This window comes from Streptomyces actinomycinicus, assembly GCF_016741775.1.
GTDB lineage: Bacteria > Actinomycetota > Actinomycetes > Streptomycetales > Streptomycetaceae > Streptomyces > Streptomyces actinomycinicus.
In genome coordinates this window covers 169,764-227,434 of record NZ_JAERRK010000006.1, presented here as the reverse complement: position 1 = coordinate 227,434, position 57,671 = coordinate 169,764, and the positions used below count along the sequence as shown (strand labels likewise).

The following is a 57,671-nucleotide window of genomic DNA, read 5'->3' as shown; positions in this document are numbered from 1 at the left end:
GCCCTTGATAGCCGGGCATGACGAAGGCCGTCATCAGCTGGACCGCGTCCGGTGAGACCGGGCTCGTGGGAAATGCCGTGGAACGCGGGACATAGGCCGGCGGCGCGTAGAGGACGAAGCCGGCCGGCACGTCATCGACGTAGACCACCCGGCCGCACGATCCCCAGTCCAGCAGCACGGCGGAGATCCAGCCTTCCTTCTCCAGCGCGGACGTGCCGCCCGTCACCGCCGCTTCGCCGCTGACGGGATCGAGTTCCCAGAAGACACACGAGCGGCAGCGTGGGGGAAGGTCCTGAAGGTTGTCCAGCGTGAGCGGCACGAGCCGACGCCCCATGAAGGCTGATCCTCACTTCCTTCGCCCGCCGCGTCCAGAGCGGCCGTCAGAGCGGCCGTCAGAGCGCTTCTCTCCCTGAGCAGGCTGCCGACGAACCCGCCGACGGCTCCGAGGCCCAGACCCGCGCTCAGCAGTCCGGTGCGGCTCATCGATCCCATGGCCCCTGTCTCCCCACTCAGAGATGCAGATGCTGTCCGGTGGTTGCGCCATAGCTGTTCGCATCGTATCCACGATGGGATTCGCTCGATACCGTCCCAAAGCAAAGAGCGGGCCGTGTTCCGGAAGACACCGGACACAGCCCGCTCCAGCACACTGCGGGACGGCGCCGATCGAGGATCAGTCGTCCTCGGTGTCGCTCTCCTGGAGGCTCTTCTGCAGGGCCAGCTTCTCACCCGGGGCGAGCGTGCTGAGGATCCGCTCGAGGTCGTCCGCGGAGGCGAACTCGACCGTGATCTTGCCCTTCTTCTGCCCCAGTTCGACCTTCACGCGCGTCTCGAAGCGGTCCGAGAGCCGGGTGGCCAGCTCACTGAGTGCCGGCGAGGGCACGGAGCCGGCCCGGGGTCCCCGGGACCGCGAGGCCTTCTGCGGCCGGGAGCCCATGAGCGTCACGATCTCTTCCACGGACCGCACCGACAGGCCCTCGGCCACGATCCGGTGAGCCAGACGGTCCTGCTCCTCGGAGTCCTCGACGGCCAGCAGCGCCCGGGCGTGCCCGGCCGAGAGCACTCCCGCGGCCACCCGCTTCTGCACGGTCGGCGACAGCTTCAGCAGCCGCAGGGTGTTGGAGACCTGTGGACGGGAACGCCCGATCCGGTCGGCCAGCTGATCGTGCGTGCAGTTGAAGTCCTTCAGCAGCTGGTCGTAGGCAGCCGCCTCTTCGATCGGGTTCAGCTGTGCGCGGTGCAGGTTCTCCAGCAGCGCGTCCAGGAGGAGCTTCTCGTCGTCGGTGGCCCGAACGATGGCCGGGATGGCCTCCAGGCCGGCCTCGCGGCAGGCGCGCCAGCGGCGCTCACCCATGATCAGCTCGTAGCGGCCGGGACCCAGCTGCCGTACCACGACGGGCTGGAGAAGGCCGACTTCCTGGATGGAAGTGACCAGCTCCTGCAGCGCGTCCTCGTCGAAGATCTCACGGGGCTGACGCGGGTTCGGCGTGATGGCGTCGAGCGGGATCTCCGCGAAGTGAGCGCCCATCGGAGGCGCGGGCACCTCCTGCACCGGGCTCGCCGGGGCTTCCTCCGTCTCCTGGAGAACAGGCGGCAGCGTGGCCACCTTTGCCGCGGCCACCCCGCGGTCCGTCGTCAGCACCGGGACGGCCGCCGGGGAGGCAGATGCTCCGCTGCCCATGGCTGGCGGCGCCGGGTTCTTCTCGGTCGGGGCAGCGGGGATCAGTGCGCCGAGACCACGGCCCAGACCCCTCCGTCGCTCACTCACTGGATGCCCTCCACCATGCTCGGGTCGTTCTGGGCGCCGATGTGGGCCTGGCTCGCGTCGTAGCTGATGCCAACACCCTTCAGCGCGATTTCTCTGGCCGCCTCAAGATACGAGAGGGCGCCGCTCGATCCTGGATCGTAGGTCAGCACCGTCTGCCCGTAACTCGGCGCCTCGGAGATACGGACCGAGCGGGGAATGCTCGTCCGCAGCACCTCGTCGCCGAAGTGGGTGCGCACCTCTTCCGCGACCTGGGAGGCGAGACGCGTCCGGCCGTCGTACATGGTGAGCAGGATGGTCGACACGTGCAGTGTGGGGTTGAGGTGGCCCCGCACCAGGTCGACATTGCGCAGCAGCTGGCCCAGGCCCTCGAGTGCGTAGTACTCGCACTGGATCGGGATGAGGACCTCCTGGCCGGCGACCAATGCGTTGACCGTCAACAGGCCGAGGGAGGGCGGGCAGTCGATGAGGATGTAGTCCAGCGGCTGCTCGTACGCCTGAATCGCCCGCTGCAGCCGGCTCTCGCGAGCCACCAGGGACACCAACTCGATTTCCGCACCGGCGAGATCGATGGTGGCGGGGGCGCAGAAGAGGCCTTCGACATCCGGCACGGGCTGGACAACCTCGGCGAGAGGCTTGCTCTCCACCAACACGTCATAGATGGAGGGGACTTCCGCGTGGTGGTCGATCCCCAGGGCCGTGGACGCGTTGCCCTGCGGGTCGAGGTCGATCACCAGGACGCGGCCACCGTGCAGAGCCAGCGAAGCAGCAAGGTTGACGGTCGTGGTCGTCTTGCCCACGCCGCCCTTCTGGTTGGCGACCACGATCACTCGGGTCTGCTCCGGACGCGGCAGACCTTCGCCGGCGCGGCCGAGAGCCTCCACCGCCAGTTGGGCCGCTCGACCGATGGGAGTGTCGTCCATCGGGGACGGTGTTTCACGTGAAACATCCATCCCCATCGACTCGGTACGGGGACCGGGGACCGGATCGGTCATCGGTCCCGCGATGTTGGCGTCGGACCGCAAGGATTCACTCTCCTCGACTTCAGGCTCGCAATGAACAGAGCCTCCCATGTCTTCGGGGTCGTGAACCAGTGAGGCCTGGTGTTCTGTGGAGAAATCCACCTCTGTGGACAACTCCGTGCCACCCGAGGGGTACGGAGCGTCCGGCGTCGGGGACGGAGCGTCCCGGGAGCCGGGAGCCTCCTCCAGTGAGCCGAGAGGCTTTCGGTCGCGGGGTTCGGCCGCGGCGCGGCCGCGACTGATGATGCCGTGCAGCAGTGAGCGACGTTTCACGTGAAACACGATGCACAGCGGCCGCGACCGGACCTCTGCGACACTCCGGCTTGCGTACGTTTGGCAGCTTGTGTGGAGTACGTCTCGCCCTCAGGACGGCCCCCTCAAGACAGACCCCTCAGGACGGATCCCTCAGGACAGACCCCTCAGGACGGATCCCTAAGGACGGATCAGAGACGTTCCCCATCGACTCACCGACGGCGGCGGGCGCGACCGGTACGGGCCGCCTTGGCACGCTTCGCAGCGAAGCGGACACCACCCGGGCTCTCTCCGACCTCTACCCGCACCACGGTCGACAGCGGATCCACCACGCCCTCTCCCACGTGCAGGATGGACGTCTCGACCGCGCCGAGCTTGCTGAGCGCGGTGGCCGCGGCCTTCAGCTCCTCCTCGGCGGTGTCACCCTTGAGCGCGAGCATCTCGCCGTACGGCCGCAGCAGTGGAATGCCCCAGGTGGCCAGGCGGTCCAGCGGGGCCACGGCCCGGGCCGTCACCACATGGACCGGCGGCAGCTTGCCCATGACCTCCTCGGCACGGCCGCGCACCACGGTGACGTGGTCCAGGCCCAGCAGTTCCACGACCTCGGTGAGGAAGTTGGTGCGCCGCAGCAGGGGCTCCAGCAAGGTGATGTTCAGGTCGTCACGGACCAGGGCCAGCGGGATGCCGGGCAGCCCGGCACCGGAGCCGACGTCGCAGACCGTCACGCCCTCCGGGACGGCCTCGGCGAGCACCGCGCAGTTCAGCAGGTGCCGCTCCCACAGGCGGGGCACCTCCCGGGGGCCGATCAGGCCCCGCTGCACGCCCGCCTCGGCGAGCAGCTCCGCATAGCGGACCGCATCGGCGAAGCGATCACCAAACACTTCCCGCGCCTGCTCGGGCACGGGGGGAAGCTCCGCTGCCTCCGTCACGGGGACCGTCCTTCCGTACAGCGCCGGCGCTTCACGCACCGGCCACCAGAACTACCAGGCTGACAAAGTTCGGCCCCGCCTGCTCAACAGACGGGGCCGGTGAAATCAGGGGGCCGATCAGGCCGGCAGTACGACGACGAACCGCTGCGGCTCCTCGCCCTCGGACTCGCTGCGCAGGCCCGCGGACTTGACGGCGTCGTGCACGACCTTGCGCTCGAACGGGGTCATCGGCTTGAGCTTCACGGGCTCGCCGGTGCTCTTCGCCTCGGCGGCGGCCTTGGCGCCCAGCTCGGACAGCTCGGTCCGCTTCTTGGCCCGGTACCCCGCGATGTCCAGCATCAGCCGGCTGCGGTCGCCGGTCTCCCGGTGCACGGCCAGGCGCGTCAGCTCCTGCAGCGCCTCCAGCACCTCGCCGTCCCGGCCGACCAGCTTCTGCAGGTCACGGCCGCCGGTGTCGCTGATGATCGACACGGAGGCGCGGTCGGCCTCGACGTCCATGTCGATGTCGCCGTCGAGGTCGGCGATGTCCAGCAGACCCTCCAGGTAGTCCGCCGCGATCTCACCCTCCTGCTCCAGGCGGGTGAGGGTGTCTGCTCCCTCTGCAGCGGCGGAGGTGGTGCCTTCCGTCACGGGATGGGCTCCTTCTTACTTCTTGGACGGGGACTTGGGCCGCTGCGGGCCACCCTTGCGCTGGCCGGACTGGGCCTTGCTGCGGGTGCCGGAGCCGGGCTTCTCGGGCTGCTTGGCGGCGGCGGGCTTGGCGGCGGGCTTCGCGTCCTCCGGCTCGTCGGACTTCTCCAGCGAGAGGGAGTCACCAGCCTGCTTGGGCCCGCCGGACTGACGCTGAGCCTTGGTCTGACGCCTGGGCTGCTGACGCCGGGCGGCAGTGGCGGTGGCCGTGGTGCCGGCGGCGGCACCGTCCTCGGTCTGAGCGGCGGCCTGAGCCGTGCTCCGCACCACGGTGCCGTCGTTCTGGGCGGCCAGCCCGGCCTTGTTCAGCGCGTTGATGAACTTGCGCTCGAACTCGTTGCGGTCGCGGCCCTTGGTCACGATCGCCTTGACGATGGCCTTCTCGCTGCGCCGACGGATCTTGCCGTGCTGCGTGACGTGCTTGGTGAGGCGCTCGAGGTAGGCGGCCTGGGCCTTGGAACCCGGGGTCGGGTTGTTGTGGATGACGTACATCTGCTGGCCCATGGTCCACACGTTGGTGGTCAGCCAGTAGACGAGGACACCGACCGGGAAGTTCACACCGAAGACGGCGAACATGACCGGGAAGACGTACATCAGCATCTTCTGCTGCTGCATGAACGGCGTCTTCACCGTGGTGTCGACGTTCTTCGTCATCAGCTGGCGCTGCGTGTAGAACTGCGACGCCGACATCAGCACGATCATGATCGCGGTGACGACGCGGACGTCGGTCAGCGATGCGTTCAGCGCGGCGACCTGCTCTTCGCTGCTGAAGAACTTGGCGGCCAGCGGGGCGCCGAAGATGTGCGCGTTCCGCGCGCTCGCGAGCAGACCCTCGTCGATGACGCCGATCTGCTTGCCCGAGGCGATGCCGTTGAGCACGTGGTACAGGGCGAAGAAGAACGGGGACTGCGCCAGGATGGGAAGGCACGAGGAGAGCGGGTTGGTACCCGACTCCTTGTACAGCTTCATCATCTCTTCGGACTGACGCTGTTTGTCGTTCTTGTAGCGCTCCTGGATCTTCTTCATCTCGGGCTGGAGCGTCTGCATGGCCCGAGTGGCCTTGATCTGCTTCACGAAGAGCGGGATCAGGCAGATGCGGATCAGGATCACCAGGGACACGATGGACAGGCCCCAGGCCCAACCTGTGTCAGCGCCGAAGAGGGCGCCGTACACCGTGTGGAACTGGACGATGACCCATGAAACGGGTGTCGTGATGAAGCTGAAGAGGCTGGCAATCGTGTCCACTAATCATGCTCCTTGGGCATGGGACGAGGTCTCTGCGGCCGGGCTCGAAGGCGACTCGGGAACGAGTTTCCCTTCGATGGCCGGTTCGGCGGCGGAGGGCCCGCCCCTGCGTGCGCTCCAGGCGTTGCGCAGCATTTCGTGCCACCGCGGGCGCTTGCGCGGCGGAACATGGTCCACACCGCCGAGCGACCACGGATTGCACCGGAGGATGCGCCAGGCGGTGAGTGCCGTTCCCTTGATCGCACCGTGCCGGTCGATGGCCGTGTAGCCGTAGTGGGAGCACGACGGGTAGTACTTGCACACCGGCCCCAGCAGTGGACTGATCGTCCACTGGTACAGCTTGATCAGAGCCAGCAGCGGGTACTTCATCGCGCGCCCCCTCCCAGCAGCCGCTGAAGGGCGGCGTCCAGGTCTCGGGCCAGCTGTGCGTGGTCTGCGTCGCCCGCTCCGGGCAGCGCTCGTACGACTACCAGGCTACCGGGGGGAAACAGGGCGACTCGGTCACGCATCAGATGGCGCAGTCTGCGCTTCACTGTGTTGCGCACGACCGCGCCACCCACTGCCTTGCTCACGACGAAACCCGCACGCGTCGGGGGAGCGCTCTCCCCAGGCGCGTGCGGGTCCGTGGCACCGCTACGAAGGTGGACGACGAGGGTCGGGCGGCCTGCCCGGCGCCCCCGTCGTACCGCGGTCGCGAAGTCCTCGCGCCGCCTCAGCCGGTTCTCGGTGGGCAGCACGACGTCATGACCTGATCGGGATCAGGCGGACAGGCGGGCGCGACCCTTGCTACGGCGGGACGCGAGAATCGCGCGGCCGGCACGGGTACGCATACGCAGCCGGAAGCCGTGGGTCTTCGCGCGACGACGGTTGTTCGGCTGGAAGGTGCGCTTGCTCACTCGGGGGCTCCAGAAAGAATCGGTAGTGGCGGGGTGCCGTCCTGGCTGTCACCGTGCGCCCACGAGTAGCTCGCGTCACGCCCGAGTGCACCGCTTCCCGATCACCTGAAGTGATCTGTGCCCATCGGAGGCAGGCGGCAGCAGCCATCGACAACTCGACCTGGTTACGGTACGCGGGGCTACGCCATCCGGTCAAACCGGGGGTCACCGAGAGACACTATCCACAGGCTGGGGACAACAACTTGAACCGTACCCGCCGCGCTGACTACCGTGGCTGAACTCCGATTCGTTCCTTTATCCCCAGCCGACCCGATATTCATCCCGACCCGTCCGCGAACCACACGTTCGTGGGACCTGTGAGAGAGCGTGCCCTGTGGCTGACGTACCTGCCGATCTTGCCGCAGTGTGGCCACGAGTACTGGAGCAGCTCCTCGGCGAGGGCCGTGGTCAGGGAGTCGAGGCGAAGGACGAGCACTGGATCCGGCGCTGCCAGCCGCTCGCGCTGGTGGCGGACACCGCCCTGCTCGCCGTACCGAACGAATTCGCGAAGGGCGTGCTGGAGGGCCGTCTCGCGCCGATCGTGAGCGAGACCCTGAGCCGTGAGTGCGGCCGTCCCATCCGGATCGCGATCACCGTGGACGACTCGGCCGGCGAACCGCCGGCACCCGCGGCACCCCCCGCGCAGCAGCAGCCCAAGCCGCGCTACGAGGAGCCGGAGCTGCCGTCCGGCCCGTACGAGGGCTACGGCCGCCACCGCGGCGGCGATCACCAGCTCCCGGGCCCCGAGCAGCTCCCGCCGTCCCGCCAGGACCAGCTTCCGACCGCCCGCCCGGCCTACCCGTCCGAGTACCAGCGCCCCGAGCCCGGCGCCTGGCCGCGCCCCGGACAGGACGAGTACGGCTGGCAGCAGCAGCGGCTGGGCTTCCCCGAGCGGGACCCGTACGCCTCGCCGTCCTCGCAGGACGACTACCGCTCCGGCGCGGACGCGTACGGCTCGCCGTCCCAGGACTACCGCCCCCAGGGCATGGACCGGCCGCCGTACGAGCAGCAGCGTGGCGACTACGACGCCCCGCGCGCGGACTACGAGCCGCGCCAGGACTACGAGCCGTCCCGGCCGGACTACGACTCCCCGCGCGGCGAGTACGACCCGTCGCGGACCGAGTACGACCAGCGCGGCCCGGTCCGCCGTGAGCTGCCCGACGCGCCGGCGCACCGCGGTGGCCCAGGCCGCCCGGACGGCCCCGCGACGGGCGCCCCGTCCTCCATGTCCGCGCAGCCGGCGCCCTCGAGCGGTCCTGGTGAGCCGACCGCGCGACTGAACCCGAAGTACCTGTTCGACACGTTCGTCATCGGCGCCTCCAACCGGTTCGCGCACGCGGCGGCGGTCGCGGTCGCCGAGGCCCCGGCGAAGGCGTACAACCCCCTCTTCATCTACGGGGAGTCGGGGCTGGGCAAGACGCACCTGCTGCACGCGATCGGGCACTACGCGCGCAGCCTCTACCCGGGCACCCGGGTGCGGTACGTCAGCTCGGAGGAGTTCACCAACGAGTTCATCAACTCCATCCGCGACGGCAAGGGCGACAGCTTCCGCAAGCGCTACCGCGAGATGGACATCCTGCTCGTCGACGACATCCAGTTCCTCGCGGACAAGGAGTCGACGCAGGAGGAGTTCTTCCACACCTTCAACACGCTCCACAACGCCAACAAGCAGATCGTGCTCTCCAGCGACCGGCCGCCCAAGCAGCTGGTCACGCTGGAGGACCGGCTGCGCAACCGCTTCGAGTGGGGCCTGATCACCGACGTCCAGCCGCCGGAGCTGGAGACCCGCATCGCGATCCTGCGCAAGAAGGCGGTGCAGGAGCAGCTGAACGCGCCGCCGGAGGTGCTGGAGTTCATCGCGTCCCGGATCTCGCGGAACATCCGTGAGCTGGAGGGCGCGCTGATCCGCGTGACGGCGTTCGCCTCGCTCAACCGGCAGCCGGTGGACCTGGGCCTGACCGAGATCGTCCTGAAGGATCTGATCCCCGGGGGCGAGGACTCGACGCCGGAGATCACCGCGTCGGCCATCATGGCCGCCACCGCGGACTACTTCGGGCTCACGGTCGAGGACCTGTGCGGCAGCTCGCGGGGCCGCCAGTTGGTCACGGCCCGGCAGATCGCCATGTACCTGTGCCGGGAGCTGACGGACCTGTCCCTGCCGAAGATCGGCGCGCAGTTCGGCGGCCGGGACCACACGACCGTGATGCACGCCGACCGGAAGATCCGTGCGCTGATGGCCGAGCGGCGGTCGATCTACAACCAGGTCACCGAGCTGACGAACCGCATCAAGAACGGCTGACGTCCGGCGGGAGCCGGCCAGTGTCAGCCGACCGGCAGGAGCCGCGGCAGGAGCCGGCGCCGACCGGCGAGAGCCGCGGCAGGAGCCGGCGGCGGGAGCGTGCGGCGGGAGCCGTGCGGCTGGGCGAGAGGGCGCCTTCGGGATTCCGGTCCCGGAGGCGCCCTTTCGCGTCGCCGCGGGCCGCGTGCGAGCGCCGGCCGGACACCGGCTCCGCGGCTGTGCGGGCACGGCCGGGCCCCTGCCACGGCTGTGGAACCCGTTCCCGGGCGTCATCCGGTGTTCGATTACTTGCCGGGTTACGGCCACTCTCCACAGATTCGGCGACTTTCTTCCGTCCACATCCTGGGGACTGCGGAGTTGTCCCGAACTGTGTCCACAGGGAGGCTGACCCCAGGGCTTCCGCCCAGCTCAGAGGCCTGTGGAATCGTGGACGAAGGATCTCCACAGACTGTGGAAAACGCGTGGGTCCACAGCCTGTGCACGAGGTTTTCCACGGACACCCCACAGGCTGGGGGCAGTTGTCCCCAGCGAACCCCTGCTTCTCCACATGGCTGTCCACTGTTCGGCAACCCGACGCACTGCCTCACCGCGTCGAGTGAAAGCCGTCACACGAAGCTGCCGGGTTGGGGTGTGGGAAACGTGGGTATTCCTGGGGACACAGCTGGGGAGAACTGCCCTCGGCCTGTGGGCGGAGTGTGCAGAACTTTCCGTTCTCCACAGAAGACCCCGGTTGTCCACCGCCTCCACCCACAGGGCCGGTGGACAAAATATGCGTGCTGAGCTGGGCAAACGTGGTTATCCACGGTATCCACAGGCCCTACTACTACTCCCGACTAGAGAGAGTTCGGCAATCGCTTTGAAGCGGGGCCTGTGCACAACTCGCCGTCTCGAGCCCGGCTGCCCCTCGGACCGACTTGACCCCGACAGGCACCTACTGTCAGTGCGGTGCGTCAGACTGGTCCCCGGTGTCCTTCCCGTCCCAGTGGGCGGTGACACCGAGTCGGAGGACTCAGTAGCAACAAGCAGGAGGCGGCTTACGGTGAAGATCCGGGTGGAACGCGACGTACTCGCGGAGGCAGTGGCGTGGGCTGCACGCAGCCTCCCGGCCCGTCCGCCGGCGCCTGTCCTCGCCGGCCTGCTGCTGAAGGCCGAGGACGGCCAGCTGAGCCTGTCGAGCTTCGACTACGAGGTCTCCGCACGCGTCAACGTCGAGGCGGAGGTCGAGGAGGAGGGCACCGTCCTCGTCTCCGGCCGCCTGCTCGCCGACATCTCCCGCGCCCTCCCCAACCGGCCGGTGGAGATTTCCACAGACGGTGTACGGGCGACCGTGGTCTGCGGCTCCTCGCGATTCACACTCCACACCCTGCCTGTGGAGGAGTACCCGGCGCTGCCGCAGATGCCGAACGCCACCGGCACCGTCCCCGGCGAGGTCTTCGCCGCCGCCGTCTCCCAGGTGGCCATCGCCGCCGGCCGTGACGACACGCTCCCGGTGCTCACCGGTGTGCGCATCGAGATCGAGGGCGACACGGTCACCCTGGCCTCCACCGACCGCTACCGCTTCGCGGTCCGCGAGTTCCTGTGGAAGCCGGAGAACCCGGACGCCTCCGCGGTCGCCCTGGTGCCCGCCAAGACGCTCCTGGACACCGCCAAGTCGCTGGGGGCCGGTGACAGCGTGATGCTGGCGCTGTCCGGCTCCGGCGCCGGTGAGGGGCTGATCGGTTTCGAGGGCGCCGGGCGTCGTACGACCACGCGGCTGCTCGAGGGCGACCTGCCGAAGTACCGCACGCTGTTCCCGACCGAGTTCAACTCCGTCGCCGTGATCGAGACCGCGCCCTTCGTGGAGGCCGTCAAGCGCGTGGCGCTGGTGGCCGAGCGGAACACGCCGGTGCGGCTGAGCTTCGAGCAGGGCGTGCTGATCCTGGAGGCCGGCTCCAGCGACGACGCACAGGCTGTGGAAAGGGTCGACGCGCAGCTGGAGGGCGACGACATCTCGATCGCCTTCAACCCGACGTTCCTGCTGGACGGTCTGAGCGCGATCGACTCCCCGGTGGCGCAGCTGTCGTTCACGACCTCCACGAAGCCGGCGCTGCTCAGCGGCAAGCCGGCGCTGGACGCGGAGGCCGACGACGCGTACAAGTACCTGATCATGCCGGTGCGGCTCAGCGGCTGACGTTTTCCACAGGTGTGCACGGGCGTGCACAGGCGTGCACAGTGCCGGGTGCCTCGTGCGGGTGCCCGGCACCACGGCTGACGGCGAGGCGGTTCCGCCTGCCCCCGCCTTGGGGCGCCGTAGACAAAGCCGCAGGTCGCAGGCGCTACGCATGAGCGCGTACGCCCACAACTGTGCGTGACGAGGGCGGTCTAGGCTCGGCACGGCACCAAGGTGCCTGTCCCGCCTCAGCGACCTAAGGAACACAACTGATGGAGCTCGGTCTCGTCGGCCTCGGCAAGATGGGCGGCAACATGCGCGAGCGGATCCGCCGCGCGGGCCACACCGTCATCGGATACGACCGCAACGCGGACCTCGCGGATGTCCACAGCCTGGAAGAGCTTGTGGGCAAGCTCAGCGGCCCGCGCGTGGTCTGGGTGATGGTTCCGGCCGGTGCCCCCACGCAGTCGACCATCGACCGGCTGGCCGAGCTGCTGCAGCCCGGTGACGTGGTCGTGGACGGCGGCAACTCCCGCTGGACCGACGACGAGAAGCACGCCGAGGAGCTGGCGGCCAAGGGCATAGGCTTCGTCGACTGCGGTGTCTCCGGTGGCGTCTGGGGCCTGGAGAACGGGTACGCGCTGATGTACGGCGGCGACGCCGAGAACGTCGCCAAGGTGCAGCCGGTCTTCGACGCACTCAAGCCGGAGGGCGACTTCGGCGCGGTGCACGCCGGCAAGGTCGGCGCGGGCCACTTCGCGAAGATGGTCCACAACGGCATCGAGTACGCGATGATGCAGGCCTATGCCGAGGGCTGGGAGCTGCTGGAGAAGGTCGACTCCGTCACGGACGTCCGCGAGGTGTTCCGCTCGTGGCAGGAGGGCACCGTCATCCGGTCCTGGCTGCTGGACCTCGCGGTGAACGCCCTCGACGAGGACGAGCACCTGGAAGGCCTGCGCGGTTATGCACAGGACTCCGGTGAGGGACGCTGGACTGTGGAGGCCGCGATCGACAACGCGGTGCCGCTGCCGGCGATCACCGCGTCGCTGTTCGCGCGGTTCGCCTCCCGGCAGGAGGACTCGCCGCAGATGAAGATGATCGCCGCGCTGCGCAACCAGTTCGGCGGTCACGCCGTAGAGAAGAAGTAATCCACAGGGTCGCTCAGCGATCCACAACCCTGGGGGAGGTCGGCGGACGACCATGCACGTCACGCATCTTTCGCTGGCCGACTTCCGCTCGTACGCCCGGGCCGAGGTCCCGCTCGACCCGGGCGTCACCGCCTTCGTCGGCCCCAACGGGCAGGGCAAGACCAACCTGGTGGAGGCGGTCGGGTATCTGGCCACGCTCGGCAGTCACCGGGTCGCCTCCGACGCGCCGCTGGTCCGCATGGGCGCCGAGCGGGCGGTCGTCCGGGCCCAGGTCCGGCAGGGGGACCGGCAGCAGCTGATCGAGCTGGAGCTGAACCCGGGCCGGGCGAACCGCGCCCGGATCAACCGGTCCTCGCAGGTCAGGCCGCGGGACGTGCTGGGCATCGTACGGACCGTGCTGTTCGCGCCCGAGGATCTCGCGCTGGTGAAGGGGGATCCGGGGGAGCGGCGGCGGTTCCTCGACGAGCTGATCACCGCGCGGTCCCCGCGGATGGCGGGGGTGCGCTCGGACTACGAGCGGGTGCTCAAGCAGCGCAACACCCTGCTCAAGACGGCCGCACTGGCCCGCCGGCACGGTGGCAGGTCCATGGACCTGTCCACGCTGGACGTGTGGGACCAGCACCTCGCCCGTGCGGGAGCCGAACTGCTCGCCCAGCGGCTCGATCTGATCGCCGCGCTGCAGCCGCTGGCGGACAAGGCGCACGAGCAGCTGGCCCCGGGCGGCGGTCCGGTCGCGCTGGAGTACAGGCCGTCGGCGCCCGGTGAGGCCCACACGCGCGAGGACCTGTACGCCCAGCTGACGGCGGCGCTCGCGCAGGCGCGCAAGCAGGAGATCGAGCGGGGCGTCACGCTGGTCGGCCCGCACCGGGACGAGTTGCTGCTCAAGCTGGGGCAGCTGCCCGCCAAGGGGTACGCCTCGCACGGCGAGTCCTGGTCGTACGCACTGGCCCTGCGGCTGGCCTCCTACGACCTGCTGCGCGCCGAGGGGAACGAGCCGGTGCTGATCCTGGACGACGTCTTCGCCGAGCTGGACGCACGCCGCCGGGAGCGGCTGGCGGAGCTGGTCGCGCCCGGCGAGCAGGTGCTGGTCACCGCCGCTGTGGACGACGACGTACCGGCTGTGCTGGCCGGCGCGCGGTACGCGGTGGCCGACGGGACGGTGGAGCGCGTATGAGCACCGGGGAACCCGCGCCCGACGGCCGGAACAAGAACGCCCGGGACGTGAACACCGGGGACAAGGCCGCCCGGGGCGGGACGGAGCCGTCCGGCGTCGACCTCGCGCGCGTGGCGTTGCGCGCCGCGAAGGAGCAGGCACGCGCGCGTGGGGACGCGGCGCGGCAGAAGAAGCAGGCGCGGCGCGGCGGCGGGCTCCGCTCCGGCGCGGGCGCCGACGGCCGGGACCCGATGGCGCTGGGTGCGGCGATCAACCGGCTGATCACCGAGCGCGGCTGGGAGACCCCCGCGGCGGTCGGCGGGGTGATGGGCCGCTGGCCGCAGATCGTCGGCGAGGACCTGGCCAAGCACTGTGTGCCGCAGCGGTACGACGAGGACGAGCGGGTGCTGACGGTGCAGTGCGACTCGACGGCCTGGGCGACCCAGCTGCGCGTGCTCGCCCCCACGCTGGTGGCCCGGCTCAACGAGGACCTCGGGCACGGCAGCGTACGGATGATCAAGGTGCTCAATCCGGGCGGTCAGGCTCGCCGCTACGGCCCGCTGCGCGCTCCGGGGAGCACCGGACCCGGCGACACGTACGGCTGAGAGACGGCGACGACGCCTACGGCCGCCGGGCGGCGACGACGGCCACGGCTGCCGGGCGGCGGGATCCCTCCGGCCGTCGGCCGCGGTGATCCGTACGTTCGCCGGACGACGGGGACGCCTCCGGCCGGGCGGGCGGGCCGGAACGGTCGCGGAGGCTGCCGGGACGGCTGAGGGGCTGCTGTTGCGCAGGTGACGTACCTCACGTCAGGGAGGTCGTCCCGGCATGCCGTCGTACCTGCGTACACAGGCGTGGATCACCCCCCGGTCAGCGCCGGAGCGCCATCTGACCCCCCGGTAGCCAAGGGTTGACGGCTCGAAGCGCTGAGTGCCGCTGTGAGCCCCTTGGAGCCCCCATCCGTATATCGGGACCCGGCCGAGACCGGTTGAGGGCGGCACATGGGGACTCAGGTACCGGCAAACCCCCATCGATGTCAGCGCTACCGGTAGACTGGAAGGCAATCCCGCCCCAACGTGGGGACCGCCCGGGAAAAGCTGAGCAACGCTGATCAAGGCTTACCACCGCAACATGCCGCAGCCGCTCCGGCAACCTGCCGACGAGCTCGGCTCGTGCTGTGCCAGAAAGGGCGCTTCGTGGCCGATTCCGGCAACCCCAACGAGAACATCCCGTCCACCGACGCCGGCGTGAACGCCGAGGCCACCGATTCCGCGGCGGCCTCCGCGTCCTACGACGCCAGCGCCATCACCGTGCTCGAAGGGCTGGACGCGGTCCGCAAGCGGCCCGGCATGTACATCGGCTCCACGGGCGAGCGCGGTCTGCACCACCTGGTGTACGAGGTCGTCGACAACTCGGTCGACGAGGCGCTGGCGGGCTACGCGGACACCATCGACGTGACGATCCTCGCCGACGGCGGGGTGCGTGTCGTCGACAACGGCCGTGGCATCCCGGTGGGCATCGTGCCCTCCGAGGGCAAGCCGGCCGTCGAGGTCGTGCTGACCGTGCTGCACGCGGGCGGCAAGTTCGGCGGCGGCGGGTACGCCGTCTCCGGCGGTCTGCACGGTGTCGGCGTCTCCGTCGTGAACGCCCTGTCGACCAAGGTGTCGGTCGAGATCAGGACGGACGGCCATCGCTGGACCCAGGACTACAAGCTCGGCGTCCCGACGGCCCCCCTCGCCCAGCACGAGGCCACGGACGAGACCGGCACCTCGGTCACCTTCTGGGCCGACCCGGACATCTTCGAGACCACCGAGTACTCCTTCGAGACGCTGTCCCGGCGTTTCCAGGAGATGGCGTTCCTCAACAAGGGCCTGACGATCAAGCTCACCGACGAGCGCGAGTCGGCGAAGGCCGTCGCGGGCGCGGACGAGGCGGGCGCGGACGAGAAGGCCGAGGTCAAGACCGTCACGTACCACTACGAGGGCGGCATCGTCGACTTCGTGAAGTACCTCAACTCCCGCAAGGGGGAGGCGGTTCACCCGACGGTCGTCTCGCTGGAGGCCGAGGACAAGGACAAGAGCCTGTCCCTCGAGGTCGCCATGCAGTGGAACAGCGGCTACAGCGAGGGCGTGTACTCCTTCGCGAACATCATCCACACCCACGAGGGCGGCACGCACGAGGAGGGCTTCCGCGCGGCCCTCACCAGCCTGATCAACAAGTACGCCCGCGACAAGAAGCTGCTGCGCGAGAAGGACGACAACCTCACCGGTGACGACATCCGCGAGGGTCTGACCGCGATCATCTCGGTCAAGCTGAGCGAGCCCCAGTTCGAGGGCCAGACGAAGACCAAGCTGGGCAACACGGAGGCCAAGACCTTCGTGCAGAAGGCGGTCTACGAGCACCTGAACGACTGGCTGGACCGCAACCCGGTCGAGGCCGCGGACATCGTCCGCAAGGGCATCCAGGCGGCCACCGCGCGCGTGGCGGCCCGCAAGGCCCGCGACCTGACCCGCCGCAAGGGCCTGCTGGAGAGCGCCTCGCTGCCGGGCAAGCTCTCCGACTGCCAGTCGAACGACCCCACCAAGTGCGAGATCTTCATCGTCGAGGGTGACTCCGCCGGCGGCTCGGCCAAGTCCGGCCGCAACCCGCAGTACCAGGCGATCCTCCCGATCCGCGGCAAGATCCTGAACGTGGAGAAGGCCAGGATCGACAAGATCCTGCAGAACCAGGAGATCCAGGCGCTGATCTCGGCCTTCGGCACGGGCGTGCACGAGGACTTCGACATCGAGAAGCTCCGCTATCACAAGATCATCCTGATGGCGGACGCCGACGTCGACGGCCAGCACATCAGCACCCTGCTGCTGACCTTCCTGTTCCGCTTCATGCGGCCGCTGGTCGAGGCCGGGCACGTGTACCTGTCCCGCCCCCCGCTGTACAAGATCAAGTGGGGCCGTGACGACGTGGAGTACGCCTACTCGGACCGCGAGCGCGACGCGCTGATCGAGATGGGCCGCCAGCGCGGCAAGCGCGTGCGCGAGGACTCGATCCAGCGCTTCAAGGGCCTCGGTGAGATGAACGCCGAGGAGCTGCGCGTGACCACCATGGACCAGGAGCACCGGGTCCTCGGGCAGGTCACCCTCGATGACGCCGCCCAGGCCGACGACCTGTTCTCGGTCCTCATGGGCGAGGACGTCGAGGCCCGCCGCGCCTTCATCCAGCGCAACGCCAAGGACGTCCGCTTCCTCGACATCTGAGTCGGTCTCAGCTGACCGCACCAGGAAGGATCTTCACCAGCAATGGCCGACGAGAACACTCCCGTCACCCCGGAAGAGGGCGGCGAACTCGTGATGCGTGTCGAGCCCGTCGGGCTCGAGACGGAGATGCAGCGCTCGTACCTGGACTACGCGATGTCCGTCATCGTGTCCCGTGCGCTGCCCGACGTCCGTGACGGTCTCAAGCCCGTCCACCGCCGCGTCCTGTACGCCATGTACGACGGCGGCTACCGCCCCGAGCGCGGCTTCTACAAGTGCGCCCGTGTCGTCGGCGACGTCATGGGCAACTACCACCCGCACGGTGACTCCTCGATCTACGACGCCCTGGTGCGTCTCGCCCAGCCGTGGTCGATGCGGATGCCGCTCGTCGACTCCAACGGCAACTTCGGCTCCCCGGGCAACGACCCGGCGGCCGCCATGCGGTACACCGAGTGCAAGATGGCGCCGCTGTCGATGGAGATGGTCCGCGACATCGACGAGGAGACCGTCGACTTCACGGACAACTACGACGGCCGCTCCCAGGAGCCGACCGTCCTGCCGGCCCGTTTCCCGAACCTGCTGATCAACGGCTCCGCCGGTATCGCGGTCGGCATGGCCACCAACATCCCGCCGCACAACCTGCGCGAGGTCGCGGCCGGCGCCCAGTGGTACCTGGAGAACCCCGAGGTCTCGCACGAGGAACTGCTGGACGCGCTCATGGAGCGCATCAAGGGCCCCGACTTCCCGACCGGCGCGCTGGTCGTCGGCCGCAAGGGCATCGAGGAGGCGTACCGCACCGGCCGCGGCTCCATCACGATGCGCGCGGTGGTCGAGGTCGAGGAGATCCAGGGCCGTCAGTGCCTGGTGGTCACCGAGCTGCCGTACCAGGTGAACCCGGACAACCTCGCGCAGAAGATCGCCGACCTGGTGAAGGACGGCAAGATCGGCGGCATCGCGGACGTCCGCGACGAGACGTCGTCCCGCACCGGCCAGCGGCTCGTCATCGTCCTGAAGCGGGACGCCGTCGCCAAGGTCGTGCTGAACAACCTGTACAAGCACACCGACCTGCAGACGAACTTCGGCGCCAACATGCTGGCGCTGGTCGACGGCGTGCCCCGCACGCTGTCCCTGGACGCGTTCATCCGCCACTGGGTGACGCACCAGATCGAGGTCATCGTCCGCCGGACCCGCTTCCGGCTGCGCAAGGCCGAGGAGCGCGCGCACATCCTGCGCGGCCTGCTGAAGGCCCTGGACGCCATCGACGAGGTCATCGCGCTGATCCGGCGCAGTGAGACCGTCGAGATCGCGCGCACCGGCCTGATGGGCCTGCTGGAGATCGACGAGATCCAGGCCAACGCGATCCTGGAGATGCAGCTCCGCCGGCTGGCGGCCCTGGAGCGCCAGAAGATCGTCCAGGAGCACGACGAGCTCCAGGCGAAGATCAACGAGTACAACGAGATCCTCGCCTCGCCGGTCCGCCAGCGCGGGATCGTCAGCGAGGAGCTGGCCGCGATCGTCGAGAAGTACGGCGACGACCGCGCGACCAAGCTGATCCCGTACGAGGGCGACATGTCCATCGAGGACCTGATCGCCGAAGAGGACATCGTCGTCACCGTCACGCGCGGCGGCTACGTCAAGCGGACGAAGACGGACGACTACCGGGCGCAGAAGCGCGGCGGCAAGGGCGTGCGGGGCACGAAGCTGAAGGAAGACGACATCGTCGACCACTTCTTCGTCTCCACCACGCACCACTGGCTGCTGTTCTTCACCAACAAGGGCCGGGTCTACCGGGCCAAGGCGTACGAGCTGCCCGAGGCGGGCCGTGAGGCGCGCGGCCAGCACGTGGCGAACCTGCTCGCCTTCCAGCCGGACGAGGCCATCGCCGAGATCCTCGCGATCCGCGACTACGAGGCGGCGCCCTACCTGGTCCTGGCCACCAAGTCCGGTCTGGTCAAGAAGACGCCTCTGAAGGATTACGATTCGCCCCGCTCCGGCGGTGTCATCGCGATCAATCTGCGGGAGCGCGAAGACGGTTTGGATGACGAACTGATCGGCGCCGAACTCGTCTCGGCCGACGACGATCTGCTGCTGATCAGCAAGAAGGCACAGTCGATCAGGTTCACCGCTTCCGACGACTCGCTCCGCCCGATGGGCCGCGCCACCTCCGGCGTCAAGGGAATGAGTTTCCGGGAGGGCGACGAGCTGCTCTCGATGAATGTTGTTCGACCCGGTACGTTCGTGTTCACTGCCACCGACGGTGGGTACGCGAAGCGGACCGCCGTCGACGAGTACCGCGTCCAGGGCCGCGGCGGCCTCGGCATCAAGGCCGCCAAGATCGTGGAGGACCGCGGTTCGCTCGTCGGCGCGCTGATTGTCGAGGAGAACGACGAGATCCTCGCCATCACCCTCTCCGGCGGTGTGATTCGTACGCGAGTCAGCGAGGTCAGGGAGACGGGCCGTGACACCATGGGCGTCCAACTGATCAACCTGGGCAAGCGCGATGCCGTGGTCGGTATCGCACGTAACGCCGAGGCCGGACGCGAGGCGGAGGAAGTCGACGGCGACGTGGCCGTGGACGAGTCCGCCGAGGGTGCCGTGACCACCGGCACGGACGAGGGTGAGGCGCCCTCGGCCGAGTAGCACGAGGAGTGAGTCATCGTGAGCGGAGCCACGGGCGCCGGATCGGCCGGTACCTCCACGGGTACGGAAACGGACGGCGGCGGCCGTGGCTCCGCCGCGAACGGGACGGGTGCGGGGAGTACGACCGATCCGCACACGACCAACCTGAAGCCGGTGAAGGTGTCCGAGACGGACTCTTCCCGTACGTCTGGATCCCAGGGGGGAACTGTGACGGACACCCGAGGCCCGGCCGCGGCCGGTGAGGCGCAGGCCGGCTCGCCGCTGCCCGGCGAGCGGCGCCCGGAGCAGTCCGCCGGGCCGTACCACCCGCCGCAGGCCTATCCGGCGCAGACCCCGGCGGGCGCGGTGCGCAAGCCGCGGACCGGCGCGCGGACGGCGCCGCGGACCCGCAAGGCGCGGCTGCGGGTGGCCAAGGCCGATCCGTGGTCGGTGATGAAGGTCAGCTTCCTGCTCTCCATCGCGCTCGGCATCTGCACGGTCGTCGCGTCGGCGGTGCTGTGGATGGTCATGGACGCGATGGGCGTGTTCTCGACGGTCGGCGGCACGATCTCGGAGGCGACGGGCTCCAACGAGGCGAACGGCTTCGATCTCCAGGCGTTCCTGTCCCTCCCCCACGTCCTGACGTTCACGACGATCATCGCGGTCATCGACGTGGTCCTGGCCACCGCGCTGGCGACGCTGGGCGCGTTCATCTACAACCTCTCCGCGGGCTTCGTGGGCGGTGTCGAACTGACCCTCGCGGAGGACGAGTGACGGCCTCCGGGCGTCCCTGGCCGGCCCTGACCTGATGGTCCCCGGACAACCGATTTTGGGACTGCCGTGGTCGTGCGCTAATCTTCAGGAGTCAGCGCGCGGGACACACACCGCAGGCGCGGCGGGGCTATAGCTCAGTTGGTTAGAGCGCATCCCTGATAAGGATGAGGCCACAGGTTCAAATCCTGTTAGCCCCACCAGCACAAAGACCCCCGGACCATCGGTCCGGGGGTCTTTTGCATCAGTGGTTGACACCAATGACCTGAATCGGTGGCGGGTCATCCCGTGACGTCCTGATCTCAGCAGAGCCCCGCCGGTTCCGGCCGTGCGGGGCTCTTTGCCGCCCGGAGACCGCCGGCTGAGCCCATCAGTGACGACGCGTCGAGCGCGTCGTGGCTCACGGGGTGTGGGCAGGCCGCTCTAGCCGGGGACGACCCGTTCGGCCTGAGGTCCCTTCGCGCCCTGGGTGACCTCCATCGTCACCTTCTGGCCTTCCCGCAGCGACTTGGGGTCTGCGGCCTCGATCGAGTCATGATGCACGTCCGGGCGGACATGCGGCTCGGGGCTGTCGTGCCGGTCGGCGGACCCTGGAAGGGGTTTCAGTCCACGCCGGGCGGCACGCGTGTGGCCTGGTGGTAGTACATCCGCCAGCCCGCGCTTCCGTCTCCCTTGCGCCAGATCGAACTGTGCCTGGTCCTGCGATCGCCGAGCATGGTCTCGAACGTCAGATGCACCAGGCCCGGTGCGAGAAGGACCCCCGACATGTTCGAGGGCTCGTAGCGCGGAGCGTCGGGCGAACTGCCCTCATGGCCGGCGAGCGTGGCGAGCATCGTCTCGTACGTCCACCGCCGCCCCGACCCGCCGACTTCCACGAACTCCGGGTCGAGGAGCTGCCCGGCACGTTCCCGGGAAGCACGGACCTGTGGATCCATGAGCTGCAACTCGCAGGCGATCGCCTGGTTCACATCGTCCGCTGCACTGTCCATGGACGTATCTTCGCCGGGCCCGAAGGCACGGCCGCAACCGGATTCACCCCTCGCCGAGCACCAGATCGCCCAAGGCCGCCTTCGACAAGGGCGGACCGGATGCCCGTCCGAGCTGAGCTGCCGGGTGCGGGGGATGTCGGTGGGCCTGTCCGAGCTGAGCTGTCGGGTGCGGGGATGTCGGTGGGCCTGTCCGAGCTGAGCTGTCGGGTGCGGGGATGTCGGTGGGTCTGCCCTAGCAGCGCTGCCGGGTGCGGGGGATGTCGGGGGGTTCTTGTGCCTGTCTCAGCTCAGTCGAACGGTCTCGCCGGTGCGGACGGCGGTCAGGGCGCGGTCGGTGGTCTGCTGGTTCTCGCCGACCGGGGCCACGTAGTCCAGGACTCCGCGTGCGGCACTCTCGCCGAGGGTCCGGGTGATCACCCAGGTGGCGAGGTACTGGGACGCCAGGCAGCCGCCCGCCGTGGCGATGTTCCCCTCGGCGTGGAAGGGGGTGTCCAGCACGGTGATGCCGTCGGCTTCGACGTAGGGCCGGGTCTTCCGGTCCGTGCACGCCGGCATGCCGTCCAGCAGCCCGAGGCGGGCGAGGACCAGCGCGCCGGAGCACTGCGCGCCGATCAGCTGGCGCGACGGGTCCAGCCGCAGCCTGGCGAGCAGCCGGTCGTCGGCGACCACCTCGCGTGCCTTGACGCCGCTGCCGATCAGCACGACCTCGGCCTCGGCCATGAACTCCAGCGGGCGCTGGCCGGTGATCCCGACACCGTTCATCGACGTGACCACCGGGGCCGGTGTCGTGATGAAGGCTTCCAGACCGTCCTTGCGGCACCGGTTGATCAGCGCGGACGCGATGAAGCTGTCCAGCTCGTTGAATCCGTCGAAGGTGACCACGGCTACCTGCATGACGACTCCTCCGGGGGCGGCGTGCGGCGTCGGACCTGCAGTATGCCCCGGGAATGAGAATGCCCGACCGCTGGCGACGGGGGATGCACCAGCGATCGGGCTATGGCCAAGGGTAACAAGGTTGCCGGTCCTGTGGGGGCAAGTCCGGGAGGATTCAGGCACGTTGGCCGATCATCGACTACACGGAGGGTCGTACGAGAGCCGGGGAAGGTACTCGTGCCACCGCTCGGGGGTCAGGACACCGCGGGTGACCGCGCAGATGTGGCGGATCGCCGCGTCGGCGTCCAGGCTCCACAGGCGGACCGTGTCGGCGCCGCTGGAGACGCCCAGGACATGGCTGTTGGGGCTGAAGGACAGAAAGCTGCCGATCTTCGCGTTCGGGCTCATCGACTGGCCGACCGGCGTCGCCCGGGAGGGGTCGGTGACCTTCCACAGGCGGACGGTGTTGTCGTTGCCTCCACTGGCCAGAATGTGCCCGTCGGCGCCGAAGGTCAGTGAGGTGACCGCCTCGGTGTGGCCGGTGAGCGGTTCGCCCAGCGGGGTCGTCGAGGCCGGGTCGGTGACGTTCCACAGCCGTACGGTGTCGTCGTCGCTGCCGCTGGCCAGGGTGTGGCCGTCCGGGCTGAAGGCGAGCGCGTTGACGGGGCCCGAGTGCCTGGTCAGCGGTCCCCCGATGGCGCCGGCGCGGGCGGGGTCGGTGACGTTCCACAGCCGGACGGTGCTGTCCGCGCTGCCGCTGGCCAGGGTGTGGCCGTCCGGGCTGAAGGCGAGGGAGTCGATGAAGCCCCGGTGGCCGGTGAGCGGTTCGCCCAGGGGGACGGCGTGCCCGGGGTCGGTGACGTTCCACAGCTGGACGGTGCGGTCGTCGTAGGCGGTGGCCAGGGTGCGGCCGTCCGGACTGTAGGCCAGCGCGTCGGGGCCCATGAAGCGGGTGCGCAGGCGGAGCGGCTGCCCGGCGGCGACCGGGCGGGCCGGGTCGGAGACGTTCCACAGGTGCACGGTCTTCGCCCCCGTGAGGACCGCGAGGGTGCGGCCGTCGGGGGAGAACACCAGGGAACGCTGGTCGCCGTCCGCCCGCATGAACGGTTTGCCCAGTTGCACGGGGCGGTCGGGCCGCGCCACGTTCCACAGCCGCAGTCTGCCGTCCCGGGCGGCCGTGGCCAGGACCCGCCCGTCCGGACGGAAAGCTCCGTTCCGGCCGATCATGTCCGAGGTCGGGACCGACCACAGGCGCACCTTGCTGTCCCCGCTGCCGGTGGCGAGGGTGCGGCCGTCGGGGCTGAAGCCCAGCGCGTACATCTCGCCGCTGCCGCCCGCGAGCGGCTCGCCGACCTGGGACGGGGACGCCGGATCGGTGACGTTCCACAGGCTCGCCGTGCTGTCCGCGCTCGCCGCGGCCAGCCGGCCCCCGTCCGGGCTGAACGCCACCGACCAGACCGGACCGGTGTGGCCGGTCAGCGGCGAGCCGATCGTGTCCGCGCGCCGGGGGTCGGTGACGTCCCACAGCCGGATGGTGTCGTCCGCGCTGCCGCTGGCCAGGGTGCGGCCGTCAGGACTGAAGGCCACCGAGTGCACCAGGTCCGTGTGCCCGCGCAGCACCTTGACCGGCTCGGACCGGCCGGGGCCCGCCGTGCGCCACAGCCGGATCGTGCTGTCGTCGCCGCCCGTGGCGAGCGTCCGCCCGTCCGGGCTGAACGCCACGCACCGCACCGCGGCGTCGTGGCCCCGCAGCGCGGACCGCTCGGTGGGCCGGCTCCGGTCGCTCATGTCCCACAGGCGCACGGTGCGGTCCTCGCCGGCCGAGGCCAGGGTGCGGCCGTCCGGACTGAACGCGACCAGGTAGATCGTGCCCTGGTGGGCGTCGAGCGGTCTGCCGAGCGGTACCGGGTGCGCGCGGTCGGTGACGTCCCACAGCCGGATCGTCCCGTCGTCGCCGGCCGTGGCCAGGGTCCGCCCGTCCGGTCCGAAGACCGCGCTGCTCACCCAGCTGCCGTGCCCGAGGAGGGGTTTGCCGAGCGCGGCCGGGCGGTGTGGGTCGGCCACGTTCCACAGCCGGACCGTGCGGTCGTAGCCGGCCGTGGCCAGGGTTCTGCCGTCGGAACTGAAGGAGGTGAGGTAGACGGCGCCGGTGTGACCGGACAGACGGGTGGCCAGCGGCGCGTTCACGATCGACAGCAACCTGCTGTACGCGCCCTCGTCACCGGGGCGCAGCCGGTGGGCGACCAGGTCCAGCTGGGCGGCCAGCGACGGGTCCGTGTGCTGCACCCGGTCGGCCTCGGCGAGGACCTGCTCGAACACGGCGTCGTCGCGCTGCTTCCAGGCGATCACCGCGGTACCGGCCGCGAGCAGGGCCAGCAGCACCAGGGCCGCCACCGCGGACCGGCCCAGCCACACCGTGCGGCGGCGCAGCCGGGTCGAGGCGGCCAGGAACTCCACCGCGCTGCGGGTCAGGTGCCGGTGCCCGGCCTCCCGGGCCCAGTTGCGGGTCTTCTCCAGCCGGGTGCCGCGGTACAGCAGTGAGTTGTCCCGGTTCGTGCTCTCCCAGGCCCGGCTGTCCTCTTCGAGCCGCTGGCGCACCAGGTGGTCGCCGCGGCCCTCGTCGATCCAGTGCCGCAGCCGGGGCCAGGCGTGCAGCAGCGCCTCGTGGGTGATCTCCACGGTCTCCGCGTCCAGCGTCACGAGCCGGGCCTGGACCAGCGCCTCGAGGGACTCCTCCGTCTTGCCCGGGTCCGCCGACTCCTCCGCCAGTTGCCGCCGGGTGCCGCGCCGCCGGGTGGTCTGGGTGTCCTCGCCGAGCCGGACCAGGCGCAGCAGGAGCAGCCGGGCGGCGGTGCGGGCCGCCGGGTCCAGGCCGGACCAGGCACGCTCGGCGGTCGCGGCCACCGCGCCCTGGATGCCGCCGGAGGCGCGGTAGCCGGCCAGCGTCAGCCGTCCGGCTTTCCGGCGCTGCCAGGTGGCGAGCAGGGCGTGCGACAGCAGCGGGAGCACACCCGCGTCGTGCGCCCCGCGCGGGCCGTCGGCGCTCACCTCGCGCACGATCAGCTCGGCGAGGCCGGGTTCCAGCTCCAGTCCGACGGCCTTGGCCGGACCGGTCACCGCCTCGCGCAGCTCGGTGCTGGTCAGCGGGCCGAGCACCATGTGGCGGTGCTGGAGGGCGTCGGCGAGTTCGGGGTAGCCGAGGCACTGCTCGTAGAAGTCGGCGCGGATGCCGAGCACGACGAGGACCGGCGCGGGCTCGCCGAGGCCGGCGGGCGGGGTGCAGGCGGCGTGCAGCAGCTGGATGAAGGTGCGCCGGTCGACCTCGTCGGCGCAGAGAGTGAACGCCTCTTCGAACTGGTCCACGATGACGACCGGCCGGGTGTCCCCGGGCAGCTCGCGGCGCGCCCAGGCGGTGACCGCCTCGTGGGCGGCCCGGGCGAGGTGCGGGGCGTCCGAGCCGGGCGCCGCCGGATCGTCCGTCGCCTCCTGCTCGGCCTTGCGGGCGTCGGCGGCGACGGGGCCGAGGTCCGGGATGCCGCGGATCAGCTCGGCCAGCGGATCGGCGCCCGGGACCAGGTGCAGGACGGGGTCGCGCGGCGAGTCCCGGGGCGGGGCCGTCCCCGCGGACCGGGCCGGAGCGGCCGGCGGGGACGGTGCGGCGGTGGACGCGTGGGCCGGCACCGTGCGGTCGGCCGTCGCGTGCTCGCGGCCGGTGCCCAGGGCGCCTTCGCGTATCGCGGTCACCAGTCCGGCGTTGAGGAGGGACGACTTGCCGGCTCCGGAGGCGCCGACGAGCATCACCAGCCCGCCCGCGTGCTCGGCCGCGCGCAGTTGGGCGACGAGCGCCTTGGTGCTGCGCTCCCGGCCGAAGAACCAGCGCGCGTCCTCCTGCCGGTACGGCGCGAGGCCCCGGTAGGGGCAGACGCCTCCGGCGACGGGCTCGGCCCGGGCCGGTGGCCGCTGGTCGTCCTCGGCGGGCGGCGCGGGCCGGTCGCCGGCCGGGTCGGCCAGCGCGCGCTCCCACAGCCGCTGCCAGTGCGCGAGGTCGTACAGCCCCGTGGAGACCGGCGCGGGGCGCAGCCGGCGCGCCTCCGGTATCAGGATCTGCAGGACCGCGGCGAGGGCGGTGAACTGGGCCGGTACGTTCCGGGCCCGGCGCCAGTCGCTGATCCGTTGCGCGGACACCCGCACGGGCCGGCCGCGCTCGTCGACCCGCTGCAGTCGTACGACCGCCTCGGCCACCGTCTTGAGGGGAGGGTTTCCGGCCTCCTTGTACAGCAGCGCGAGGCGTTCGGCGAAAGCTGTGCGTGCCCCTGAGTCGGAACTCAAGGCCCCACCCCTTTACTTCCCCCGTAGCTGGACGTCCGGACCGGAAAACCCACCCTATACGCCTGACCTGCGAAGAAGGTTGGATCCGTAGACCGGAACCTCCTCGGCGGCCGGAACAGGTGGCAGGATCCGAACCCGGTAGCCGACCCATCACGAAACGTCCGGACAGGCCACCGGCACAGTGTCCGGAGAGACAGCCGATGCCGTCGATCGTTCTCGGTCAATCTCCGCCGCCGGCAGAGAGCGCCGACCGCACCGCACAGCGAGCCCGCGCACACCAGCGCACCGGCTCCCGACTTCAGTCCGCGCCGCACGCCGTAGCGACACGGGCTGACACCCTGCACCGTTCGGCACCGGTCCCCACGAGGGGAGGGACCGGTGCCGGGCGGGCAGGGACCCCCGGCCTCCGCAGCCGGCCCAGGCCGAGCCGGCCCGCCTCCACTGGGTGGCGGGGACGGTCGTCGTTTCCGTCGCCGGACTCTCGCCGCCGCCGCGTTCGCGCTCGTACGGAGACGGTCCACGGTCCGAGCCGGCCCGTCTGCGGTGGGTGGTGGCGGACGGTCGTCGTTTCCGTCGCCGCCCTCAGCCGAGCCAGCCCGCATCCCGGGCCGCGGTGACGGCCTGCCGCTCCGCCTTCTCGGCGGCGGCGTTCAGCGACGCGTCCCGCCCTTGGGCCGGGCCGCCGGCCGCTGCCGCGGCGGCCCGGGACGCCGACAGTGCCGCCCGCAGGGCCGTCGCCGCGGTGGCGACGGGCGTCGCGTCCGGGCCGCCGTCCCGGGCGGCGGCCAGCTGGGCGGCGAGCGCGGCGGTGGCGGCGGTGTTGCGGGCGCAGCGGGCGTCCGCCGCGGGGTCCGGCGCGCCCTCGGCCAGGGCGGCCAGCGAGCCGGCCGACAGCCGCAGCGCGTTGGCGGCCCGGCCGACCGGGTCCGTCGGCACGATCTCGGCCGCGTCCTGGCCGACACCGGCGTACCGGCATGCGGCGACCGCCCGGTCGTAGGCGCTGCGGGCACGGGCGCCGTGGGCCCGGCGCAGTGCCTGTGCCCGCCGTTCCGCGTCCGCCTCCGCCCCCGCGTCCGCCTCCGCCCCCGCGTCCGCCTCCGCCTTCGGGCCCGTTCCGGTCGCCGTGGGTTCCCGTGCGCTCATCTCCGGCCTCCGTCTGCCTGGACGACACCGCCGGCAGGGTGCCACGGCGCCCGTGAAGAGACCAGAAGCGCTCGGGAATCGCCGGGGCGCGGAAGGCCTGAGGAGCCGGCCGGGACGGACTGGAAAGCTGACTGACCGTCAGATATGGTCGGGTCGCCGTTTGTGAAGGGGTGAGTGCCATGCAGAAGCAGCGTCCCCGGTGTCCGCGACCGTCCGGCGAACCGCGGTGGGTCGCGATGTTCCACCGGCCCGACCGGGACACCTGGACGGTGGGCGCGGAGTCCCCGTACCGGGCCCCGGTGCTGTACGCCGTCGGGGACATGACCCAGACCCTGAGGGCGCGCGGGGACGAGGTGACGGTCGCGCTCTGGGGGCCCCGGGACGGCGACTGGCACCTCTTCGACACCCCGACACCCAAGGCTCCGGCCGCCGCGGCGGAGCAGCTCGCTCCCGGTGCGGCCGAACCGGAGCGGCTCGCGGAGCGCATGACGGACCGTCGGCACCAAGTGCTCATGGCCGGTCTGAGCAAGGCCGGCCTGTACGAACTGAGCGACGAGGACGGCGAGGCGGTGCGGACCCTGACCGACCGGCTCGACGAGCCCACGGTCCGCCGGGTCGCCCACTGGCTCTCCATCGCGGCCGGAAGGCGGTAGCCGGGGCGGCGGTGGCGGGGCCCTGAGCCGGTGTTGCCCTGAGGCGTGAACCGGGAGCCGGGAGCGTGGTTGCGCGGTCCTGAGCCGTGAGCCGTTCGCTTCCTCAGGGGGCCGGGGTGGCGGTGGGCGGCGGGTAGCTCCAGCCGAAGCCGGCCAGCGCGTGGGCCCGGGCCTCGGCGACCGCCGACCTGGCCGCCCGCTCGGCGGGGTCGACGTGGGCCGCCCGGCCCGTGAGCTGTCCCTCCCACTTGCGGTACAGCAGGCCGGTCCGCGCCGAGAACCAGCCGCGGCTCACCGCGTCCAGCGCCAGCAGCAGACCGGTGTCCTCGGAGGCCGGCAGCGCCATCCAGCCGCCCAGAACGGTGAGCAGTTCCCGGCGGACGCAGAGCGTCGCCGGATGCACCGGTGCCCGGAAGTCGTTCCGCTTCCAGTGGTCGAGGACGGTGCCGCGTTCGAGCGGGCCGTCGTCCGGGTCGCCGGGGAAGCCGGCCGTTGAGCCGTCGGGCAGCAGGTCGAGGACGCGTGAGGTCGTCCAGCCGACGCCGGGCTCCGCCTCCAGCACGGCGATGTCCCGGGCCAGCGCGCCCGGCATGAGCTGGTCGTCGGCGTCCAGCACTTTGACGTACTCGCCCTCGGCACGGGCCAGCGCGATCGTCCGGGCGACTGCGGGCCCGCCCGCGCGTCCCTGACGGAACGACACGCGCGCGTCGTCCGGCACGTGCGGCCGGACCCGGTCCGTGCTGCCGTCCTCCTGCACGACCCACTGCCATTCCCACCCCGCGGGGAGCCGCTGCGCGCACAGGGACGCGTACGCCTCCGGCAGGAACCGGGCGGACGGGCCGTGGACAGCGGTGACAACGGTGATGCGCCGGCTCACGGCAGCACTCACCACCTTTCCGGGGCGGAGGACTTCTGGCCGCCCAGCATGGCCTACGAGGTGTCCCGCAACAGCGCGAGACCCCCGGCCGGTGCCCGGCCGGGGGTCTTTCCGTGTCGACTGGTGCGTACGCAAGTCGCCTTGGTGTCGAGACGTTGCGGTACTGCGGTGGGGGAGGAATCAGCAGTCGAGGAGTTCCGAGCCGTGATCGGGGGAGCTGTTCTCGGTCTGACCCTCGGTGCGGGGACGGTGGCGGCAGCTCGGGGACTTACCGTGGGCCTCCGCCCCGATCCGCTGCTTCATCGTGGGGGGCAGGGCCCTGCCATGGGACCAGATCCAGTGGTTCGCCGGGATCGTCGGGGCCGTCCGCTGGGCTGTGGCGGTGCCGGTGCCGGTGCGGGGGCTCTCGGTCAGCGGTCCGGCCGCGGCGGCGGGCGCGGTGGCGGCGGCGACGAGTCCGAGCGCCGTGCACAGCGCGAGGAAGGCGGTGACGATGGCGGTCCACAGCTTCATGACCTTGTTCTGGGTCATGGCCCCTCACTTTCGGGTTGGGCGATTTGCGTACTTTGCTCATGATGTGTATGCGGATCGCGAAGTGGGGGATCTACGCCGGTGGCGCGTGGATGTTCAGATGAACACCACCCGTATGGCCGCAAGACGGCTGAAAACCCGCAAATCACGCTGAGGGGGAGCGAAGGGGGAGCAAAGTAACCCTGTGTACGGGTGTGGTCACCCTCCGGCCGGAACCGTCTCCGACCTGGCCTAATGCGCTGAGGGGGGCGGGAGTTGGGCCCCGACGCAGGTCACCGATCGATATCGGCCGGTGTGTATAGTCGGGCGCCAGAGGTCCCCTACGTCAAGGAAAGACGAGGTCGCGCGGTGAAGAAGCTGCTCCTGGTCGCACTGGCCGCCATCGGCGGGCTCCTCGTGTACCGCCAGATCCAGGCGGATCGCGCCGAGCAGGACCTGTGGACGGAGGCGACTGACTCCGTGCCCACGGGTTCCTGAATCCCGACACCCATCTGAACTGACCCCGGCCGCCTTCGCGGTCGGGGTTTTGCGTTGCCGGGCGCCGTCCCGAGTTGCGGGGCCCCGGTGGCTGCGGTAGGCCGGTCCGGTGGGCGGCGCGGCACGGCGGGGGCGATGCCGGGCGATTCGGACGGCCGTGGCCATTGCCCGGATGGCGCAGCGGTGGCCGGGGCAGGATGGGCACGGTCCGCCGACGGCTGCCGGGGCGGCACGAGTGGACCGGGGACGCGGACGACGAGCGGGGGTGGCGCACGTGCGGGGGCCGGGGCGTACGGCGTGGCGGCGGCACCTGTGGGGGCCGGGGCGTACGGTCCGGTGGCACGGTATCGGCCGGATCCTGGTGCCGGTGTTCTGTGCGGTCCTCGTCCTGTCGGCCGTGAGCCCGGCCGTCGCCGCGGGTGCGCGTCCCGGGACGTACGACTTCGCGCCCGGGGCCCGGACCGTCGCGGGTGCCGGGGACACCGCGGGCGCCGCCCTGCTGGGCCCCGGCCACACCTACCGGAGTTCCCTCCCGGGCGACGGCAAGCTCTTCTACCGTCTCCGCCTCCGCGCGACGGACACGGCGTACGTCCCCGTCACCGCGGTACCGCCGGCCGGCGCCACCGTCTCCGCCACCGACGGCATCCGTGTCTCGGTCCGGGACGCGCGCGGCTCCTCCTGCTCCTTCGCCTCCGCCCGCTTCGGCGCGGGGCTCAGCCCCCGCCCGGTCACGGCCCTGGCGGAGCGCGAGGCCGGCAAGGCGCTGTGCCAGGGCGAGGGCACCTACTACCTGCTCGTCGAGCGCCTCGACGCCGAAGGCTCCGGTACGGCGGCCCGGAGCGGCGCCTGGGACCTGGAGATCGCCCCCGCCACGGAACCGGACCGCGCGGGGACCGGCCCCACCGCCGCCGCCGGGGCATGGGACTCCGCCACCCCCCAGCCCCTCACCGCCCGGCCTGCCGACCGCACGGGCGGCAGCGGCTTCGCCACGGCACGGCCGCTGGGCCAGGGGGTGTGGCGGACCCGCCTCGTTCCCGGGCAGACGCAGTTCTACAAGGTGCCGCTGGAGTGGGGACGGCAGCTCTACGCTTCCGCCGAACTCGGCGGCTCGTCCGGCCACGGCTACGTCGGCGGCGCCCTGACCCTGTCCCTCCACAACCCCGTCCGCGGCTCCGTCGACGACACGTCCCTCGGCTACACCGGCACCCCGAGGCCCACGTCCCTCCAGCCGCTGCCGCCGGTGGAGTACACCAACCGGTACGCCGTGCCCGCCGCGGTCTCCGCGGTCCGCTTCGCCGGCGACTACTACCTGGTCCTGCACCTCAGCACGCGGCTGGCCGGCAGCTTCGGGGCGGGCCCGTTCCGGGTGACCCTGCGCGTCCGGGTGGGCGGACAGGCACACGCCGGGCCGCAATACGCCGGCCGGCCCGTCCCGGAGGGCCTCTTCACGGTCACCCCGCGGGACCGGCAGGCCGCGCTGACCGGGGACACCGGGGGCGGGGACGACCTCGTGATGAAGCTGGTCGCGTTCGGCGGGATCGGCGCGGGGACCGCGCTGCTGCTGGTCCTCGGCGGCTGGACCGTGGCGGCCCGGCGGGGTCAGACACGGGTCAGCGCCCAGAAACCCACCGCGTAGCAGGCGAGCGCCAGCAGCAGGAGCGGGATCACGGCCCTGGCCGGCGGGCCGGGACGACGCGCCGCGCGCCGGCCCCGACGCCGCCCCCGCACGGGCGGTGCCGAGGGAACCGGGGGTGTCCGCGGAGGGGGGACGGGGAGCGGTACCCGGGGGTCGTGCGCCGTGTACGGGGCGGTGACGGAGTCGACGCGCGCATCCGGGGCCGGGGCTGGGGCCGGGGGGTGCAGGGGAGGCGGCAGACGGAAACTGCCGGTGTCGGAGAGAGAGCCGGTGCCGGTGCCGGTGGGCGTCCCCTCGCCCGGGCCGGCGCTCCCACTGGTACGAGAACTCGCGCGTGCACCGGTACCGGTGCCGTTGCTCCCGTCCGCACCCGGGACCGCTGCCGGGAAGGCGCCCGGGACCGCTGCCGGGAAGGCGCCCGGGGCCGCTGCCGGGAAGGCGCCCGGGACCGCTGCCGGGAAGGCGCCCGGGGCCGCTGCCGGGAAGGCGCCCGGGGCCCCTTCCCGGAACGCGTCCGTGGCCGCTTCCGAATTCGGTCCGGAATCCAGTCCGGAGGCCCTGACGAGCGGACCCTCGGGTCCGAAACCCGGTGGCAGCGGACCTAGTTGGTCGAAGATCTCGACGAGTTCGTCGTCGGGGCCGGGCTCCGGCAGGAGTTCCACGGCGGCGGCGAGCGCCTTGCGCGCCCCCGTGGCGGTTCGGAAACGGTCCCCGGGATCGGGCTGCAGCAGTGAGGCGACGACCTGCCAGAGCGGTTCAGGGACGCCTTTGGGCGGGCCCGGGGTGCCGTGTTCCAGGAAGTACTGCACGAGCGCCTTGCTGTCCGGCTTGGCACCCTCCAGGAGGTACAGCGCGACCAGGCCGGCGGCGAACAGGTCGGCTGGGAAGTCGGGTTCGGCGCCCAGCATCTGCTCGGGGGCGAGATAGCCGGGCGTGCCCACGACGAGGTTGGTCTCCGTCAGGCGGGGCTCCCCGAGTCGCATGGCGATGCCGAAGTCGGACAGCCTGAGCCGCGGCCGGCCCGTACCGGTGGCTTCGAGGAGCACGTTGGCGGGCTTGACGTCCCGGTGGACGACGCCCTCCGCGTGCACGGCGGCGAGCCCGGACAGCAACTGGTCGAGCAGGGTGCACACGAAGGCCGGCGGCAGGGGGCCGTAGTCGCCGACCAGGTGGACCAGCGAGCCGCCGGCGACGAGGTCCATGGTGAACAGCACCTTGTCGTCGTCGGCGGCCCAGCTCGCCGGGGCGAGGACGTTCGGGTGGTCGATGCGCAGGGCCTGCTCGCGGACGAAGCGGAGCAGGGAGTGGGCGTCACGCTGCTGGAGGACCTTGGCGGCCACGTAACGCCGTCGGCGATGGTCCCAGGCACGCCACACGGCGCCCACACCACCGCGTCCGATCGGGTCGGCCAGCTCGTACCGGCCGGCGAAGACCTCACCCATGGCAGCCGCCGCTCCTCCCCCTGGCCCGGTGCGACCCGGCGCCCCCGCGCTCCCTGCTCCCCTTCACTACCCACGGGACGGGGGATACGCCCCTCCGCCCCCAGCTCCCCCTCCGGTCTCCCCGAGAATCTCGGGCTCCCCCTGATTCCAGGTTCCCCCGGGATCCCAGGCTCCCCCTGATTCCAGGGTTCCCACGGAAATCCCAGGCTCCCCGGAAAACTTCGGTTTCCCCGGCCGGTCTCCCCTGGACCTACGGTCTCTTTCCGGGACTCGGTCTTCTCCCCGGAACCCCCGCTTCCCCGGGCATCCGGGGCTCCCACCGGAATACTGGTCTCATTCCGGAACCCCCAGATCCCCCCGGACCCCCAGATCCCCCGGCACCCCGGTCCGGTCCCGGACCCCTCCGGAACGCCCGTCCTGACCCGGTCCGGTCAGCTGTGGAGGGCCGGGGTGCGAGGTCAGTTCTGGTGGGACTGGTAGTGCGCTACGGCGTCGGAGGTCCGGCCGGCGCCGTAGACGCGGAGGAACTCCGCCAGCTCGGGGTGGCTCGGGGCGAGGGCGTCCGCTGCGTCGATGATGTCGCCCGCGGCGGCCACCGAGCGGAGCAGCGACTGGATCTCGCGGACCACACGCTTGACCGTGGGCGCTCCCGAACTGTTCGTGGTGTGCGTGGTGTTGCTGAGCACGGAGCCCCCCTGCGACTTCTTGATCTCGTCCATGCGCTCGGTCGCCTCGGCGGCGCTGACACTGCCGTCCGCGACCTGGGCCGCCAGTTCCTGCAGCAGCTGCACCCGCTGGACCACCGCGGGATTGCCGATCTTCGCACGCTGGCCGCTCATCAGCTGCGAGAGCATGGGAGCGGACAGCCCCAGGACCGCCGCGAGCCGGGCCTGGTTCAGCCCGAGATCCTCGATGAGCTTACGGAAGAGCGCCCCCAACGGCTCCCCGTACCAGTTCCGCTGCAGCTCCCGCGCTCTCGCGGTGGCCTCATGCTGTGCGGCGTCCATTGCGTCTCCCCATCGCTTCCCCTGAAAACCGCGGTTCGCTGTAGCGAACCACGTCGAGCATCTTACGGAGAGTGGTCATCCGCGGGGACCCCCAATCTTTTTGCGGGAACCGGGGGGTGACCCGGTACTCTGGTCTGCGGCACCGCCGGAGCACGAGTCCTCCGGCCGGTCGCTGCTTCCCGGGGCCTTAGCTCAGTTGGTAGAGCGCCGTCTTTGCATGGCGGATGTCAGGGGTTCGACTCCCCTAGGCTCCACCTAGGAGATGCCCTCTGACCTGCGGAAACGCAGGGCAGAGGGCATTTTTTGCGAGCACGCCCCCTCGCGGCATGCTCATGACCGCCTAGGCGAGGTCGCTGGCGTACCAGTTCCAGCTGATCGCGCCGTCGCTGTCCCAGGCCATCGCCGGGGCGCCGAAGCCGGTGCCGGTGCCGGTGAACTTCCACAGGCCGGTGCGGTTGGTGCCGTCACTTCGGCGGCCGTAGTTGTAGAGGACCCCGACGTCGGCCTTGCCGTCACCGTTGAAGTCGCCCGCGGTGATCTTGCTTCCGTCGGCGTTCCAGCTGCCCGTGCCCGCGTCCCACTTCTTGGCCGGGTTGGTGAAGTCGGTACCGGTGGAGGTGAAGGTCCACAGCGCCGACTGGTTGCGGCCGTCGGCGGCCTGGCCGTTGTCGTAGAGGACCCCGATGTCCGCCTTGCCGTCGCCGGTGAAGTCCCCTGTGGTGACCTTCGAGCGTTCCCAGTTCCAGGATCCGGAGTTCGTCGAGACGTTGTCCCACTTGAGCGCCGGGTTGGTGAAGTCCGTGCCGGTGCTGGTGAGGGTCCACAGCGCGGTCTTGTTGGTGCCGTCGGACTGCCGGCCGTTGTCGTACAGGATCCCGACGTCGGTCTTGCCGTCACCCGTGAAGTCGCCGGCGACCGTCTTGGAGCGGGACCAGTCCCAGGAGCCGAAGTTCGTGGAGACGTTGTCCCACTTCTTGGACGGGTTGGTGAAGTCGCTGCCGGTGCTGGTGAGGGTCCACAGCGCGGTCTTGTTGGTGCCGTCGGACTGCCGGCCGTTGTTGTAGAGGACGCCCACGTCGGTCTTGTGGTCGCCGTTGAAGTCGCCGCTCGTGATCTTGGAGCGGGACCAGTCCCAGGAGCCGAAGTTCGTGGAGACGTTGTCCCACTTCTTCACCGGGTTGCTGAAGTCGCTGCCGGTGCTGGTGAACGTCCACAGCGCGGTCTTGTTCGTGCCGTCGGTGGCCTGGCCGTTGTCGTAGAGCACGGCGACGTCGTCCTTGCCGTCTCCGTCGTAGTCGCCGGCGGTGACTTTGGAGCGGTCCGCGTTCCAGGAGCCGAAGCCGGTGGAGACGTTGTCCCACTTCTTGACGGGGCCGCCGAAGCCGGAGCCGCTGGAGGTGAACGTCCACAGCGCGGTCCGGTAGGAGCCGTCGCCGGCCTGGCCGTTGTCGTAGAGGACGGCGATGTCGTCCTTGCCGTCGCCGTTGAAGTCACCGGTGGTCTGGGTGGTGGTCGCGCGGTTCGCGACGAGGAAGGACGTCCCGTCCGACAGCGGCCCCGTCTGACCCGCGTCGTTGAGCCCCCGGACGGTCACCGTGTGCTCGCCGTCGGTGAGCGTCGTCGTGTCGAGGCTGACGGAGTACGCCGGACCCGAGCCGGTGTCGGTGCCGACGGCGCTGCCGTCGACGTAGAAGGTCGCCTTGGTGGGGGTGCCGACCGTGTCGGTCACGGACGCGGTGAGGGTGATCGTGCCGGTGGCCACCGTGCCGGAGGCCGGGCCGGTGACCTTCGAGACCGGCGGCACCGGGTCGGGGTACGGATCCGTGTGGTCGGCGCCCAGGTTCGCGGCCGGCCCGCAGACCGGCCAGGCGCCCTCGCCCTGGCTCGCCAGGACCTTCTCGCCGACGAGGATCTGCTCCCGTTTCCCGGCGAGGTCGGCGCGCGAGGCGTAGGCGGTGCCGCCGTTTCTCTCCCACGTCGACTGGGAGAACTGCAGGCCGCCGTAGTAGCCGTTGCCCGTGTTGATGGACCAGTTGCCGCCGGACTCGCACTGGGCGACCTTGTCCCAGGTGGAGACCGAGGCCGCCGAGGCGGTACCGGCGGTGAGCAGGGTGCCTGCGACGCCGGCCGAGACGGCGAGCGCGGTGGTGGTGAGCAGACGGGGGCGGGCCGGCATGGCGGTGACTCCTGGGGCAGGGAACGTGTCGAGGGGGGCGGCCGACGCCCGGCCGGCCGGAGCGGATCCGGCGGACCGGGCGTCGGTGGGGCGGCGTGCGCCGCCGTCGTGGCGTCAGCCGAGCTTGCTGGCGAACCAGTTCCAGCTGATCGCGCCGTCGCTGTCCCAGGACATGACCGGGTTGGCGAAGTCGGTGCCGGTGCTGGTGAACTTCCACAGGCCGGTGCGGTTGGTGCCGTCGTCCTGGCGGCCGTAGCCGTACAGGACGCCGATGTCGGTCTTGCCGTCGCCGTTGAAGTCGCCGGCGGTCAGCTTGCTGGTCTCGGAGTTCCAGCTGTCCGTGCCCGAGTCCCACTTCTTGGACGGGTTGGTGAAGTCGGTGCCGGTGGAGGTGAAGGTCCACAGCGCCGACTTGTTGCGGCTGTCCTCCGTCTGGCCGTTGTTGTAGAGGACGCCGATGTCGGCCTTGCCGTCGCCGTTGAAGTCGCCGGTGGTGACCTTCGAGCGGTCCCAGTTCCAGGAGCCGAAGCTGGTGGAGACGTTGTCCCACTTCTTGGACGGGTTGGTGAAGTCGCTGCCGGTGCTGGCGAAGGTCCACAGCGCGGTCACGCTGGTGCCGTCGGACTGCCGGCCGTTGTCGTACAGGACGCCGATGTCGGTCTTGCCGTCACCCGTGAAGTCGCCGGACACCATCTTGGAGCGGTCCCAGTTCCAGGAGCCGAAGTTGGTGGAGACGTTGTCCCACTTCTTGGACGGGTTGGTGAAGTCGCTGCCGGTGCTCGTGAGGGTCCACAGGGCGGTCGTGTTGGTGCCGTCGGACTGCTGGCCGTTGTTGTAGAGGATGCCGACGTCGTCCTTGCCGTCGGCGTTGAAGTCGCCGGTGGTGACCTTCGACCGGTTCCAGTTCCAGGAGCCGAAGTTGGTGGAGACGTTGTCCCACTTCTTCACCGGGTTGCTGAAGCCCGTGCCGGTGCTGGTGAAGGTCCACAGGGCGGTCGTGTTGGTGCCGTCGGACTGCTGGCCGTTGTTGTAGAGGACGCCGACGTCGTCCTTGCCGTCGCCGTTGAAGTCGCCGGTGGTGACCTTCGAGCGGTCCCAGTTCCAGGAGCCGGAGTTCGCCGAGACGTTGTCCCAGACCTTCACCGGCTTGGCGAAGCCGGAGCCGGTGCTCAGGTACGTCCACAGTCCGGTGTGGTACGTGCCGTCCGACTCCTGCCCGTAGTCGTACAGGACACCGACGTCGGCCTTGCCGTCGCCGTTGAAGTCGGCGTGGAAGGTGGACGTGGCCTCGCCGTTGGAGGTGATGATCTGGGCCCGGGAGGCACCGGTGTTCCCGTTGACGTCCGTGACCTCGGCGGAGACGGTGTGCTTGCCGTCGGGGAAGCGGCTGGTGTCGAGGGCGTAGCTGAACGGGGCCTTCGTGAGCTTGCCGCTGACCGGCTCGCCGTCGACGTAGTACTGCACGGAGGCCACGCCGTAGGTGCCGGCCGTGGTGGAGGCCGTCAGGTTCGCGACGCCGGAGACGGTCCCGGAGGCGCCGGAGACGGTGACCTTCGGCGGGGTGGCCTGCTGGAGCTTGGGCGAGATGTAGCCGCTGATCCGCTGGCCCCAGGGGGAGTCGCCCACCTGGTAGGACGTGGTCGAGGAGGTGGAGACGATGCCCTCCGGGTGGCTGGAGTGGCCCTGGTTGCCGCCCGTGATCGTGACCCGGCCGTTCTCGACGGCGGTCACGAGGGCGACGTGCTGGGCCCACCCGTTCGTGTAGCCGTAGACGACCGCGTCACCGACGTGCGGGGTGCTGGACAGCGTGCCGTACTTCTGTCCGTAGGCGTAGAAGCTGGCCGCGGCGTCGGTGAGCACGCTCTGGCCCTGCACGTTGTAGTGGGACCAGACCCAGCCGACGAAGTCGGCGCACCATGCGTGTGACTGGCCGCCGTAGCCGTCACAACTGTCGTTCTGGTTCAGCCCGTTGTCGTACCCGCCCCCTGCGCACGGGCCGTTGCCGTCCTGGCTGCGGGCGAGGGCGGCCATGTCCGTGAACTCGTTGGCGAACGCCGGGACCGTGGCGAAGCCCGACAGCGCGGCGGCGACGACGAGAGAGGCGATACCGGTCTTGACGGTACGGGGCAGGACGGTGCGAGACATGGAAAGCTCCAGGTGGCAGGGCATGTGGGTGCCCGCGAAGGGGGCGGGGAGAGGAACGGCGCGCGCGGAGGCGGCGGGCCGGGAAGGGGGCGCACCCGCAGGGAGGAAGGGGGCCGTACGGCAGGGCGGCGTACGCCGGATCCGGGACCGGATCAGTCGGCGGTGAGCGAGTATCCCTGCGCGGCGATCGAGCGCCGTGCGCGCTCGAGAAGGGGGCGCATCCGGGCGACGGCGGGGGCGTCATCCTCCGCGTCGACGAAGAGGTAGAGGTCGATCCCGAGGTCGGTCGCGCGTGGTTTCACATGCTCCAGGCCGTCCTCGGGCAGGGCGTGTGCCCAGAGCAGATCGGTGACCACGGCCGGCGTCCCGGCACGAGGTCGCTCGGCGGTCGTCGTCAGCGAGGCCAGAACCACACGCACCGCGGTCAGTCCCAGCCGATGACGCCGCTGCCGCCGGCGGGCGCGGTGTGCACCGAGTCCCAGCCGATCACGCCGGCGACGGTACGGGAAGGAGCACCCGCTGCCTGCGTGGTGGCCTGCGTGGTGGCGTCCCCCGCCTGCGCGGCGGTGTGGACACCGACGGCGGCCAGACCGGCGATTCCGGCGACGGCGAGGACTCTGACGATGCGCGACATGACGGTTCCTTCCAAGTGGTCAGTGGTGGGTGTGGCCCGGGTTCCGACCGTGGCCCCGACCTCGTGATCACTAGATTGCCGCCGCGCCGCGGCCGCCGGAAGGCGCTCCGCCTGTCCGTAAGCTGCCAGACAGCTTCAGGTCACCCGACACGTGCCTCCGCGGGCCAGATCAAGATCGGATACGGTCGCCACCGTCAGGCTTGGTGCAACCCATGGGGGGGTTGAAATGCTCGAAGTGCTGGGGCTCGACGCCGAGGAGGAGTCCGTCTACCGGGAGATGCTGGCCGCACCGACCGGGGGGATCCGGGAGTTGGCGGAGCGCCTGGGGATGACCGAATCGCGGGTGCGGGACGCCCTCGACCGGCTCGTCGACCTGGACCTGCTGGCCCCGTCGAGGGACTCCGCAGGGGGGCTGCGGGCGGTCTCGCCGGACGCCGGCCTGGAGATGATGATCCGGCGGCAGGAGGCGGAGCTGGCCCACCGTCAGGAGGAGCTGGCGCGCCGCAAGGTCGCGGTGGCCCGTGCGGTCGCCCAGTACGCGACCCTGCGGCCGAACACCGAGTCCGAGCAGGCGGAACGCCTCGTGGGGCTCGACGCGATCCAGGACCGGCTGGAGGCCCTGACGCGTGACCTCGCCGAGGAGTGCCTGTCCATCATCCCGGGCGGGGCCCAGTCGCAGCGGAGCCTCGACGCCTCGCGCCCCCTGGACGAGGAGGCCATGGCGCGGGGCGTCCACCTCCGCGCGGTGTACCAGGACAGCGCCCGCAACGACGGGCCGACGCTGGCCTACGCGCAGTGGACCACCGACCGGGGCGGCCAGGTGCGGACGAGCCCGGTGCTGCCCCCGCGGATGCTGATCTTCGACCGGCGGATCGCCCTGGTACCGATCGACCCGGAGAACTCGAGGCTCGGCGCCCTGTGCACCTCGTCCCCGGGGATCGTGGCCTCGCTCGTGTCCCTCTTCGAGCAGACGTGGGAGTCGGCGGTGCCGCTCGGCGCCGACCACCGCAGGCAGGGCGAGGACGGCATCAGCGGAAGCGACCGCGAACTGCTCCGCCTCCTCGCCTCCGGGCTCACGGACGAGGGCGCGGGCAAGCGGCTGGGCATCTCGGTGCGCACGGTCCGGCGGCAGATGGCGGCGCTGATGGAGCGCCTGGAGGCCACGAGCCGCTTCGAGGCCGGCCTCAAGGCGGCGCAGCGGGGCTGGCTGTGACGACGGGCGAAAGCCGCGCCGCCGCATCCCCCGGAGGGTGACCGGGGGCGGCCCGGCGCGGTCGCCGCACACAACGAAGGCCCCTCCGGCCACCGAGTGACGGCCGGAGAGGCCTCGTCCCGTTCACGGCCTCCTGGTGTCTGAGGCCTCGTCCCGTTCACGGCCTCCTGGTGTCTGAGGCCTCGTCCCGTCCACGCCCTCCTGGTGTCTGAGGCCTCGTCCCGTCCACGATCTCGTCCCGCTCACGAGTGCTCCGCCCGGACCGGGGGCGGAATGCCCCCGGACGTTCTCCGGGCGGGAGGCTGGCAGGCGTCGCGGGAGCGGAATGCTTCCCGGTGTCGCCTGCGTCGGGTCGTCGCCTGTTTGTGGTCGTCGCCTACTTCTGGTCGTCGCCGCGGTCGGCGGCCTCGTCCTCGGCCTGCTTCGCCTGGACCTCCGGGTCCAGACCGGTGGCCCCGGTGCCGTCGACGGAGGTGAGACGCCCCGATTCCGGCACCTCCGTCGCCGCGGGCGGCTCCACCAGCCAGTCCGGGTTGGCCTGCTTGTCCCACCACTTCCAGGCGGTGAAGGCGCCGCCCGCCAGGACGGACAGCACGGCGAGCATCTTCACGGCGCGTCCGGTCCGGCACCGCCGTTCGTTGCGCCGGGCCAGTTTCTGGATCTCCTGCGCGGAGACCTGGCCGCGCAGCGCGACCAGGGCGGCGGCACCGCGCGCGGCGGCCTCGTCGCGCACCGGCGCGGCCGCGGCCATGGCGTGCTCGATCTTGGGACGCGAGTACTCGGCGGCCTGCCGGGCGGCCTTACGGGTACGGACGGCGGCTTCGTGCGCGGCCAGGTCCACCTTCGGCGGCACATGCGCGAGCGCCTGCTCCAGGCGCGGGGCGAGCCGGGCGTCGTACTGTTCACGGGCCTGTTCGGCGGCCTGCGACATCACGGGCGCCAGCCGTACGCGTGCCTCCTGCGCATAGTGCGCGGCACGCTCCTTGGCCGTGTCGGCGTAAGGCGCCACCACTTCCGCGGCGTGCAGCACGCTGTCCTTCGCCGAGCCGGTCGCGGCGCGCACGCTGTCGATGCGGGTCACGGGTTCCTCCTCCTCTGGTGGCGTACGGTATTTCGACTTTCCACCCTTTTACGGATCATGCCTGTCAACGGTCAGGGCGGCATGCGCGGGCGGGCATATGGGTGCCGATGACCCTCTTCGGCGTGTTTCAGGGCAATCGGATCCCGTGGTCGACCCTGCCACGAATCCCCGCAGCGCGCTGCCCCACCGGCGGAAGTCGCTGCCGGCCGGCGACGCCCGTGCCGGAGCGTGCAAGGATCGAAGCGTCGCAGCGGACGACGACGGAAGGCAGACCGTGGCCGAGCAGCTCTACGCCACCTTGAAGACCAGCCTCGGTGACATCGAGGTCCGGCTCTTCCCGCACCACGCGCCCGTCACGGTCGCCAACTTCGTCGAGCTGGCCCGGGGCGAGCGCGAGTGGACACATCCCCGCACCGGTGAGAAGAGCAGAAACCCGCTCTACGACGGCACGGTCTTCCACTCCGTCATGAGCGGCTTCATGATCCAGGGCGGTGACCCCCTCGGCAACGGCCTCGGCGGCCCCGGCTACGGGTTCGAGGACGAGTTCCACCCGGACCTTTCCTTCGCGACCCCGTACCTGATGGCCATGGCCAACGCCGGTCCCGGAACCAACGGCTCGCAGTTCTTCATCACCGTCACCCCGAGCACCTGGCTGAACGGCAAGCGCACCATCTTCGGCGAGGTCACCGGCCCGCCGGGGCAGAAGGTCGTCGACGCCATCGCGAGCGTGCCGACCGGACGCAACGACCGGCCGCTGGACGACGTCGTCATCGAGACGGTCGTCATCGAGACACGCGAGAGCTGAGACCCCGTCCGGGACACTGGGGACGGGGGCCGGGGGCCCGGGGAATCCCCGGCCGGGGGACCGCGGGAACGCCGCGAAGGGAACCAAACGTCCCGCTCGACCGTAAGGATGAGCGGGGCGGGACAGTGCAGTGCCGCACCAGGCACACGACGAACAAGGGGAACCGATGGACCAGGCCGCAGACAGCACGCAGGACGCCCGGAGCGTGCCCGTCTGCTACCGGCACCCGGACCGTGAGACCGGCGTGCGCTGCACCCGTTGTGATCGCCCCATCTGCCCCGAGTGCATGGTGAGCGCATCGGTCGGCTTCCAGTGCCCGGACTGCGTCCGCGGCGGCTCCGGCACCGGACACACGCCCCAGGCGTCCCGGCCGCGCACGGTCGCGGGCGGCACCGTCGCGGCCGACCCGCGCCTGTTCACCAAGATCCTGATCGGGATCAACCTCGCGGTGTTCATCGCGGTCCAGGCCGACAGCTCGCTCCTGGACCACCTGGTGCTCTACGGCGCCTGGCCCCCGAAGCCGTTCGCGCCGGTCTCGGGTGTCGCCGGCGGCGAGTGGTACCGCTTCGTGACGTCGATGTTCACGCACCAGGAGTACTGGCACATCGGCTTCAACATGCTGAGCCTGTGGTGGGTCGGCGGCCCCCTCGAAGCGGCTCTCGGCCGGGCCCGCTACCTGGCGGTGTACTTCGTCTCCGGCCTGGCCGGCGGTGCGCTGACCTATCTGCTCGCCGCTCCGGCGACGGCCTCGCTCGGCGCCTCGGGCGCGATCTTCGGCCTCTTCGGCGCCACCGCTGTGCTGATGCGCCGGCTCCAGTACGACATGCGGCCGGTCATCGCGATCCTGGTGATCAACCTGATCCTCACCTTCGGCATCAGCAACATCGCCTGGCAGGACCACGTCGGCGGGCTCGTCGCCGGTGTCGTCACCGGGTACGCGATGGTCCACGCCCCGCGCGAGAGGCGGACGCTGGTGCAGTACGGCACCTGTGCCGTCGTCCTCGCCCTGTCGGTGGCTCTGGTGCTGGTCAGGACCGCTCAGCTCACCTGATACCGAACCGTTGTCCACAGCGTGTGCCGGATCTTGTGCACGCTGTGCGGGTACAGCTGCGCCCCCTGTCGCTCGGATGTTTTTCCGCAGGTCGGACAGGGGGCGAACGGATGTATGAAGGACGCGGGACCAGTCACACCGGCGTCAACATCCCAGAGGTTATCCACAGATCGTCGTTCTTTTTCCCCACTGTGGAAAACGGCTGTGGATAACTCAGTGGATAGCCCTGGGCAGAGCTAGGTACACCGGCTGGTCAGCGTCACTTCCACTGGGTGGAGACGGCGAACCCGGCCGCGATGAAGCCGAAGCCGACCACGATGTTCCAGTTGTCCAGGCTGTCGATCGGCAGCGAGCCGTCCGTCACGTAGAAGACGACGATCCAGGCCAGGCCGATCAGGAACATGGCCAGCATGACCGGCGCGACCCAGGCTCGGTTGGTGAGCCTGATGGCCTGCGCCTGCTTGGCCGGCGGCGGCGTGTAGTCGGCCTTCTTGCGGATACGTGACTTCGGCACGAGGGTCTCTCCTGTCGATGCGCTGCGTGGCCGCGCAGGTAACTGGGTCGGGCTCGGGGCAGCGTACAAGGGGCCAACATGACGACTCTGTGTGCTCCCCCCGGGCGTCCGTTAGCGTAGTGCTTCCGTGGCGCCGAAGGAGATAAGGGTACGTTGAGCAATTCTGCCGACTCCCCGGGGACGGGATCAACGGGCTCCGGGACCGGATCGACCGGCCACGGGGCGGAATCGACGGGTTCCGGGACGGGATCGACCGGTCCTGGGACGGGATCGACCGGTTCTGGGACGGGATCGACGGGTTCCGGCCCGCTCCGCAGGCTGCGTCTCCGGCCGGTGCGGGTGCTCACGGCCGCCGTCTTCACCCTCGCCGGGCTCATCTTCTTCACCAGCTTCAACACGGCCAAGGGCACCGACATCCGGCAGGACGGCTCCCTGCTGAAGCTGTCCGACCTGATCCAGCAGCGCAGCCGCAAGAACAAGGAGCTGGACGAGTCCAACGCCACCCTGCGCGACAGCGTGGAGTCGCTGGCCGAGAGCGACGACGGGAGCACCAAGGCCGAGGACGAGAAGCTGGGCGGGCTGGAGGAGCGCGCGGGGACGCGCAAGCTCACCGGCAAGGCGATCACCGTCACGCTCAACGACGCCCCGCCCAACGCCACCGCCAAGCTCCCGGGCTATCCGGAGCCGCAGCCGGACTACCTGGTGATCCATCAGCAGGATCTCCAGGCCGTGGTGAACGCGCTGTGGCAGGGGGGCGCCCAGGGCATCAAGGTCATGGACCAGCGGCTGATCTCCACCAGCGCCGTGCGCTGTGTCGGCAACACCCTGATCCTCCAGGGTCGCGTCTACTCGCCGCCGTACAAGATCACGGCGGTGGGGGACCCGGACCGGCTGAAGCAGGCGCTGGCCGCGAGCAAGGCGATCCAGACCTACATGGTCTACGTCAACGTCTACGGCCTCGGCTGGAAAGTCGCCGACGACGGCACGGTGACTCTGCCCGGCTACTCCGGCACAGTGGATCTGCACTACGCGAAGCCAGTGGGGTAGACGTCCGTCCGGGAGCCGCCGGTGCGTGTGATCGTCAGGACCGTCAGCGAACTGTGCATCACCCTGGGCACCTTGATCGTGCTCTTCGTCGTCTACGTGCTGTTCTGGACGGGTGTGCAGGCCGAGGGCGCGATGAACGACCAGATCGACCGGCTGCACCGGCAGTGGTCCACCGGCACCGTGCGGCAGCGGGACGCTCCCGGCGAGCGGACGGTGAGCGTGACCGGGCCGGGTCCGTACCGCGAGGGCGAGCCCTTCGCGATCATGTACATCCCCCGGCTCGGTTTCACGTGGAACAAGCCCGTGCTGGAGGGCACCGGCCGGGGCGAGCTGGCCAAGGGCCTCGGACACTACCGGGGCACCGCGCGGCTCGGCCGGAAGGGCAACTTCGCGGTCGCCGGGCACCGGCGCACCTACGGCGACCCGTTCAAGGACTTCCCCAGGCTGCGGCCCGGTGACGCGGTGGTGCTCACGGACGGAACGACCTGGTTCACGTATCGGGTCGACAAAGGGCCCTACAAAACCGTGCCGACCGACGTTGAGGTGATCGACCCTGTCCCACGTAAGTCCGGATACACGGGTCCGGGCCGGTACCTGACACTGACCACGTGCGATCCGGAATGGGGACACAGCCACCGGCTGATCGTCTGGGCGCACCTGGATTCCACACAGCCTGTGGAGGCAGGCGAACCGAAGGCGTTGCGCCGTTAGTCTGGTGACGTACGGCGTGGGTCTGGTGCCGTAGAGGATACGGAAGGGACGGCAAGGGACGGCATGTACGGCTGGATCTGGCGGCATCTGCCGGGAAACGCGTGGGTGAGAGCGCTGATCTCACTGGTCCTGATCCTGGCCGTGGTCTATGTCCTCTTCCAGTACGTCTTCCCATGGGCCGAACCGCTGCTGCCCTTCAACGATGTGACGGTGGACAACCAGTGAGTGCTCGGATTCTCGTCGTCGACAACTACGACAGCTTCGTCTTCAACCTGGTGCAGTACCTGTACCAGCTGGGCGCCGAGTGCGAGGTGCTGCGCAACGACGAGGTGTCGACGGCACACGCCCAGGACGGCTTCGACGGTGTGCTGCTCTCGCCCGGTCCCGGGACGCCGGAGGAGGCGGGCGTGTGCGTGGACATGGTCCGCCACTGCGCCGCGACCGGCGTGCCGGTCTTCGGTGTGTGCCTCGGCATGCAGTCCATGCAGGTCGCGTACGGCGGTGTGGTCGACCGGGCGCCCGAGCTGCTGCACGGCAAGACCTCGCCGGTCGAGCACGGGGGCAAGGGCGTCTTCGCGGGGCTGCCCTCGCCCTTCACGGCGACCCGGTACCACTCGCTGGCCGCCGAGCCGGCCACGGTCCCGGCCGAGCTGGAGGTGACCGCCCGCACGCACGACGGGATCATCATGGGCCTGCGGCACCGGGAACTCCCGGTGGAGGGCGTGCAGTTCCACCCCGAGTCGGTGCTGACCGAGTACGGGCACCGGATGCTGGCCAACTGGCTGGTGGAGTGCGGCGACCAGGGTGCCGTGGCGAGGTCGGCGGGGCTCGCCCCGGTGGTGGGCAGGGCCACGGCGTGACCGCCCTGCGCCCCGAGCGCGAGGACTTGTACGGCGGCGAGAGACCGTACGAGTCCTCCGGCGGTGCGCGGCCGTACGAGCCCTCCGGCGGTGCGCAGCCGTACGGAGGACGCCGGCCGGACCCGGCGACGGCGCCGTTGCCTCCCGTGGACGAGGAGACGATGGCGCTGCGCATTCCGGAGCCGGGCGGAGGCGAGTCCGTACGGCCCTCTGCGGCCTCATCGGCCTCTGCTGCCGCCGGAGTCACACCGGGTGGCCGTGCGGCCCGCAGAAGGGCCGCCAAGCGGCGTGGTGGGCGCCGGCGCGCCGGGGCCCGGGAACCGGCGACGGCATCGTCTTCCCCGTCTGCCTCATCGGCGTCATCGGCATCATCACCGTCCTCGCCGTCCTCGTCGTTCTCGTCCCCGGCGGAGCGGGGCCCGCAGCGGCCGCTGACGCGGGTGGAGGCCCGGCGGCAGGCACGGCTGCGCAGGCCGAGCCCGGCCACTCGCGCGAGCCGGGCGATCGGCGAGGTGTTCATCACCACCGGTGTGCTGATGCTGCTGTTCGTCACCTACCAGCTGTGGTGGACCAACGTCCGCGCGCACGCGCAGGCCGGCAGCGAGGCCAGCCAGCTGCAGGACGACTGGGCCAGCGGGAAGCGCAACCCGGGAGTCTTCGAGCCGGGGCAGGGGTTCGCCATCCTGCACATCCCCGAGCTGGACGTGGCCGCGCCCATCGCGGAGGGCGTCAGCAACAAGAACGTGCTCGACAAGGGCATGGTGGGGCACTACGGCGAGGCCCCGCTGAAGACGGCGATGCCCGACGCCCGGACCGGCAACTTCGGTCTCGCCGCCCACCGCAACACGCACGGTGAACCGTTCCGGTACATCAACCGGCTCAAGGCCGGTGACGCGATCGTGGTCGAGACGCAGGACACCTACTTCGTGTACAAGGTCACTTCGACGCTTCCGGTGACCCCGCCGTCGAACACGAGTGTGCTGGACCCGGTCCCGCCGGGCTCCGGCTTCACCGGACCCGGCCGCTACATCACCCTCACCACCTGCACGCCGGAGTTCACCAGCAAGTACCGGTTGATCGTCTGGGGCAAGATGGTCCAGGAACGCCCGCGCAGCAAGGGCAAGCCGGACGCGCTCATCGAGTAGGGCTCATCGAGTAAGGGCAGAGGAACTGTGGCAGCGACCACTGACGAGACCGAAGAGACCACGGGTGCGTCCGAACCGGATCCGGTCGCGCGCCGCCTGCGCCCCGGCCGGATCGCGATGGCGGTCAGCGTCTTCGGTGAACTCCTCATCACCGGGGGTGTGCTGCTCGGCCTGTTCGTCGTCTACTCGCTGTGGTGGACGAACGTGATAGCGGACCGCAAGGCGGACCGGCAGGGTGAGAGGGTCCGCGAGCACTGGGCGCAGGGGGCGGACTCCGGGCCCGGAGCGCTCGACACCGCGGACGGCATCGGCTTCCTGCACGTGCCGGCGATGGGCGGCGGCGAGGTCCTGGTCGAGAAGGGCACGGGCGCGGACGTCCTCAACGACGGTGTGGCCGGCTACTACACGGAACCGGCCAAGGCCACGCTGCCCTCCACGGGCAAGGACGGCAACTTCACCCTCGCCGCGCACCGGGACGGCCACGGCGCCAAGTTCCACAACATCGACAAGCTGCAGAAGGGCGACCCGATCGTCTTCGAGACGCGGGACGACTGGTACGTCTACAAGGTCTACTCGATCCTGCCCGAGACCTCGAAGTACAACGTCGACGTCCTCTCCCAGGTCCCCGAGGAGTCCGGCCGCAAGAAGCCGGGCCACTACATCACCCTGACGACCTGCACCCCGGTCTACACCTCCCGCTACCGCTACGTGGTCTGGGGCGAACTGGTCCGCGTCGACAAGGTCGATCCCGACCGGACCCCCCCGAAGGAACTCCGGGACTGACAGGGGCTCTCCGGGCGACTTCGGTGGTCGACGGCCCACCGGCTCGACGGCCTTGAGGCGGCACCGACGCCTCGAGCCCGGCGCCCCGGAAACGGCAGCGGGCCCCGCCCGGGACGATCCCGGGCGGGGCCCACTCACATGTGCCGGTGGCGTCGTCAGCCGTTGGTGCCGCCGAAGATGGTGCCGCCGTTGTCGTTGTTGCCGTTGTTGTTGCCGCCGAAGCCCACGGTCGTCAGGGTGATCGTGGTGCCGGCCGGGTCGTCGACCTGCTGGTTCCCCTTCGGGTCCTGGTCGGCGACGAGCGCGTTGTCGCCGGTGTCGCTGCCCGGGGCGAACTGGATGTTCGTGAAGCCCGCCGCGTTCAGGATCTGCCGGGCCACGGCGACCGTGCGGCCACGCACGTTCGGGACCTGCGTCTTCTGCTGCTGCTGTGCCTTGCCGACGTTGATCACCACGTTGGTGTTCTTGACGACCTGCTGGCCCGCGGGCGGGTTGGTGTTCTGCACCTTGCCGTCCTGGGCGGGGTCGGTGACCGGGGTGTCGTTGCAGGACGGCACCAGGCCCTTGGCCTGCATCTCGGCCTTCGCCTCGTCACAGGACTTGCCGGTGACGTCCGGGACGGTGATCTTCTCCTCGGCCTTGGCGACCGTGAGGGTGATCGTGGTGCCCTTCTCGACCTCCTTGCCGAGCTTCGGGTCCTGCTCCACGACCGTGCCCGGCTGTTCCGGGGAGACCTTTTCCTTCTTCACGACGTTGAACTGGTACTTGTCGCCCTCCAGCGTCGCCTTGGCGTCGGTGAAGGTCTGGCCGAGGACGCTGGGCACCGCGATCTTCGGTGCGCCCGTGGAGACCACCACGTCGATCGTGGTGTTCTTGTCGACCTTCTTGCCCGCGGTGATGCTCTGGGAGCACACGTTGCCGGTGGCCTGGTTCTCGCAGCGCTTCTTGGAGACCGACAGCTTGAGATGGACGTTCTCGGCCATCTTGTTCGACCGCTCCAGCGAATTGCCCACGAACGCCGGCACGGCCACCTTGCTGTCGCCCGCGTTGTGCCCGTCGAAGGCGAACTTGCCGATCAGGATCGCGCCGACCAGGACCAGCAGGCCCGCGACCACCAGGAGGATCGTGGAGGTGTTGGACTTCTTCTGCTGGCGCCGGCGGTCGGGGCGGTCGTCGTAGCCGTAACCGCCGTCGTCGGGGCTCATCGGCGGGAGCATGGTGGTCGCTCCCCCGCCCGCGTCCGCGCGCAGCGCCGTCGTCGGCTGGTCGTCCGGGTAGCCGCCGTAGCCCACCGAACCCATCGCGGCGGTGGCGGCGACCGGCTGGCCGTCCAGGCACGCCTCGATGTCGGCGCGCATCTCGTCGGCCGACTGGTAGCGGTAGTTCGGGTCCTTGACCAGGGCCTTCAGGACGATGGCGTCCATCTCGGGCGTGATCTCGGGGTCGAAGACCGACGGCGGCTGGGGCTCCTCGCGCACGTGCTGGTAGGCCACGGCCACCGGGGAGTCGCCCACGAAGGGCGGCCGGACGGTCAGCAGCTCGTAGAGGAGGCAGCCAGTCGAATAGAGGTCGGACCTCGCGTCGACCTGCTCACCCTTCGCCTGCTCCGGCGAGAGGTACTGGGCCGTGCCGATCACCGCGGCCGTCTGCGTCATGGTCATGCCGGAGTCGCCCATGGCGCGGGCGATGCCGAAGTCCATCACCTTGACCTGACCGTTGCGGGTCAGCATGACGTTGGCCGGCTTGATGTCGCGGTGGACGATGCCGTTGCGGTGCGCGTACTCCAGGCCCTGGAGGATGCCGATGGTCATCTCCATCGCGCGCTCGGGCAGCAGCTTGCGGCCGGAGTGCAGCAGCTCGCGCAGCGTGGACCCGTCGACGTACTCCATCACGATGTACGGGATGGAGACCCCGTCGATGTAGTCCTCGCCCGTGTCGTAGACCGCGACGATCGCGGGATGGTTGAGCGAGGCGGCCGACTGGGCCTCCCGGCGGAACCGGGCCTGGAAGGACGGATCGCGCGCGAGGTCCGCGCGCAGCGTCTTCACCGCCACGGTGCGGCCGAGGCGGGTGTCATGCGCGAGGTAGACCTCCGCCATGCCACCACGACCGAGCACCTGGCCCAGCTCGTACCGGCCGCCGAGGCGACGCGGCTCTTCCATAGCTACCTACCAGCCCTCTCCGTCGGTCTCGGCCGCACACCTCTGTGCGCGGCCGGAGGCTGCCGTCCGGGCCTACCGTACCCGGCTCGCTGTGTGTGACCTGGCCAAGCCCGTAACCCGATACAGGACCGGTATCGCAACGTGCAGCGATGTGAAGGGGACGTGTGCAGGGTCACTTCTTGGAGTCGATGACCGCCTTCATGACGTCCTTCGCGATCGGCGCGGCCAGACCGCCACCGGAGATGTCGTCGCGGTTGGCCGCGTCGTCCTCGATCACCACGGCCACGGCGACCGGCGAGCTGCCGTCGGCGACCTTGGCGTACGAGATGAACCAGGCGTAGGGGTTCTCGCTGTTCTCGACACCGTGCTGGGCGGTTCCGGTCTTGCCACCGACCTTCGCGCCGTCGATCTGCGCCCGCGTACCGGTGCCCTTCTCGACCACCGTCTGCATCATGTCCTGCAGGATCTGCGCGTTCTCCGGTGACAGCGGCCGGCTCAGCTCCTCCGGCTCGGTCGTGGCGACCGGGTCCAGGTTGGGGGACTGCAGCGAGTCGACCATGTACGGCTTCATCAGCTTGCCGTCATTGGCGACCGCCGAGGCGACCATGGCCATCTGGAGCGGGGTGGCGGCGGTGTTGTACTGGCCGATGGAGGACAGCGCGGTCTGCGACTGGTTCATGTCGTCGGAGAACACCGACGCGGTGGCGCGGACCGGCGTGAACTGCTCGGCGTCGAAGCCGAACTTCTTCGCCTCCTCGAGCATCTTGTCGTTGCCGAGGTCGGAGCCGATCTTGCCGAAGACGGTGTTGCAGGAGTACTGGAGCGCGACCCGCATGGGCGCGTTCTTGCACGGGATGTTGCCCTCGTTCTTCAGCTGGGTCGTGGTGCCCGGCATGGTCCACGGCAGCGGCGAGTCGGTGTTCTCGTCGGCCGAGGTGTACTTGCCGTTCTCCAGCGCCGCCGCGGCCGTGACCACCTTGAAGGTGGAGCCCGGCGGGTAGGTCTCGCGCAGCGCCCGGTTCAGCATCGGGTCGTTGGGGTTGTATTTCTTCTGCAGCTTCTTCCAGGCCGCGGCGTCGTCGTTGCTGTTGCCCGCGAAGGACGAGGGGTCGTACGACGGGTAGGAGGCCAGCGCCAGGATCTTGCCGGTGGAGGGCTCCAGGGCGACGACCGCGCCCTTGCCGCCCTGCCTCTTCAGGCCCTCGTACGCCGCCTTCTGCGCGCTCGCGTTGAGCGTGGTGACGACGTTGCCGCCCTGCTGCTCCTTGCCGGTGATCATGTCCAGCGTCTTGCGGAAGAACAGCCGGTCGTCGTTGCCGGTGAGGATGCCGTCCTCGAGGGACTCCAGCTGGGTGGCGCCGAACGCCTGCGAGGCGTACCCGGTGACCGGCGCCCACATGGGGCCGTTCTTGTAGGTCCGCTTGTACTTCAGGTCGTTCAGACCGGTCTTGCTGCTCCCGGACGACCCGGTGATCGGGTTGCCGCCGACGATGATGTCGCCGCGCGGGGTGGCGTAGCGGGCGATGGTGACGCGGCGGTTCTTCGGGTCGTCCTTGAGGCTGTCGGCCTTGACGTACTGGAGCCAGTTGTCGCGCAGCAGCAGCGTCAGGACGAGCAGGCCACAGAAGATCGCGATTCGGCGCAGGGGCTTGTTCATGACGGGCGGACCACCTGGGTCATCTCGGCGTCGGGGTTGCCGGCGGGGGTGGGAGCCGGGCGGCGGGCGGTGTCGCTGATCCGGATGAGGATGCCGATCAGCGCCCAGTTCGCCAGCACGGAGGAGCCGCCGTACGCCACGAACGGCATGGTCATACCGGTCAGCGGGATGAGGCCCATGACACCGCCGGCCACCACGAAGACCTGGAGGGCGAAGGCGCCGGACAGGCCGACGGCGAGCAGCTTGCCGAACGGGTCGCGGGCGGCGAGGGCGGTGCGCACACCGCGCTCGACGATCAGGCCGTAGATCAGCAGGATCGCCATGACGCCGGCGAGGCCCAGTTCCTCGCCGAAGGTGGCGAGGATGAAGTCGGAGTTCGCGGCGAACCGGATCAGGTCGGAGTGGCCCTGGCCCCAGCCGGTACCCATGGTCCCGCCGGAGCCGAACGCCCACAGGGCCTGCATGGCCTGCTCGGAGTGACCCGCCCTGCCCTGGCGGCTGAGGACGTACTCGTGCATCGGGTCGAGCCAGGACTGGACGCGGCTCTTCACGTGGGGCTCGATGCTCGCCACACCGACGGCGCCGACCGCGGACATCAGCAGGCCGAAGACGATCCAGCTGGTCCGCTCGGTGGCGACGTACAGCATGATCACGAACATGCCGAAGAACAGCAGCGAGGTGCCGAGGTCGGTCTCGAAGACCAGGATGAGGATGGAGATGGCCCAGACGACCAGGATGGGACCGAGGTCGCGGCCACGGGGCAGGTAAAGGCCCATGAAACGGCGGCTGGCCAGGGCCAGGGCGTCCCGCTTCACCATCAGGTAGCCGGCGAAGAAGATCGCAAGGACGATCTTCGCGAACTCGCCCGGCTGGAGGGAGCCGAGGCCGGGGATGTTGATCCAGATCTTGGCGCCGTAGATGTTGGCGCCGAGGCCCGGCACCAGCGGCAGGATGAGCAGCACCAGGGCGCTGAACATCGAGATGTACGTGTAGCGCTGGAGGACGCGGTGGTCCTTCAGGAAGACCAGCACCGCCACGAACAGGGCGATGCCGAGCGCGGTGTACAGCAGCTGGCGGGGGGCGGCCGTGAAGTAGGCGGGCAGCGACTGGAGCAGCTTGGACTGGTCGAGCCGCCAGATGCACACCAGCCCGAGACCGTTGAGCAAGGTGGCCAGCGGCAGCAGCAGCGGGTCCGCGTACGGGGCGAACTTGCGTACGGCGAGGTGGGCGACGCCGGCCAGCAGGGCGAGGCCGAAACCGTAGCTCAGCAGGCCCGTGGGGACCTTGTCGTCGATGGCCAGGCCCACGTTGGCGTAGGCGAACACCGGGATGACCACGGCGAAGACCAGCAGGGCCAGCTCGGTGTTGCGGCGGCTCGGTGCGCCGATGGCGCCGATCGTGGACGTGTGATGCGTCGGCGAGTTCGTAGTACTGCTCATCGTGTGACTGGGCCTCTCACGGCTTGCCTACTGCTTACCGCACAGCGAGACGACCTTCTGCTCATCCTCCGAGAGAGTGGGGCCGGGGCTGGGGGTCGCGGACGGGGTCGTGGACGGAGACTTCGAAGGGGACGTCGAGGGCGACTTCGAGTCCGACGGGTTCGGGGTCGTGTTCGGCGTCGGGGAGGCCTTGGTGAAGGCGGCCTGAGCGAACGCGGGCTGAGCGAAGGCGGTCTGCGTGAAGGCGGTGTGGGTGACGGTCCCGGTGGTGCCACCGGTGGTGTCGGCGCCGCCGGTGGTGCCGGTGCCGTCCGCGCCGCCCGCCTTGTCCTTGCCGTTGTTCCTGGCGTTGTCCTTGGCGTTGCTCCGCGCCTTCTCGGCTGCCTTGCGCTCGGCCAGCTTCCGGCAGGCGGAGGCCTGCACCGACAGCTCGTTGACCTTCGTCTCGGCCGCCGCCAGTCCGCCCTCCGTGATCGTCGCCTTCACCTTCTTCTGCTGGTACGGCGGCAGGTACTTGAGTTCGATGCCGGGGTAGTCCTTCTCGACCTTCGACAGCGAGACCCAGGCCAGGTCCTGGCTGATCCCGCGGTACAGCGCGACGTGCTCGTCCTTGGTGCCGACGTAGTACTGCGTCTGCGTCCAGCGGTAGCCGCCGTACAGGCCGCCGCCGACGACGGCGAGGGCCAGGGCGCCGTAGAGCGAGGTCTTCAGCCATCTGCGCTGCTTGCGCGGCTTGGTGAAGTCGCCCTCGGCGTACTCGTCGAAGCCGCCCGCCGGTGCGTACCCGGGGGTGTCGCCCGAGCCGGGCGGGCCGAACTCGCCGCCCCCGTGGCCCTGGCGGCCCAGGTGGGAGGCGCGGCCTGCCGGGGTCTGCATGATGCCGTTGTCGTGCAGGTGGTGCTGGTTCTCGGCGACGGCACCGACCACGACGGGCTGGTCGGACAGTTGTCCGGTCAGGGTGTCCCCGGTGTCCAGATCGAGCACGTCGGCGACGATGACGGTGATGTTGTCGGGGCCGCCGCCGCGCAGTGCGAGCTGGATCAGCTCCTGCACGGTCTCCTGCGGGCCCTGGTAGCTGGCGAGGGTCTCCTCCATCGTCTGGTGGGAGACGACGCCGGACAGGCCGTCGGAACAGATCAGGTAGCGGTCCCCGGCCCGGACCTCGCGGATCGACAGGTCGGGCTCGACGTGGTCGCCGCTGCCGAGGGCGCGCATCAGCAGGGAGCGCTGCGGGTGGGTGGTGGCCTCTTCCTCGGTGATCCGGCCCTCGTCCACCAGCCGCTGCACCCAGGTGTGGTCCTGGGTGATCTGCGTGAGCACACCGTCACGGAGCAGATACGCTCGCGAGTCGCCGACGTGCACCATGCCGAGCCGCTGCCCGGTCCACAGCAGCGCGGTGAGCGTGGTGCCCATGCCTTCGAGCTGGGGGTCCTCCTCGACCATGGCGCGCAGCTGGTCGTTGGCCCGCTGCACGGCGGTGCCGAGGGAGGTGAGGAGGTCGGAGCCGGGCACGTCGTCGTCGAGCGTGACCAGGGTGGAGATCACCTCGGAGGAGGCGACCTCGCCGGCGGCCTGGCCGCCCATGCCGTCGGCGATGGCGAGCAGGCGCGGACCGGCGTAACCGGAGTCCTCGTTGCCCTCCCGGATCATGCCTTTGTGCGATCCGGCGGCAAAGCGCAGTGACAGACTCATGCGCACCTCGCCCGTCGGCTCCGGGTACAGCCGGTCGTGTCGAGCCACACTGCCCACCCTCCGGTTGGGAGCGCGCCGGAGACCGGGGTGCGGCCTGCCGCTGCGTGCTCGCTCCGCTCGCGCTTACTCATGATGTAGCACTACTTCCGCAGCTCGATCGCGGTCTTGCCGATGCGGATCGGCGCGCCCAGCGGGATCGGTGTGGGTGTCGTCAGCCGGGACCGGTCCAGGTAGGTGCCGTTGGTGGAGCCGAGGTCCTCGACGATCCACTGGCCGCCCTGGTCCGGGTAGATCCTGGCATGGCGGCTGGAGGCGTAGTCGTCGTCCAGCACGATCGTGGAGTCGTGCGCCCGGCCCAGCGTGATGGTCTGGCCCTGGAGCGCGACGGTGGTGCCGGTCAGTGTGCCCTCGGTCACGACCAGCTTCGAGGGGGCGTTGCGGCCGCGCCGGCCGCCGCCCTGCTGGGCGCGCTGCTGCGGCGGCGTGGACTGCTGCCGGGCCTGCTGGCGGCTCGCCTGCTGCGGCCTGGCCGCTTCCCTACGCGATCCGCGCTGGGTGACGCGCGTACCGAACAGGTCGCTCCGGATGACCTGCACGGCCACGATCACGAACAGCCACAGTACGGCCAGGAAACCCAGCCGCATGACCGTGAGGGTCAGCTCTGACATTGCCCCCGCTTCACCCTTCGGCTTGCCTATAGATAACGGTGGTGCTGCCCACGACGATCCGCGAGCCGTCGCGGAGCGTAGCGCGGGTGGTGTGCTGCCCGTCCACCACGATGCCGTTGGTGGAGCCGAGATCCTGGATCGTCGAGGGCGTTCCGGTCCGGATCTCGCAGTGCCGGCGGGAGACGCCGGGGTCGTCGATCCGCACGTCGGCGTCGGTGCTGCGGCCCAGCACCAGCGTCGCGCGGGAGATCTGGTGGCGGGTGCCGTTGATCTCGATCCAGTAGCGGGTGCGCCCGCCGCTCATCGGGGCCGCCGCCGGCCGCTGGGTGGCGGGCTGCGGGTAGCCGTACCCGCCGGGGCGGGCGCCGGGCGGCGGCGCGGCGGGCATCGGGGGCGCGCCGGCGGGAGCGGACGGGTAGCCGTATCCGCCGGAGGAGCCCTGGCCGGGGCGGGCGGCCGCCGGGGCGCCGGGGGCCCCGGGCGCCGCCTGCTGGCTGCTGGACGAGGCGAGGGTGCGCGAGCGCACCCGGTACAGGCCCGTGTCCAGGTCGTCGGCCTTCTCCAGGTTGACCTTGATGGGGCCCATGAAGGTGTAGCGCTGCTGCTTGGCGTAGTCGCGCACCATGCCGGCCAGCTCGTCGCCGAGCTGCCCGGAGTAGGGGCTGAGGCGCTCGTGGTCCGGCGCGCTCAGCTCCACGATGAAGTCGTTGGGTACGACGGTCCGGTCGCGGTTCCAGATGGTCGCGTTGTTGTCGCACTCACGCTGGAGCGCACCCGCGATCTCCACGGGCTGGACCTCGGACTTGAAGACCTTGGCGAAGGTGCCGTTCACCAGACCTTCGAGACGCTGCTCGAACTTCTTCAGGACTCCCATGGGGCACCTCCTCCGTTCCTGCCGTCGTGTTGCCCTGCTGTGTGCCGCTGCCTTGCCCGGTACTGCTGGTGCTGCTCACTGATCGTATCTACGCGCCCGCCAATCAGCCGGTTCCCCCAGCCGCTCCGCTTCGAACTCCTGGCACGCGTCCTGCTGCCATGGATCGTAGAGGCGGGCGAAGACCAGTGTCCCGCACCTGACTGTGGACCCGGCCCGCCTCCTGGGGAGACGGCCGGTACCGGTACGAGGTTGATACGTGAACCGCGTCTCCTTGAGACGTGCGTCGCCGGGCGTGGGCTGCGCAAGTCCAGGGTGCCGGGTCCTGCGCGGGACCGGGAGGGCGGGCGGTAAGCGATGTGAACCCACCCCGTACGACGTGCTAATGTTCTGGGTGTCGGAAGGGGCCAGCCCGAAAGGGCCGGAAGCGGAAGACACACCCAATGCGCGGGTGGCGGAATAGGCAGACGCGCTGGATTCAGGTTCCAGTGCCCGCAAGGGCGTGGGGGTTCAACTCCCCCCTCGCGCACAGCTGAGACACGGGTCTCTGTAGGTGACGAAAGTCACCGCAGGGGCCCGTTTCTCGTTCCCTCTTCTCCTGCCCCGTTCTCCTTCCCGGTTCTTGTGGGGCATCGCACAGGCCGTCAGGTCCCGGGCCGCTGCCCCGCCCGTGAGCTATCTCACGACCCCCGGGCCGCCGGTCGACCCTCATGACGTGGTGGGCGCGGCGGTCGAGGCCGGCGTCCTGTCGGGCCGGCCGGGCTGCCCGGTGAAGAGGACGAGGTGCCATCTGCCGTTGTCGCGGGTGACGGTGAAGGTGTCCTTCATGAACCTG

General features: G+C 70.3%; 50 protein-coding genes and 3 tRNA genes (2 of these 53 cut by a window edge). 22 read left to right on the top strand and 31 right to left on the bottom strand.

Annotation, left to right across the window (positions count from 1 at the left end):
- From JK359_RS14905 to rpmH, 9 genes are all read right to left on the bottom strand, one after another.
- A protein-coding gene (locus JK359_RS14905) for a GNAT family N-acetyltransferase (protein ID WP_201835743.1) crosses the window boundary here: on the bottom strand, positions 1-334 show its 5' portion. Its footprint begins 284 nt before the window's first position; only the first 334 of its 618 coding nucleotides appear in the window; the start codon lies at positions 332-334; the stop codon falls past the left edge of the window.
- A gap of 336 nt (positions 335-670) precedes the next feature.
- Positions 671-1,765, bottom strand: coding sequence for a ParB/RepB/Spo0J family partition protein (locus JK359_RS14900; RefSeq protein WP_201835742.1), 1,095 nt, complete (start codon positions 1,763-1,765; stop codon positions 671-673).
- On the bottom strand, positions 1,762-2,835 hold the full coding sequence (locus tag JK359_RS14895; RefSeq protein ID WP_201836044.1) for a ParA family protein: 1,074 nt from the start codon (positions 2,833-2,835) through the stop codon (positions 1,762-1,764). Before JK359_RS14895 ends, JK359_RS14900 begins: the two co-directional genes overlap by 4 nt.
- A 413-nt stretch (positions 2,836-3,248) precedes the next feature.
- Entirely contained in the window at positions 3,249-3,965 is a 717-nt protein-coding gene (gene rsmG / locus JK359_RS14890; RefSeq protein WP_201835740.1) for a 16S rRNA (guanine(527)-N(7))-methyltransferase RsmG, read from the bottom strand.
- Between the two features lie 117 nt (positions 3,966-4,082).
- Positions 4,083-4,595 (bottom strand): Jag family protein, encoded by a 513-nt coding sequence (locus JK359_RS14885; protein ID WP_201835738.1) that lies wholly within the window; start codon positions 4,593-4,595, stop codon positions 4,083-4,085.
- Positions 4,596-4,610: 15 nt separating this feature from the next.
- Positions 4,611-5,900 carry a membrane protein insertase YidC gene (yidC, locus tag JK359_RS14880; RefSeq protein WP_201835736.1) on the bottom strand — a complete coding sequence of 430 codons (1,290 nt, stop codon included), beginning with the start codon at positions 5,898-5,900 and terminating at the stop codon, positions 4,611-4,613.
- Positions 5,901-5,903: 3 nt separating this feature from the next.
- Complete coding sequence (gene yidD, locus JK359_RS14875; protein WP_201835734.1) at positions 5,904-6,269, bottom strand: membrane protein insertion efficiency factor YidD; 366 nt, start codon at positions 6,267-6,269, stop codon at positions 5,904-5,906.
- Positions 6,266-6,637, bottom strand: a complete 372-nt coding sequence (gene rnpA / locus JK359_RS14870; protein WP_078611778.1) for a ribonuclease P protein component — start codon at positions 6,635-6,637, stop codon at positions 6,266-6,268. The genes yidD and rnpA overlap by 4 nt, the downstream gene beginning before the upstream one ends.
- A gap of 21 nt (positions 6,638-6,658) precedes the next feature.
- Positions 6,659-6,796, bottom strand: coding sequence for a 50S ribosomal protein L34 (gene rpmH, locus JK359_RS14865; protein ID WP_003956500.1), 138 nt, complete (start codon positions 6,794-6,796; stop codon positions 6,659-6,661).
- A 373-nt stretch (positions 6,797-7,169) separates the two neighbouring features.
- Between rpmH and dnaA the strand changes: the two genes are divergently transcribed.
- The 9 genes from dnaA (at position 7,170) to JK359_RS14820 (ending at position 20,428) form a co-directional block, all read left to right on the top strand.
- The gene (gene dnaA, locus JK359_RS14860) at positions 7,170-9,134 is read left to right on the top strand and encodes a chromosomal replication initiator protein DnaA (RefSeq protein WP_201835732.1); all 1,965 of its coding nucleotides are present in this window, start codon (positions 7,170-7,172) and stop codon (positions 9,132-9,134) included.
- Positions 9,135-10,173: 1,039 nt separating this feature from the next.
- Positions 10,174-11,304, top strand: coding sequence for a DNA polymerase III subunit beta (gene dnaN / locus JK359_RS14855; RefSeq protein WP_201835730.1), 1,131 nt, complete (start codon positions 10,174-10,176; stop codon positions 11,302-11,304).
- A gap of 251 nt (positions 11,305-11,555) precedes the next feature.
- Entirely contained in the window at positions 11,556-12,431 is an 876-nt protein-coding gene (gene gnd, locus JK359_RS14850) for a phosphogluconate dehydrogenase (NAD(+)-dependent, decarboxylating) (RefSeq protein ID WP_201835727.1), read from the top strand.
- A 52-nt stretch (positions 12,432-12,483) separates the two neighbouring features.
- Positions 12,484-13,605 (top strand): DNA replication/repair protein RecF, encoded by a 1,122-nt coding sequence (gene recF, locus JK359_RS14845; RefSeq protein WP_201835725.1) that lies wholly within the window; start codon positions 12,484-12,486, stop codon positions 13,603-13,605.
- Positions 13,602-14,189 carry a DciA family protein gene (locus JK359_RS14840; RefSeq protein ID WP_236677842.1) on the top strand — a complete coding sequence of 196 codons (588 nt, stop codon included), beginning with the start codon at positions 13,602-13,604 and terminating at the stop codon, positions 14,187-14,189. Before recF ends, JK359_RS14840 begins: the two co-directional genes overlap by 4 nt.
- 567 nt (positions 14,190-14,756) lie before the next feature.
- On the top strand, positions 14,757-16,838 hold the full coding sequence (gene gyrB / locus JK359_RS14835; RefSeq protein ID WP_201835723.1) for a DNA topoisomerase (ATP-hydrolyzing) subunit B: 2,082 nt from the start codon (positions 14,757-14,759) through the stop codon (positions 16,836-16,838).
- Between the two features lie 42 nt (positions 16,839-16,880).
- Complete coding sequence (gene gyrA, locus JK359_RS14830; RefSeq protein WP_201835721.1) at positions 16,881-19,475, top strand: DNA gyrase subunit A; 2,595 nt, start codon at positions 16,881-16,883, stop codon at positions 19,473-19,475.
- 18 nt (positions 19,476-19,493) lie between these two features.
- Entirely contained in the window at positions 19,494-20,228 is a 735-nt protein-coding gene (locus JK359_RS14825; protein ID WP_201835720.1) for a DUF3566 domain-containing protein, read from the top strand.
- A gap of 123 nt (positions 20,229-20,351) precedes the next feature.
- Positions 20,352-20,428: transfer RNA gene (locus tag JK359_RS14820), tRNA-Ile, on the top strand.
- Positions 20,429-20,648: 220 nt separating this feature from the next.
- Here the strand turns inward: JK359_RS14820 and JK359_RS39855 are convergent.
- From JK359_RS39855 to JK359_RS14795, 5 genes are all read right to left on the bottom strand, one after another.
- Positions 20,649-20,768 carry a cold-shock protein gene (locus JK359_RS39855; RefSeq protein WP_307788113.1) on the bottom strand — a complete coding sequence of 40 codons (120 nt, stop codon included), beginning with the start codon at positions 20,766-20,768 and terminating at the stop codon, positions 20,649-20,651.
- Positions 20,769-20,827: 59 nt separating this feature from the next.
- Positions 20,828-21,214: a nuclear transport factor 2 family protein gene (locus JK359_RS14810; RefSeq protein ID WP_201835719.1), complete on the bottom strand. Its 387-nt coding sequence runs from the start codon at positions 21,212-21,214 to the stop codon at positions 20,828-20,830.
- 282 nt (positions 21,215-21,496) lie between these two features.
- Positions 21,497-22,108 carry a DJ-1/PfpI family protein gene (locus JK359_RS14805; RefSeq protein WP_201835718.1) on the bottom strand — a complete coding sequence of 204 codons (612 nt, stop codon included), beginning with the start codon at positions 22,106-22,108 and terminating at the stop codon, positions 21,497-21,499.
- 171 nt (positions 22,109-22,279) lie between these two features.
- The gene (locus tag JK359_RS14800; RefSeq protein WP_201835717.1) at positions 22,280-26,416 is read right to left on the bottom strand and encodes a WD40 repeat domain-containing protein; all 4,137 of its coding nucleotides are present in this window, start codon (positions 26,414-26,416) and stop codon (positions 22,280-22,282) included.
- Positions 26,417-26,998: 582 nt separating this feature from the next.
- A complete protein-coding gene (locus tag JK359_RS14795) occupies positions 26,999-27,559 on the bottom strand; it encodes a hypothetical protein (RefSeq protein WP_201835716.1) in 561 nt (186 codons plus the stop codon).
- A 179-nt stretch (positions 27,560-27,738) separates the two neighbouring features.
- Between JK359_RS14795 and JK359_RS14790 the strand changes: the two genes are divergently transcribed.
- Positions 27,739-28,212 carry a hypothetical protein gene (locus JK359_RS14790; RefSeq protein ID WP_201836077.1) on the top strand — a complete coding sequence of 158 codons (474 nt, stop codon included), beginning with the start codon at positions 27,739-27,741 and terminating at the stop codon, positions 28,210-28,212.
- Positions 28,213-28,315: 103 nt separating this feature from the next.
- Here the strand turns inward: JK359_RS14790 and JK359_RS14785 are convergent, their stop codons facing one another.
- The gene (locus tag JK359_RS14785; RefSeq protein ID WP_201835715.1) at positions 28,316-29,089 is read right to left on the bottom strand and encodes a glycosyltransferase family 2 protein; all 774 of its coding nucleotides are present in this window, start codon (positions 29,087-29,089) and stop codon (positions 28,316-28,318) included.
- 180 nt (positions 29,090-29,269) lie between these two features.
- Positions 29,270-29,620: a DUF6344 domain-containing protein gene (locus JK359_RS14780; protein ID WP_201835713.1), complete on the bottom strand. Its 351-nt coding sequence runs from the start codon at positions 29,618-29,620 to the stop codon at positions 29,270-29,272.
- A 348-nt stretch (positions 29,621-29,968) separates the two neighbouring features.
- On the opposite strand from JK359_RS14780, the gene JK359_RS39045 reads away from it, so the two are divergent.
- The gene (locus JK359_RS39045; RefSeq protein ID WP_003999697.1) at positions 29,969-30,097 is read left to right on the top strand and encodes a DLW-39 family protein; all 129 of its coding nucleotides are present in this window, start codon (positions 29,969-29,971) and stop codon (positions 30,095-30,097) included.
- Positions 30,098-30,464: 367 nt separating this feature from the next.
- On the top strand, positions 30,465-31,733 hold the full coding sequence (locus tag JK359_RS14770) for a hypothetical protein (RefSeq protein WP_307788112.1): 1,269 nt from the start codon (positions 30,465-30,467) through the stop codon (positions 31,731-31,733).
- On the opposite strand, the gene JK359_RS14765 is transcribed toward JK359_RS14770, so the two are convergent.
- Complete coding sequence (locus tag JK359_RS14765) at positions 31,697-33,175, bottom strand: serine/threonine-protein kinase (RefSeq protein ID WP_201835711.1); 1,479 nt, start codon at positions 33,173-33,175, stop codon at positions 31,697-31,699. The genes JK359_RS14770 and JK359_RS14765 overlap by 37 nt on opposite strands.
- A 458-nt stretch (positions 33,176-33,633) precedes the next feature.
- Positions 33,634-34,182 (bottom strand): helix-turn-helix domain-containing protein, encoded by a 549-nt coding sequence (locus tag JK359_RS14760; protein ID WP_201835709.1) that lies wholly within the window; start codon positions 34,180-34,182, stop codon positions 33,634-33,636.
- A 181-nt stretch (positions 34,183-34,363) separates the two neighbouring features.
- Between JK359_RS14760 and JK359_RS14755 the strand changes: the two genes are divergently transcribed.
- A tRNA-Ala gene (locus tag JK359_RS14755) sits at positions 34,364-34,436 on the top strand.
- Positions 34,437-34,522: 86 nt separating this feature from the next.
- Here JK359_RS14755 and JK359_RS14750 read toward each other — a convergent pair.
- The 4 genes from JK359_RS14750 to JK359_RS14735 all read right to left on the bottom strand — a co-directional run bounded on the left by JK359_RS14750 (position 34,523) and on the right by JK359_RS14735 (position 39,137).
- Entirely contained in the window at positions 34,523-36,358 is a 1,836-nt protein-coding gene (locus JK359_RS14750) for a transglycosylase family protein (protein ID WP_201835707.1), read from the bottom strand.
- A gap of 114 nt (positions 36,359-36,472) precedes the next feature.
- Positions 36,473-38,503 carry an FG-GAP-like repeat-containing protein gene (locus tag JK359_RS39850; protein WP_201835705.1) on the bottom strand — a complete coding sequence of 677 codons (2,031 nt, stop codon included), beginning with the start codon at positions 38,501-38,503 and terminating at the stop codon, positions 36,473-36,475.
- Positions 38,504-38,655: 152 nt separating this feature from the next.
- On the bottom strand, positions 38,656-38,922 hold the full coding sequence (locus tag JK359_RS14740) for a hypothetical protein (RefSeq protein ID WP_201835703.1): 267 nt from the start codon (positions 38,920-38,922) through the stop codon (positions 38,656-38,658).
- A 5-nt stretch (positions 38,923-38,927) separates the two neighbouring features.
- Positions 38,928-39,137, bottom strand: a complete 210-nt coding sequence (locus tag JK359_RS14735; protein ID WP_201835701.1) for a hypothetical protein — start codon at positions 39,135-39,137, stop codon at positions 38,928-38,930.
- A gap of 226 nt (positions 39,138-39,363) precedes the next feature.
- Here JK359_RS14735 and JK359_RS14730 point away from each other — a divergent pair, with 226 nt between their 5' ends.
- A complete protein-coding gene (locus tag JK359_RS14730; RefSeq protein ID WP_201835699.1) occupies positions 39,364-40,350 on the top strand; it encodes a helix-turn-helix transcriptional regulator in 987 nt (328 codons plus the stop codon).
- Positions 40,351-40,726: 376 nt separating this feature from the next.
- Here the strand turns inward: JK359_RS14730 and JK359_RS14725 are convergent, their stop codons facing one another.
- Positions 40,727-41,431 carry a DUF5324 family protein gene (locus JK359_RS14725; protein WP_201835698.1) on the bottom strand — a complete coding sequence of 235 codons (705 nt, stop codon included), beginning with the start codon at positions 41,429-41,431 and terminating at the stop codon, positions 40,727-40,729.
- Between the two features lie 274 nt (positions 41,432-41,705).
- Here JK359_RS14725 and JK359_RS14720 point away from each other — a divergent pair, with 274 nt between their 5' ends.
- A complete protein-coding gene (locus tag JK359_RS14720) occupies positions 41,706-42,236 on the top strand; it encodes a peptidylprolyl isomerase (RefSeq protein ID WP_201835697.1) in 531 nt (176 codons plus the stop codon).
- Positions 42,237-42,402: 166 nt separating this feature from the next.
- A complete protein-coding gene (locus JK359_RS14715; protein ID WP_201835696.1) occupies positions 42,403-43,287 on the top strand; it encodes a rhomboid family intramembrane serine protease in 885 nt (294 codons plus the stop codon).
- Between the two features lie 259 nt (positions 43,288-43,546).
- On the opposite strand, the gene crgA is transcribed toward JK359_RS14715, so the two are convergent.
- On the bottom strand, positions 43,547-43,801 hold the full coding sequence (gene crgA, locus JK359_RS14710) for a cell division protein CrgA (RefSeq protein WP_201835691.1): 255 nt from the start codon (positions 43,799-43,801) through the stop codon (positions 43,547-43,549).
- 318 nt (positions 43,802-44,119) lie between these two features.
- Between crgA and JK359_RS14705 the strand changes: the two genes are divergently transcribed.
- The 5 genes from JK359_RS14705 (at position 44,120) to JK359_RS14685 (ending at position 48,347) form a co-directional block, all read left to right on the top strand.
- Complete coding sequence (locus tag JK359_RS14705) at positions 44,120-44,848, top strand: DUF881 domain-containing protein (protein WP_201836039.1); 729 nt, start codon at positions 44,120-44,122, stop codon at positions 44,846-44,848.
- A gap of 21 nt (positions 44,849-44,869) precedes the next feature.
- Positions 44,870-45,559, top strand: coding sequence for a class E sortase (locus tag JK359_RS14700; RefSeq protein ID WP_201835689.1), 690 nt, complete (start codon positions 44,870-44,872; stop codon positions 45,557-45,559).
- Positions 45,560-45,780: 221 nt separating this feature from the next.
- A complete protein-coding gene (locus tag JK359_RS14695) occupies positions 45,781-46,419 on the top strand; it encodes an aminodeoxychorismate/anthranilate synthase component II (protein WP_201835688.1) in 639 nt (212 codons plus the stop codon).
- Entirely contained in the window at positions 46,416-47,564 is a 1,149-nt protein-coding gene (locus JK359_RS14690; protein WP_201835687.1) for a class E sortase, read from the top strand. Before JK359_RS14695 ends, JK359_RS14690 begins: the two co-directional genes overlap by 4 nt.
- A gap of 27 nt (positions 47,565-47,591) precedes the next feature.
- Positions 47,592-48,347 carry a class E sortase gene (locus tag JK359_RS14685; protein ID WP_201835686.1) on the top strand — a complete coding sequence of 252 codons (756 nt, stop codon included), beginning with the start codon at positions 47,592-47,594 and terminating at the stop codon, positions 48,345-48,347.
- 155 nt (positions 48,348-48,502) lie between these two features.
- On the opposite strand, the gene pknB is transcribed toward JK359_RS14685, so the two are convergent.
- From pknB to JK359_RS14655, 6 genes are all read right to left on the bottom strand, one after another.
- Complete coding sequence (gene pknB, locus JK359_RS14680) at positions 48,503-50,509, bottom strand: Stk1 family PASTA domain-containing Ser/Thr kinase (RefSeq protein ID WP_201835685.1); 2,007 nt, start codon at positions 50,507-50,509, stop codon at positions 48,503-48,505.
- A gap of 172 nt (positions 50,510-50,681) precedes the next feature.
- A complete protein-coding gene (locus JK359_RS14675; RefSeq protein WP_201835684.1) occupies positions 50,682-52,166 on the bottom strand; it encodes a peptidoglycan D,D-transpeptidase FtsI family protein in 1,485 nt (494 codons plus the stop codon).
- Positions 52,163-53,605 (bottom strand): FtsW/RodA/SpoVE family cell cycle protein, encoded by a 1,443-nt coding sequence (locus JK359_RS14670; protein ID WP_201835683.1) that lies wholly within the window; start codon positions 53,603-53,605, stop codon positions 52,163-52,165. Before JK359_RS14670 ends, JK359_RS14675 begins: the two co-directional genes overlap by 4 nt.
- 27 nt (positions 53,606-53,632) lie before the next feature.
- Positions 53,633-55,297, bottom strand: coding sequence for a Stp1/IreP family PP2C-type Ser/Thr phosphatase (locus JK359_RS14665; RefSeq protein WP_201836038.1), 1,665 nt, complete (start codon positions 55,295-55,297; stop codon positions 53,633-53,635).
- Between the two features lie 140 nt (positions 55,298-55,437).
- Positions 55,438-55,965, bottom strand: coding sequence for an FHA domain-containing protein FhaB/FipA (locus JK359_RS14660; protein WP_201835682.1), 528 nt, complete (start codon positions 55,963-55,965; stop codon positions 55,438-55,440).
- 10 nt (positions 55,966-55,975) lie between these two features.
- Positions 55,976-56,839 carry an FHA domain-containing protein gene (locus JK359_RS14655; RefSeq protein WP_201835680.1) on the bottom strand — a complete coding sequence of 288 codons (864 nt, stop codon included), beginning with the start codon at positions 56,837-56,839 and terminating at the stop codon, positions 55,976-55,978.
- Positions 56,840-57,281: 442 nt separating this feature from the next.
- Between JK359_RS14655 and JK359_RS14650 the strand changes: the two genes are divergently transcribed.
- Positions 57,282-57,365: transfer RNA gene (locus JK359_RS14650), tRNA-Leu, on the top strand.
- 179 nt (positions 57,366-57,544) lie between these two features.
- Here the strand turns inward: JK359_RS14650 and JK359_RS14645 are convergent.
- A protein-coding gene (locus JK359_RS14645; protein ID WP_201835678.1) for a hypothetical protein crosses the window boundary here: on the bottom strand, positions 57,545-57,671 show its end. 341 nt of this gene lie beyond the right edge of the window; the window shows 127 of its 468 coding nt (coding positions 342-468); the start codon falls outside the window, past its right edge; it ends in the stop codon at positions 57,545-57,547.

What these genes read in the sequence shown, in the direction of transcription:
- gyrA (WP_201835721.1), top strand. Translation starts at nt 16,881, where the DNA reads ATGGCCGACGAGAACACTCCCGTCACCCCGGAAGAGGGCGGCGAACTC.
- pknB (WP_201835685.1), bottom strand. Translation starts at nt 50,509, where the DNA reads ATGGAAGAGCCGCGTCGCCTCGGCGGCCGGTACGAGCTGGGCCAGGTG.
- recF (WP_201835725.1), top strand. Translation starts at nt 12,484, where the DNA reads ATGCACGTCACGCATCTTTCGCTGGCCGACTTCCGCTCGTACGCCCGG.
- JK359_RS14730 (WP_201835699.1), top strand. Translation starts at nt 39,364, where the DNA reads ATGCTCGAAGTGCTGGGGCTCGACGCCGAGGAGGAGTCCGTCTACCGG.
- JK359_RS14765 (WP_201835711.1), bottom strand. Translation starts at nt 33,175, where the DNA reads ATGGGTGAGGTCTTCGCCGGCCGGTACGAGCTGGCCGACCCGATCGGA.
- JK359_RS14760 (WP_201835709.1), bottom strand. Translation starts at nt 34,182, where the DNA reads ATGGACGCCGCACAGCATGAGGCCACCGCGAGAGCGCGGGAGCTGCAG.
- JK359_RS39850 (WP_201835705.1), bottom strand. Translation starts at nt 38,503, where the DNA reads ATGTCTCGCACCGTCCTGCCCCGTACCGTCAAGACCGGTATCGCCTCT.
- JK359_RS14805 (WP_201835718.1), bottom strand. Translation starts at nt 22,108, where the DNA reads ATGCAGGTAGCCGTGGTCACCTTCGACGGATTCAACGAGCTGGACAGC.
- JK359_RS14670 (WP_201835683.1), bottom strand. Translation starts at nt 53,605, where the DNA reads ATGAGCAGTACTACGAACTCGCCGACGCATCACACGTCCACGATCGGC.
- JK359_RS14840 (WP_236677842.1), top strand. Translation starts at nt 13,602, where the DNA reads ATGAGCACCGGGGAACCCGCGCCCGACGGCCGGAACAAGAACGCCCGG.
- JK359_RS14660 (WP_201835682.1), bottom strand. Translation starts at nt 55,965, where the DNA reads ATGTCAGAGCTGACCCTCACGGTCATGCGGCTGGGTTTCCTGGCCGTA.
- JK359_RS14735 (WP_201835701.1), bottom strand. Translation starts at nt 39,137, where the DNA reads ATGTCGCGCATCGTCAGAGTCCTCGCCGTCGCCGGAATCGCCGGTCTG.
- JK359_RS14810 (WP_201835719.1), bottom strand. Translation starts at nt 21,214, where the DNA reads ATGGACAGTGCAGCGGACGATGTGAACCAGGCGATCGCCTGCGAGTTG.
- gnd (WP_201835727.1), top strand. Translation starts at nt 11,556, where the DNA reads ATGGAGCTCGGTCTCGTCGGCCTCGGCAAGATGGGCGGCAACATGCGC.
- JK359_RS14675 (WP_201835684.1), bottom strand. Translation starts at nt 52,166, where the DNA reads ATGAACAAGCCCCTGCGCCGAATCGCGATCTTCTGTGGCCTGCTCGTC.
- JK359_RS14750 (WP_201835707.1), bottom strand. Translation starts at nt 36,358, where the DNA reads ATGCCGGCCCGCCCCCGTCTGCTCACCACCACCGCGCTCGCCGTCTCG.
- JK359_RS14895 (WP_201836044.1), bottom strand. Translation starts at nt 2,835, where the DNA reads ATGGGAGGCTCTGTTCATTGCGAGCCTGAAGTCGAGGAGAGTGAATCC.
- yidD (WP_201835734.1), bottom strand. Translation starts at nt 6,269, where the DNA reads ATGAAGTACCCGCTGCTGGCTCTGATCAAGCTGTACCAGTGGACGATC.
- JK359_RS14655 (WP_201835680.1), bottom strand. Translation starts at nt 56,839, where the DNA reads ATGGGAGTCCTGAAGAAGTTCGAGCAGCGTCTCGAAGGTCTGGTGAAC.
- JK359_RS14715 (WP_201835696.1), top strand. Translation starts at nt 42,403, where the DNA reads ATGGACCAGGCCGCAGACAGCACGCAGGACGCCCGGAGCGTGCCCGTC.
- JK359_RS14665 (WP_201836038.1), bottom strand. Translation starts at nt 55,297, where the DNA reads ATGAGTCTGTCACTGCGCTTTGCCGCCGGATCGCACAAAGGCATGATC.
- JK359_RS14795 (WP_201835716.1), bottom strand. Translation starts at nt 27,559, where the DNA reads ATGAGCGCACGGGAACCCACGGCGACCGGAACGGGCCCGAAGGCGGAG.
- JK359_RS14790 (WP_201836077.1), top strand. Translation starts at nt 27,739, where the DNA reads ATGCAGAAGCAGCGTCCCCGGTGTCCGCGACCGTCCGGCGAACCGCGG.
- JK359_RS14780 (WP_201835713.1), bottom strand. Translation starts at nt 29,620, where the DNA reads ATGACCCAGAACAAGGTCATGAAGCTGTGGACCGCCATCGTCACCGCC.